The 57,671-nt window shown below is 60.5% G+C and carries 48 protein-coding genes (2 of these 48 only partly in view); 25 read left to right on the top strand and 23 right to left on the bottom strand.

The window, feature by feature from the left end; translation table 11 throughout:
* Window positions 1–1,164 carry the 5' portion of a dihydrolipoyl dehydrogenase gene (lpdA, locus tag AC07V9_RS12600; protein ID WP_495016030.1) on the bottom strand. Its footprint begins 237 nt before the window's first position, so the window shows 1,164 of its 1,401 coding nt (coding positions 1–1,164); it begins with the start codon at window positions 1,162–1,164; its stop codon lies beyond the left edge, outside the window.
* 219 nt (window positions 1,165–1,383) lie between these two features.
* The gene (locus AC07V9_RS12595; protein ID WP_495016029.1) at window positions 1,384–2,136 is read right to left on the bottom strand and encodes a CDP-alcohol phosphatidyltransferase family protein; all 753 of its coding nucleotides are present in this window, start codon (window positions 2,134–2,136) and stop codon (window positions 1,384–1,386) included.
* A 243-nt stretch (window positions 2,137–2,379) separates the two neighbouring features.
* On the opposite strand from AC07V9_RS12595, the gene hflK (AC07V9_RS12590) reads away from it, so the two are divergent.
* The 5 genes from hflK (AC07V9_RS12590) (at window position 2,380) to cfaB (ending at window position 9,904) form a co-directional block, all read left to right on the top strand.
* Window positions 2,380–4,359, top strand: a complete 1,980-nt coding sequence (gene hflK / locus AC07V9_RS12590; RefSeq protein ID WP_495016028.1) for a protease modulator HflK — start codon at window positions 2,380–2,382, stop codon at window positions 4,357–4,359.
* Between the two features lie 11 nt (window positions 4,360–4,370).
* Complete coding sequence (gene hflC / locus AC07V9_RS12585; protein WP_495016027.1) at window positions 4,371–5,417, top strand: protease modulator HflC; 1,047 nt, start codon at window positions 4,371–4,373, stop codon at window positions 5,415–5,417.
* Entirely contained in the window at window positions 5,414–6,481 is a 1,068-nt protein-coding gene (gene hflK / locus AC07V9_RS12580) for a protease modulator HflK (protein WP_495016026.1), read from the top strand. Before hflC ends, hflK (AC07V9_RS12580) begins: the two co-directional genes overlap by 4 nt.
* A complete protein-coding gene (locus tag AC07V9_RS12575; RefSeq protein ID WP_495016025.1) occupies window positions 6,478–8,439 on the top strand; it encodes a cation-translocating P-type ATPase in 1,962 nt (653 codons plus the stop codon). The genes hflK (AC07V9_RS12580) and AC07V9_RS12575 overlap by 4 nt, the downstream gene beginning before the upstream one ends.
* Before the next feature lie 280 nt (window positions 8,440–8,719).
* On the top strand, window positions 8,720–9,904 hold the full coding sequence (gene cfaB, locus AC07V9_RS12570; RefSeq protein ID WP_495016024.1) for a C17 cyclopropane fatty acid synthase CfaB: 1,185 nt from the start codon (window positions 8,720–8,722) through the stop codon (window positions 9,902–9,904).
* A gap of 137 nt (window positions 9,905–10,041) precedes the next feature.
* Here the strand turns inward: cfaB and cls are convergent, their stop codons facing one another.
* Entirely contained in the window at window positions 10,042–11,481 is a 1,440-nt protein-coding gene (cls, locus tag AC07V9_RS12565; RefSeq protein ID WP_495016023.1) for a cardiolipin synthase, read from the bottom strand.
* A gap of 180 nt (window positions 11,482–11,661) precedes the next feature.
* Here cls and AC07V9_RS12560 point away from each other — a divergent pair, with 180 nt between their 5' ends.
* Entirely contained in the window at window positions 11,662–12,183 is a 522-nt protein-coding gene (locus tag AC07V9_RS12560; RefSeq protein WP_495016022.1) for a DUF3617 domain-containing protein, read from the top strand.
* A 260-nt stretch (window positions 12,184–12,443) separates the two neighbouring features.
* Window positions 12,444–13,691, top strand: a complete 1,248-nt coding sequence (locus tag AC07V9_RS12555; RefSeq protein WP_495016021.1) for an N-acetylmuramoyl-L-alanine amidase — start codon at window positions 12,444–12,446, stop codon at window positions 13,689–13,691.
* Here the strand turns inward: AC07V9_RS12555 and AC07V9_RS12550 are convergent.
* Window positions 13,688–14,077, bottom strand: a complete 390-nt coding sequence (locus AC07V9_RS12550; RefSeq protein ID WP_495016020.1) for a glutamine synthetase — start codon at window positions 14,075–14,077, stop codon at window positions 13,688–13,690. The genes AC07V9_RS12555 and AC07V9_RS12550 overlap by 4 nt on opposite strands.
* 89 nt (window positions 14,078–14,166) lie before the next feature.
* On the opposite strand from AC07V9_RS12550, the gene zigA reads away from it, so the two are divergent.
* Entirely contained in the window at window positions 14,167–15,369 is a 1,203-nt protein-coding gene (zigA, locus tag AC07V9_RS12545; RefSeq protein ID WP_495016019.1) for a zinc metallochaperone GTPase ZigA, read from the top strand.
* A 156-nt stretch (window positions 15,370–15,525) separates the two neighbouring features.
* Here the strand turns inward: zigA and AC07V9_RS12540 are convergent, their stop codons facing one another.
* Entirely contained in the window at window positions 15,526–15,897 is a 372-nt protein-coding gene (locus AC07V9_RS12540; protein WP_495016018.1) for an NADH:ubiquinone oxidoreductase, read from the bottom strand.
* A 54-nt stretch (window positions 15,898–15,951) separates the two neighbouring features.
* Here AC07V9_RS12540 and AC07V9_RS12535 point away from each other — a divergent pair, with 54 nt between their 5' ends.
* Window positions 15,952–16,914, top strand: a complete 963-nt coding sequence (locus AC07V9_RS12535) for a CobW family GTP-binding protein (protein ID WP_495016017.1) — start codon at window positions 15,952–15,954, stop codon at window positions 16,912–16,914.
* A 53-nt stretch (window positions 16,915–16,967) separates the two neighbouring features.
* Here AC07V9_RS12535 and AC07V9_RS12530 read toward each other — a convergent pair whose 3' ends face one another.
* Entirely contained in the window at window positions 16,968–17,360 is a 393-nt protein-coding gene (locus AC07V9_RS12530; RefSeq protein WP_495016016.1) for a DUF3301 domain-containing protein, read from the bottom strand.
* A gap of 134 nt (window positions 17,361–17,494) precedes the next feature.
* Here AC07V9_RS12530 and pdxY point away from each other — a divergent pair, with 134 nt between their 5' ends.
* A complete protein-coding gene (gene pdxY, locus AC07V9_RS12525; protein ID WP_495016015.1) occupies window positions 17,495–18,361 on the top strand; it encodes a pyridoxal kinase PdxY in 867 nt (288 codons plus the stop codon).
* Between the two features lie 125 nt (window positions 18,362–18,486).
* Here the strand turns inward: pdxY and AC07V9_RS12520 are convergent, their stop codons facing one another.
* A complete protein-coding gene (locus AC07V9_RS12520; RefSeq protein ID WP_495016014.1) occupies window positions 18,487–18,972 on the bottom strand; it encodes an acyl-CoA thioesterase in 486 nt (161 codons plus the stop codon).
* A 307-nt stretch (window positions 18,973–19,279) separates the two neighbouring features.
* Here AC07V9_RS12520 and AC07V9_RS12515 point away from each other — a divergent pair, with 307 nt between their 5' ends.
* Window positions 19,280–21,043 (top strand): cation:proton antiporter, encoded by a 1,764-nt coding sequence (locus tag AC07V9_RS12515; protein ID WP_495016013.1) that lies wholly within the window; start codon window positions 19,280–19,282, stop codon window positions 21,041–21,043.
* 28 nt (window positions 21,044–21,071) lie between these two features.
* Here AC07V9_RS12515 and AC07V9_RS12510 read toward each other — a convergent pair whose 3' ends face one another.
* The 3 genes from AC07V9_RS12510 to uvrD form a co-directional block, all read right to left on the bottom strand.
* Window positions 21,072–21,479, bottom strand: a complete 408-nt coding sequence (locus AC07V9_RS12510) for an SMI1/KNR4 family protein (protein WP_495016012.1) — start codon at window positions 21,477–21,479, stop codon at window positions 21,072–21,074.
* A gap of 130 nt (window positions 21,480–21,609) precedes the next feature.
* A complete protein-coding gene (locus AC07V9_RS12505) occupies window positions 21,610–22,461 on the bottom strand; it encodes a Tim44 domain-containing protein (protein WP_495016011.1) in 852 nt (283 codons plus the stop codon).
* A gap of 322 nt (window positions 22,462–22,783) precedes the next feature.
* A complete protein-coding gene (uvrD, locus tag AC07V9_RS12500; RefSeq protein WP_495016010.1) occupies window positions 22,784–24,970 on the bottom strand; it encodes a DNA helicase II in 2,187 nt (728 codons plus the stop codon).
* 177 nt (window positions 24,971–25,147) lie between these two features.
* Between uvrD and AC07V9_RS12495 the strand changes: the two genes are divergently transcribed.
* The 3 genes from AC07V9_RS12495 to AC07V9_RS12485 all read left to right on the top strand — a co-directional run bounded on the left by AC07V9_RS12495 (window position 25,148) and on the right by AC07V9_RS12485 (window position 28,626).
* Entirely contained in the window at window positions 25,148–27,187 is a 2,040-nt protein-coding gene (locus tag AC07V9_RS12495) for a putative bifunctional diguanylate cyclase/phosphodiesterase (protein WP_495016009.1), read from the top strand.
* Window positions 27,188–27,331: 144 nt separating this feature from the next.
* Window positions 27,332–28,198: a transcriptional regulator HexR gene (hexR, locus tag AC07V9_RS12490; RefSeq protein ID WP_074754821.1), complete on the top strand. Its 867-nt coding sequence runs from the start codon at window positions 27,332–27,334 to the stop codon at window positions 28,196–28,198.
* 215 nt (window positions 28,199–28,413) lie between these two features.
* Entirely contained in the window at window positions 28,414–28,626 is a 213-nt protein-coding gene (locus tag AC07V9_RS12485) for a PA3496 family putative envelope integrity protein (RefSeq protein WP_495016008.1), read from the top strand.
* Here the strand turns inward: AC07V9_RS12485 and AC07V9_RS12480 are convergent.
* Window positions 28,592–29,542 carry a LysR family transcriptional regulator gene (locus AC07V9_RS12480; RefSeq protein WP_495016007.1) on the bottom strand — a complete coding sequence of 317 codons (951 nt, stop codon included), beginning with the start codon at window positions 29,540–29,542 and terminating at the stop codon, window positions 28,592–28,594. The two genes, AC07V9_RS12485 and AC07V9_RS12480, sit on opposite strands and share 35 nt — an antisense overlap.
* 197 nt (window positions 29,543–29,739) lie before the next feature.
* Here AC07V9_RS12480 and AC07V9_RS12475 point away from each other — a divergent pair, with 197 nt between their 5' ends.
* Together AC07V9_RS12475 and oadA are read left to right on the top strand one after the other, a co-directional pair.
* On the top strand, window positions 29,740–31,155 hold the full coding sequence (locus tag AC07V9_RS12475; protein ID WP_400596855.1) for an acetyl-CoA carboxylase biotin carboxylase subunit: 1,416 nt from the start codon (window positions 29,740–29,742) through the stop codon (window positions 31,153–31,155).
* Between the two features lie 11 nt (window positions 31,156–31,166).
* The gene (gene oadA / locus AC07V9_RS12470; protein WP_495016006.1) at window positions 31,167–32,972 is read left to right on the top strand and encodes a sodium-extruding oxaloacetate decarboxylase subunit alpha; all 1,806 of its coding nucleotides are present in this window, start codon (window positions 31,167–31,169) and stop codon (window positions 32,970–32,972) included.
* Window positions 32,973–33,267: 295 nt separating this feature from the next.
* Here oadA and AC07V9_RS12465 read toward each other — a convergent pair whose 3' ends face one another.
* The 4 genes from AC07V9_RS12465 to AC07V9_RS12450 are packed head-to-tail and all read right to left on the bottom strand — an operon-like array spanning window position 33,268 to window position 38,083.
* Complete coding sequence (locus tag AC07V9_RS12465) at window positions 33,268–36,258, bottom strand: autotransporter outer membrane beta-barrel domain-containing protein (RefSeq protein ID WP_495016005.1); 2,991 nt, start codon at window positions 36,256–36,258, stop codon at window positions 33,268–33,270.
* 58 nt (window positions 36,259–36,316) lie between these two features.
* Entirely contained in the window at window positions 36,317–36,988 is a 672-nt protein-coding gene (locus AC07V9_RS12460) for a GNAT family N-acetyltransferase (protein ID WP_495016004.1), read from the bottom strand.
* A gap of 17 nt (window positions 36,989–37,005) precedes the next feature.
* Complete coding sequence (locus tag AC07V9_RS12455; RefSeq protein ID WP_495016003.1) at window positions 37,006–37,452, bottom strand: GNAT family N-acetyltransferase; 447 nt, start codon at window positions 37,450–37,452, stop codon at window positions 37,006–37,008.
* Window positions 37,445–38,083, bottom strand: coding sequence for an FMN-binding negative transcriptional regulator (locus AC07V9_RS12450; protein WP_495016002.1), 639 nt, complete (start codon window positions 38,081–38,083; stop codon window positions 37,445–37,447). Before AC07V9_RS12450 ends, AC07V9_RS12455 begins: the two co-directional genes overlap by 8 nt.
* A gap of 88 nt (window positions 38,084–38,171) precedes the next feature.
* On the opposite strand from AC07V9_RS12450, the gene pdxR reads away from it, so the two are divergent.
* Together pdxR and AC07V9_RS12440 are read left to right on the top strand one after the other, a co-directional pair.
* Complete coding sequence (pdxR, locus tag AC07V9_RS12445) at window positions 38,172–39,719, top strand: MocR-like pyridoxine biosynthesis transcription factor PdxR (RefSeq protein WP_495016001.1); 1,548 nt, start codon at window positions 38,172–38,174, stop codon at window positions 39,717–39,719.
* Window positions 39,720–39,910: 191 nt separating this feature from the next.
* Complete coding sequence (locus tag AC07V9_RS12440) at window positions 39,911–41,122, top strand: YeeE/YedE family protein (RefSeq protein WP_495016000.1); 1,212 nt, start codon at window positions 39,911–39,913, stop codon at window positions 41,120–41,122.
* Window positions 41,123–41,275: 153 nt separating this feature from the next.
* On the opposite strand, the gene tkt is transcribed toward AC07V9_RS12440, so the two are convergent.
* Complete coding sequence (gene tkt / locus AC07V9_RS12435; RefSeq protein ID WP_495015999.1) at window positions 41,276–43,357, bottom strand: transketolase; 2,082 nt, start codon at window positions 43,355–43,357, stop codon at window positions 41,276–41,278.
* Between the two features lie 216 nt (window positions 43,358–43,573).
* Between tkt and AC07V9_RS12430 the strand changes: the two genes are divergently transcribed.
* Window positions 43,574–44,455, top strand: a complete 882-nt coding sequence (locus tag AC07V9_RS12430; protein ID WP_495015998.1) for a bestrophin family protein — start codon at window positions 43,574–43,576, stop codon at window positions 44,453–44,455.
* Window positions 44,456–44,524: 69 nt separating this feature from the next.
* Here the strand turns inward: AC07V9_RS12430 and AC07V9_RS12425 are convergent, their stop codons facing one another.
* From AC07V9_RS12425 to AC07V9_RS12400, 6 genes are all read right to left on the bottom strand, one after another.
* A complete protein-coding gene (locus AC07V9_RS12425; protein WP_495015997.1) occupies window positions 44,525–45,625 on the bottom strand; it encodes a polyamine ABC transporter substrate-binding protein in 1,101 nt (366 codons plus the stop codon).
* 27 nt (window positions 45,626–45,652) lie between these two features.
* Entirely contained in the window at window positions 45,653–46,681 is a 1,029-nt protein-coding gene (locus tag AC07V9_RS12420; protein ID WP_495015996.1) for a histone deacetylase family protein, read from the bottom strand.
* A gap of 287 nt (window positions 46,682–46,968) precedes the next feature.
* Entirely contained in the window at window positions 46,969–47,961 is a 993-nt protein-coding gene (locus AC07V9_RS12415; RefSeq protein ID WP_495015995.1) for an AraC family transcriptional regulator, read from the bottom strand.
* 177 nt (window positions 47,962–48,138) lie between these two features.
* Window positions 48,139–49,143, bottom strand: coding sequence for an asparaginase (locus tag AC07V9_RS12410; protein WP_495015994.1), 1,005 nt, complete (start codon window positions 49,141–49,143; stop codon window positions 48,139–48,141).
* A gap of 29 nt (window positions 49,144–49,172) precedes the next feature.
* On the bottom strand, window positions 49,173–50,627 hold the full coding sequence (locus AC07V9_RS12405; protein WP_495015993.1) for an alanine/glycine:cation symporter family protein: 1,455 nt from the start codon (window positions 50,625–50,627) through the stop codon (window positions 49,173–49,175).
* A 318-nt stretch (window positions 50,628–50,945) separates the two neighbouring features.
* Window positions 50,946–52,370 carry an aspartate ammonia-lyase gene (locus tag AC07V9_RS12400; RefSeq protein ID WP_495015992.1) on the bottom strand — a complete coding sequence of 475 codons (1,425 nt, stop codon included), beginning with the start codon at window positions 52,368–52,370 and terminating at the stop codon, window positions 50,946–50,948.
* Between the two features lie 346 nt (window positions 52,371–52,716).
* On the opposite strand from AC07V9_RS12400, the gene AC07V9_RS12395 reads away from it, so the two are divergent.
* Window positions 52,717–53,634: a LysR substrate-binding domain-containing protein gene (locus AC07V9_RS12395; protein ID WP_495015991.1), complete on the top strand. Its 918-nt coding sequence runs from the start codon at window positions 52,717–52,719 to the stop codon at window positions 53,632–53,634.
* A gap of 43 nt (window positions 53,635–53,677) precedes the next feature.
* Here the strand turns inward: AC07V9_RS12395 and AC07V9_RS12390 are convergent, their stop codons facing one another.
* On the bottom strand, window positions 53,678–54,334 hold the full coding sequence (locus AC07V9_RS12390) for a hypothetical protein (protein WP_495015990.1): 657 nt from the start codon (window positions 54,332–54,334) through the stop codon (window positions 53,678–53,680).
* Between the two features lie 344 nt (window positions 54,335–54,678).
* Between AC07V9_RS12390 and AC07V9_RS12385 the strand changes: the two genes are divergently transcribed.
* From AC07V9_RS12385 to AC07V9_RS12365, 5 genes are all read left to right on the top strand, one after another.
* On the top strand, window positions 54,679–55,236 hold the full coding sequence (locus AC07V9_RS12385; RefSeq protein WP_495015989.1) for a M12 family metallo-peptidase: 558 nt from the start codon (window positions 54,679–54,681) through the stop codon (window positions 55,234–55,236).
* Between the two features lie 234 nt (window positions 55,237–55,470).
* Window positions 55,471–55,962: a 5-(carboxyamino)imidazole ribonucleotide mutase gene (gene purE / locus AC07V9_RS12380; RefSeq protein WP_074754780.1), complete on the top strand. Its 492-nt coding sequence runs from the start codon at window positions 55,471–55,473 to the stop codon at window positions 55,960–55,962.
* Window positions 55,963–55,969: 7 nt separating this feature from the next.
* Complete coding sequence (locus tag AC07V9_RS12375) at window positions 55,970–57,052, top strand: 5-(carboxyamino)imidazole ribonucleotide synthase (protein WP_495015988.1); 1,083 nt, start codon at window positions 55,970–55,972, stop codon at window positions 57,050–57,052.
* Window positions 57,053–57,327: 275 nt separating this feature from the next.
* On the top strand, window positions 57,328–57,573 hold the full coding sequence (locus AC07V9_RS12370; RefSeq protein WP_495015987.1) for a GlsB/YeaQ/YmgE family stress response membrane protein: 246 nt from the start codon (window positions 57,328–57,330) through the stop codon (window positions 57,571–57,573).
* An 80-nt stretch (window positions 57,574–57,653) separates the two neighbouring features.
* Window positions 57,654–57,671 carry the start of a DUF3299 domain-containing protein gene (locus AC07V9_RS12365; protein ID WP_495016041.1) on the top strand. Its footprint extends 519 nt past the window's final position, so only the first 18 of its 537 coding nucleotides appear in the window; it begins with the start codon at window positions 57,654–57,656; its stop codon lies off the right edge, out of view.

The following is a 57,671-nucleotide window of genomic DNA, read 5'->3' as shown; positions in this document are numbered from 1 at the left end:
CTTGGCCCGACTGTTGGCGCTGAAAGGGAATTTGCCCACCTTGTAAGCGCGGCCTTCCTCCTTCAATTGCTCTTCAGTCTTACCAACGCTGGCGAGTTCCGGCTTGGTGTAGATCACGTTGGGGATCAGGTTGTAGTTCAGCTCGCCTTTCTTGCCGACGATGCGCTCCACGCACACCGCCGCTTCGTCCTCGGCCTTATGGGCGAGCATGGGGCCGGAAGTTACGTCGCCGATCACCCAAATACCGTCAACCGCTGTGCGATGGCCTTTGTTGGCCAGCACGCCGCGTTTGTCCACTTCCAGGCCTACCGTTTCCAGACCCAGACCTTTCGTCACAGGACGTCGGCCGATGGAGACCAGCACGTAATCCGCTTCGATCACTTCAGCTTCGCCACCGGCAGCAGGTTCGACGGTCAGGCTCACTCCTGAGTCGCCCGCGATGGCGGAGGTCACCTTCGAGCTGAGTTTGAAATTCATGCCTTGGCGCGACAACGAGCGGTGCAGGGTTTTGCCGGTTTCCAGGTCCGAGCCGTGGGCGACGTGATCGAGGAATTCCACCACTGTCACTTTGGCGCCCAAACGGCGCCACACCGATCCCAGCTCAAGGCCGATCACGCCCGCGCCAATGACCACCAGATGCTTGGGCACTTCTCTCAAAGACAGCGCGCCGGTGGAGTCGAGGATGCGTTGGTTGTCGATGGTCACGCCCGGTAATGGCGTGGGTTCGGAACCGGTGGCGATGATGATGTCCTTGGCAGTCAGCTCGGTTTGCGCGCCATTAGCGTCGGTGACGATGACCTTGCCGGGCCCGGCCAGCCGCCCCCAGCCCTTGATCCATTCAGCCTTGTATTTGCGAAACAGAAACTCGATGCCTTTGGTCAGGCCGGTCACGCTCTCGACCTTCTGCGCCAGCATTTGCGTCAGGTTCAGGGTCGGCGTGACCTCGATGCCCAGCTTCTTGAACTCTTCGCCAGTGGCCGCTTCGTACAGCTCGGAGGCATGCAGCAGGGACTTGGAAGGGATGCAGCCGACGTTCAGGCAGGTGCCGCCCAAGGTCTCGCGGCCTTCGATGCAGGCGACTTTCAAGCCCTTTTGACCGGCGTGAATGGCTGCGTTATAGCCGCCGGGGCCGCCGCCGATGATGACAACGTCGTAGTGACTCATGAGCGTACTCCTGAAGAAAAAATGCACAGTGCAAGCAAGCGTAGACCGCGCGTTGCAAATATCCCGAAAGAATCACGGTTCAATATTATGGTCATAATGCCACGCTCGAAAACAGGTGAGGTAAGGCGCGGAGCCCGACCGCGGGATTCGACGTAAGTCAAAAACGACCTGTGGATAAGATGTTGGCACACTGTGTGTAAAGCTGTTGATACAGCTTTCTCAGTCTTGTGCGTAAACGTTGGCCGTGGCGACCGAAGCAGTTTGGGTGGCCTCCGACACTGCGCGTCGAACGCGATTGAAGATGGTCACCAACAACAGCAGCGCCATGAGCGCCAGGGTGATATTGATCGGCGCGGTGAGCACGTAGCCAGAGCCAACTCCCACCCCAAAAATTGCGAAACACAGCATGCGAACGTCGCTGTTCATCGGGCCGTCACGCCGCCGCGATGCCTTGATCAGCAGCCCCAGCAAGCCTGCAAATTCGCTGAAAATCGACAGTAATGTCACCAGTAGAACCAGCAGCAGGCTCACCTTGGGAATCACCGCAAACGGCAGGAATAGAGCGGCTTCAGTCACCACATTGCTCAACTCGCGGGCGCAGTTGCCAAGTCTGGAATGCTGCCCGAATTCGCTGATCAATTGCGCCTGCACCGCATTGAGCATCATGCGGATCAGCATCCAGATCGGGATCAGGATGAAGATCCAGGCATTAAGTGCGAACGCGGCAACCAGCACGCCAATCGCTACCGAAATCAGCCCCGCGCACAGCGTCACATGAATGGCGCGCACGCCGTCGTCGAACAAAATTTGGGCAATGGGATGAAGAATTTTCTGCAGCCAGGTTTTGAGTATGGTCGGCATGATCGCGGGCCAGCTCCCTGTGGATAACTTTCTGGGAGCATAGTGCAAGATTTGATTTCTACACTGGCCGACTGCGGGGCGGGTGGACGTGAATCGGTTCAGGGTTGTCACAGCTTTGCGCCTGGGCGCGGGTAAGTCCTGGCGCATGACTCTCACATGGATCTGCTGTGCGAGCGGCTAACCTGTCGGATGGCTGTCTGACTGAAGAATTCGTCATGCTCGACCGTATTAACCGGACGAAAATTTCACGCCATTTGTTATATCGTAACGCCCCATCCAACGGTGGTACGGATGTTTATTCCGCTCAGTAAGCAGGTCGAGTGATGAGTTCAGCGTTGAAATTCTGGAGTGTCGATGCGGGTTGATCTGGATGTCGAAGGTGCAGCGCCTGCAAGCCTGCCAAGGTTTCAGCGCGCGGGCTTTCAGGTGCGTCGCCTCTCGCGATTGACCTACGTGCTGGGCGCCATGGGCGTGATTGGCCTGGTGGTCTCGCTGTTTGTCGACCTGTTTTCCCCCAATTCCCTGTGGACCGCGGTGCTCACCAATAGCGCCGCGAGCCTGCTGGTGCTGGCATCCGCGTCGCAGTCGGCGCAGGTGGTCGCCCTGTGGCGTGCCCACGTCATTGCTCCGGATGCCGAAGCGGTGCAAGCAGATGATGATGCGGGTGCTGAGGAACAAGGCTGGTACGACCGGTTGCTGGCGCGCATTGGCGGGGCGGGGACCTCTATGGTCGGGCAGATCGGCGCCCCCGTGTTTTGGCTGGCGGGCTGGGCGTTGCTGGCGCTGATCAGTCTTTCCCTGGTCTGGAACCTCACCCTCGTCGGCACTAGTGTCGGCCTGACCGGCAATGTGGTCGGCGGCCTGCTGCTGTTGATTGGATTTGGCCTGCTGGTGCTGGAGCGTCAGTTCAGCAACGAATCCGAAGCGAGCTGGCCCGAGGCCGAGCAGCTGGCGCAGATTTCCCGCGCGGCGATTGGCACCTTGCTGCTTGCGGCGTTCTGCCTGTTCTTCTCGTCTGTGGACCGGGTCTGGCCAGCGCGTCTGGCGGTGTTGATCGGCCTGTTACCGGGGCTGGTCGCGGTCGAGCTGCTGATCCGCGCGCTGCTGTCGGTCTTCAGTCCCCGCAATGAGCGCCTTGAACCGCGTCTGGTGGCCAGCAGTTTTGCCGCTGGCCTGCTGCGCTGGCCACCGCGTCCGCTGACAGCCTTGCAGAACGAATTGCACAATCGCTTCGGCATCGACTTGCGACAGATCTGGGCGTTTACCTACATGCGTCGCGCCTTCCTGCCAGTGATGGCAGTGATCGTCGCCCTCGGTTGGGCGCTGAGTGGCGTGCACGAAATCCCGATGCAGGGGCGCGGCATCTACGAGCGATTCGGCAAGCCTGTTGAGGTGTTGGGGCCAGGACTGCACGCCGGTTTGCCATGGCCATTCGGCACGGTGTTGCCGGTGGAAAACGGCGTGGTCCATGAGTTGGCCACCAGCGTGTCGGAGGGCGCAAAGTCCGATAACAGCAATGCAGAGCAGGCTCTGGACCCTGCCGAAGGCCCGCCGCCGACGGTAGCCAACCGCCTGTGGGACGCCACCCACATCAACGACAAATCCCAGGTGATCGCCAGCGGCTCGGGCGACAAGCAGAGCTTCCAGATCGTCAACATGGACGTACGTTTCGTCTATCGCATCGGTCTGGATGATCAAGCCGCGATGGCCGCGACCTACAACAGCGCCGACATCCCGAGCCTGATTCGCAGCACCGCCAGCCGTGTGCTGGTGCATGATTTTGCTTCGCGTACCCTCGACGAGTTGCTCGGCGAGCAGCGCACCGATCTGGCCGCCGACATCGGCAGTGCCGTGGCGCGGGACCTGAAGAAGCTCGACAGCGGCGTGGAAATCCTCGCCACGGTGGTGGAGTCGATTCACCCGCCAGCGGGTGCCGCCAATGCCTATCACGCCGTGCAAGCCGCGCAGATCAACGCTCAGGCCTTGATCTCCCGCGAGCGCGGTGCGGCGGCGGATCAGTCCAACCTTGCACAGTTGCATGCCAGCGTCGCCCACGATCAGGCAGCCGCCAATTCCCGTGAAGTCATGGCCAACGCGCAAAGCGCGGACCTGCGTTTCGGCGCCGAACAACAGGGCTATGCCAAGGCCGGTCAGGCATTTCTGCTGGAGCAGTACCTGAGCCAGCTGACCCTGGGCATGACCCACGCCAAATTGCTCGTTCTGGATCATCGCCTGGGCGGCAGCAGCGCGCCCACCATCGATCTGCGTTCTTTCACTCTCCCGGTCGACCCTGCGGCGTCGCCAAAGTCGGTTGAACAGCCGTCGGCTGAATAAGGAGTCGTCCCTTGAGTCTGTTTCATTCCCACGATCATCACGACCATTCCAGTCACGACCACGGCGGTCATGGTCACCACCACGGCCATCACCATCACGGCGAAGCGTCGGGCCCGGCAGCCTTTCCGTGGCGTCGCGCCGGGCTGGCGGCAGTGCTGATCGCGTTTGCAGTGGCGGCGGCGAGCCTGGTGCAGGTGCGCTCCGGCGAGGCCACGGTGATCACCCGTTTCGGCAATCCAGCCCGCGTGTTGCTCGACCCGGGCCTGAGTTGGCGCTGGCCGGCGCCGTTCGAGGCGGCGATCCCGGTAGACCTGCGCCTGCGCACCACCTCCAGCGGTTTGCAGGATGTCGGCACGCGCGATGGCCTGCGCATCATCGTGCAGGCCTACGTCGCCTGGCAGGTGCAGGGCGATCCGGACAACGTGAAGCGCTTCATGCGCGCCGTGCAGAACCAGCCTGACGAAGCGGCGCGGCAGATCCGCACCTTCGTCGGCTCGGCGCTGGAAACCACCGCGGCGAGTTTCGACCTGTCGAGCCTGATCAACACCGATGCCAATCAAGTGCGCATCGGCGAGTTCGAAAACCAATTGCGCCAGCAGATCGACAAGCAATTGCTGACCACTTACGGCGTACGCGTCCTGCAGGTGGGGGTCGAGCGTCTGACGCTGCCTTCGGTCACCCTCAATGCCACGGTCGACCGCATGCGCGCCGAGCGTGAAACCATCGCCACCGAACGCACCGCCATCGGCAAGCGCGAAGCGGCGCAGATTCGTTCGGCTGCCGAGCGCGATGCACGCATCGTCGAAGCCGACGCCACGGTCAAAGCCGCCGATATCGAAGCGCAGTCCCGCGTCGAAGCCGCGCTGATCTACGGCCGCGCCTACGCCAGCTCGCCGCAGCTGTACAACCTGCTGCGCTCGCTGGACACCCTCGGCACCGTTGTCGGCCCGACCACCAAGCTGATTCTGCGCACCGATGCCGCGCCGTTCCGCGTGTTGGTAGATGGCCCGCCGAGCCTGGATGGCAAGCAGGACGGCAAGGCTGGAACGCAGCCATGAGTGAGCAGGACTCGACAGCGATCGAGCGCCCGGTGGTCAACAGCCCGTGGTTGCAGGCCAGCCGGTTGGCGTTCCTGGGGTTGTACGTCGTGACGTTGCTGGCGGCACTGGGCTGGGCTGTGTCCAATGTGCGCCAGATCGATCCGCAGAACCGCGCCGTGGTGTTCCGCTTCGGCGAACTGAATCGCGTGCAGAACGCCGGTTTGCTGCTGGCCTGGCCGCAGCCATTCGAGCAGGTGGTGCTGCTGCCATCGGCCGACCGCGTGATTGAGCGTCACGTGGAAACCCTGCTGCGCTCGCCCACGGCTTTGGCCGCCGACAAGGTGACCAGCTTCGCCACGCCGATGAGCGATGCGCTGGCCGGTTCCGGCTTTCTGCTGACCGGTGACGCTGGCGTCGTGCAGCTGGATGTGACGGCGTACTACAAGGTCACTGACCCGCGCGAGTTTGTGTTGCAGGGCGAGCACGTGCTGCCTGCGCTGGATCGTCTGGTCAATCGCAGTGCGGTCAGCCTGACGGCTGCACGGGATCTGGACACCATTCTGGTGGCGCGTCCTGAGCTGGTCGGCTCCGACAGCCAGGCTGCCGAACGCCGCGAGCGCCTGCGTGGCGACCTGGTGCAAGGCATCAACAAGCGCCTTGAAGAACTGACCAGCACAGGCGTTGGCCTGGGTGTGGAAGTGGTACGTGTGGACGTGCAGTCCAGCTTGCCGCCCGCCGCCGTTAACGCCTTCAACGCCGTGTTGACCGCTAGCCAGCAAGCCGATCAGGCCGTGGCCAACGCGCGCACCGACGCCGAAAAACAGAACCAGACCGCCAATCAGCAGGCCGACCGCTTGCTGCAGGTTGCTCACGCGCAAGCCTCCGAACGATTGGCCAAGGCGCAGACCGACACCGCTGCCGTCACCGGCCTTGCGCAGTCGATCCAGAACAAGAGCGACCCCGGCCTGCTGCTGCGGATCTACCGTGAGCGCGTCCCGGGCATCCTCAAGCAGGCCGATTCTGTGACCACGGTCGATCCCCATGACGATTCACGCCTGATCATTCAGGGAGCCGACAAATGAGTGGCGACGCCGCACACACCCATTCCCACGATCCTGCTCACCATCATGCCCACGCCGATGCACCCGCACCCGGCAGCATGCTGACCAGCAATGAACAACGCAGCGCCGCGCGGCAACTGACCCTGGCGATGCTCGCCCTGGGCTTGCTGGCGCTGGGGCTGGTCTGGCGATTCTTCGCGCCCGAGCAGGTCGGCGTCAGCCAGTTGCTGCTCGGCGCTGCGTCCCTGCTGGTGGCGATTCCCGTGGTCAGCGCCGGTTGGTACAGCCTGCGTTATCCGAGCCTGCACGGCATCACCGATCAGCTCATCGCGCTGGCCATGCTCGGCGCCTGGGCCACTGGCGACCTGATGACCGCTGCCTTGCTACCGATCATCATGATCTTCGGTCACGTGCTGGAAGAGCGTAGCGTCATCGGCTCCCAAGAGGCCATTCAGGCCATCGGCAAACTGACCCGCAGCCATGCGCGCCTGATTGCGGCGGACGGCTCCATTCGCGAAGTGGACAACGCTTCTCTTGTCGCCGGTGATCGCGTTGAAGTGCGCGCGGGTGACCGTGTGCCGGCCGATGGCTTGGTGATGTCCGGGCAGGCGAGTCTCGACACTGCGCCGATCACAGGCGAATCGGTGCCGCTGGAAGCGCGTGCCGGGATGGAAGTGTTCGGCGGCGCAATCAACCTCGACGGCCTGCTGCGCATCGAAGTGACGCGCATTGGCAATGAATCGACGCTGGGCAAGGTCATCGCGCTGATGCAAAGTGCCGAGCGCTCCAAGCCTCCGATCACGCGCCTGCTGGAGCGCTACGCCGGCAGTTACATGGTGCTGGTGTTGCTGATCGCGGCGGTCACCTGGTTCATCACCAACAACGCTCAAGCAATGCTCGCCGTACTGGTGGCGGCGTGCCCGTGTGCGCTGGTGTTATCGGCGCCGGCCACGGCCATCGCCGGGATCGCAGTCGCGGCGCGCCACGGCATTCTGATTCGCAGCTCGGCCTTCCTGGAAGAACTCGCAGACCTCACTTCGCTGGTGGTCGACAAGACCGGCACCCTGACCTACGGCAGCCTGCGTCTGCAGTCTGTGCAGGCAGAAGAGGGCGCCGCAGACGAGGTGATCGCCTTGGCCGCGAGCCTGGGTTCGGCCAGTAGTCACCCGGTCAGCCGCGCGCTGGCAGGATTGGTTGAGAAGGATCATCTGCTGGCACTGGAAGACATTCGTGAGCGTCAGGGCCTGGGTGTCGTCGCGCGAACGGCCAGGGGCGAAGCAGCGCTAGGGCGCCCGGAATTGTTCGCCCAGCTGGGCATCCACACCTCGCCGGTTCCTCATCACGACGGCCCGATTGCAGGCCTTGCGGTCGATGGCGTATTTCTCGCCTGGCTGCTGCTGGCCGACAGCCTCAAGCCTGAAGCGCGTCAGGCCCTGAGCGAACTTCGCGACTTGGGCATGGGCCGGCAATTGCTGCTCACCGGCGACCGCCAGAGCGTCGCCGACAGCCTGGGCGCCGAAGTCGGCATCAGCGACATCCACGCTCAAGCGTTGCCTGAAGACAAGCTCAACCGGGTGATGGGCGAGATCAAGAGCGGCTTCCGGCCGATGGTGGTGGGTGACGGCATCAACGACTCCCTCGCGCTGAAAGCCGGCGTGGTCGGTGTGGCGATGGGGGCGGGCGGGGCAGACATCGCGCTGGCCTCCGCCGATATCGTGCTGATTGGCAGCGACCTGCGTCGCTTGGGCACTTGCGTGCGTCTGAGCCGTCAGTGCCGCTCGGCGTTGCAGGTCAACGTGATCATCGGACTGGGCTGGACGCTGGCGATTGTCGCGCTGGCGGCCTTCGGTGTGCTCGGCGCTGCCGGGGCAATGATCGCGGCTGTGCTGCACAACCTGAGCACGCTGCTGGTACTCGGCAACGCGGGGCGGTTATTGCGATTCCACGAACCTATCGCAAAATTTCACAATCCTTCCTAACCCTTTGAATTCGGCGCTTTCCCTGAGAGCGCCGAGTTAGACGCCTGTGCTAAGTATAAAAATTCGCTTGAGCTTTGAAGAACTCTGTTACAAATTATCAACAGTCATGAAGAGGGTGCTCCATCGCAGGCTTCAAATTGGCTCGAAACCTGGGCGCATGGAGGTACCCGGTAGTAGGTTCTTCGCTGTAATTCATAAAAGCCGATAGCCTGACGGTCCCCGCCCGGGAGCCGGTTTTGGACTACCCTTTTCCGTGTTTCTGGATCAGGGGGTTTTCTCAATGCTCGCGCAACTACCACCGGCGTTACAGAAGCTTCACTTACCACTGCGACTCAAGCTTTGGGATGGCAACGAAGTTGAACTGGGGGCCGATCCCAGCGTCACGATTGTCGTCAAGGATCCCTCGCTGGTGTCCGATTTCACTCACCCAAGTCTCGACCTGCTGGGTAGCGCTTTCGTTGAAGGCCGCCTGGAGCTTGAAGGCTCGATCAGCGAAGTCATGCGTGTTTGCGATGAGCTGACGGCGGCGTTGGCGGATGAGGATCACGAAGTTCTCCCCACGCGCACCGAGCACGACAAGGAAACCGACGCCAAGTCGATTTCCTACCACTACGACCTTTCCAACGACTTCTACCGGCTCTGGCTTGATCGGGACATGGTCTATTCCTGCGCCTACTTCAAGACTGGCAATGAAACGCTGGATCAGGCGCAGCAGGACAAATTTCATCACCTGTGTCGCAAGCTGCGGCTCAAGCCTGGGGAGTACCTGCTCGACGTGGGTTGCGGCTGGGGTGGCTTGTCACGCTTCGCCGCGCGGGAGTACGGCGTGAAGGTGTTCGGCATCACACTCAGCCGCGAGCAACTGGCGCTGGCGCAGGAGCGGGTCAAGGCTGAAGGGCTTGAGGACCGTGTCGAGTTGCAATTGCTCGACTATCGCGACCTGCCTCAGGACGGCCGTTTCGACAAGGTCGTGAGCGTGGGTATGTTCGAGCACGTCGGCCACGCCAACCTGGACCTCTACGCCAAGTGTCTGTTCGGCGCGGTGAAGGAGGGCGGTCTGGTAATGAACCACGGCATCACCGCCAAGCACACGGATGGTCGCCCGGTGGGGCGTGGCGCGGGCGACTTCATCGACCGCTACGTATTCCCCAATGGCGAGCTGCCGCATCTGGCGATGATCACTGGTTTCATCAGCGAAGCGGGGCTTGAAGTGGTCGACGTGGAGAGCCTGCGGCTGCACTACGCCAAGACGCTGGATCACTGGAGCGCGCGGCTGGAGGAGAAGCTGGATGTCGCGGCGGCGATGGTGCCGGAGCAGGCCTTGCGGATCTTCCGCCTGTACCTGGCGGGCTGCGCCTATGCGTTCTCCAAGGGCTGGATCAACCTGCATCAGATTCTGGCAGTGAAGCCTCGGGCTGATGGAAGCCATGACCTGCCGCCGACGCGGGATGATTTGTACGCGTAAACGCTGACAGTTAGAACCCATCCTGTGGGAGCGAATTCATTCGCGATTGGCCCGTACATCCGACACATTTTCATTGGATATACTGCCGCATCGCGAATGAATTCGCTCCCACAGGGCGGGTATTCTCCCTGCGGGCATCACAAAATCGGCGAGATCAGCCGCGCCACGCGCATCCCCAATTGCTGCAAATGATGGGTTTCCTTGCTCTCCTCGATGGAAATTTCGTGCGCCTGGGCGAAGTCATCGCTCAGCATCGCTTCCACCTCACTGGCAAAGTTCTCATCCACGGTCAGCAGCATCAATTCGAAATTCAGCCGGAACGAACGGTTGTCCAGATTGGCGCTGCCGATCGCGGAAATCTCGTTGTCCACCAGCACCACTTTCTGATGCAGGAAGCCTGGCGTGTAGCGAAACATCCGCACCCCGGCGCGTACGGCTTCAAAGGCGAACAGACTGGACGCAGCGTAGACCGTGTAATGGTCTGGCCGCGACGGCAGCAGCAGGCGCACATCGACGCCGCGCAGCACGGCAAGGCGTAGCGCGGCTGATACGGCTTCGTCAGGAATGAAGTAGGGCGTGGTGATCCACACACGCTGGGTGGCGGCATGAATCGCTTCGACAAAGAACAGCGAACACGTCTCCTGGGAGTCTGCGGGCCCTGTGGCGAGCAACTGGCAGAGCACGCCGTCTTCCGGGTAGCTCTCCGGCAAAATCAGCGGCGGCAACTCGCGGGTGGCCCAGAACCAGTCCTCGGCAAATGACTCTTGCAGGCTTGCCACCACCGGCCCGACGATCTCGACATGGGTGTCCCGCCAGGGCGCGAGCGGGGGCTTGAGTCCTATGTATTCGTCACCGACGTTATGCCCCCCGACAAACCCCTTCACGCCGTCGACGACAACGATCTTGCGGTGGTTGCGGAAGTTGACCTGAAAGCGATTGAGCCAGCCGCCTCGGGTGGCGAAGGCTTTGATCTGCACCCCGCCTGCGCGCAGCTTTTCGACGTAACTGGCGGGCAGGGCGTGGCTGCCAATGCGGTCGTAGAGGACGAAAACCTCGACACCTTCGGCGGCTTTCTCCAGCAGCAGCGACTGCAACCGGCGCCCCAGGCCATCGTCATGAATGATGAAGAACTGCACGAACACCACCTGCTTCGCCGCGCGGATGGCGTTGAAAATGGCATCGAAGGTGGCGTCGCCGTTAATCAGCAGTGTCACGACGTTGTTGGCCAGGCACGGCATGCGCCCCAGCTTGGGCATGGCCCGCAGCGATTCATAGGCGTCTGATCGGCGAGCTGCTACGGCCTCTTCAATCCAAGGTTTCCAGTTGAAGTCGACGATGGCGTTGCGCATCTCGTTGTTGGCCTGACGCCGCGCCTTGATATACGCGTCGAAGGTGCTGCGGCCAAACACCAGGTAGGGAATGAGGGTGATGTAGGGGATGAATATCAGCGGCATCGCCCACGCAATCGAGCCTTGTGCGGTGCGCACGGTCAGCAAGGCGTGAATCGCTGCTACGATGCCGAGCAGGTGGGTGAAGCCAAGCAAATAGCCAAAGAAATACGGGCTGTGATAGTCCATGCGCAACCTTGTGCTAGCGGCGTAGGTGTCTAACAGACCACAGCGCGCGGGGATTGTCGCTATTTTCTTGTGGCTGCAACTGGCCAGTGGATTCGTCGTCTAAGCGTCATTGCCTGGCGGCGCCCGAGGGCGTCACAGGCCGAAATCAAACAGCTTCAGAGCAAAAAGGAAATCAGGTTCATGAAAAAGCGCGTATTGGCGTTGATGGTATGTCTGGCTGCGCCCTTCGCTCAAGCGCAAGTGCTGCAACCAGGGCTATGGGAGTTGACCTCCAGCAACATGCAGGTCGACGGGCAGCAGATGCCGGACATGCAGGTGATGCTCGCGCAACTGCAGATGATGGCACCGCAGCAGCGTGCAGCCATGGAACAAATGCTGGCAAAACAAGGGATTACGCTGGGCGGTCAGGGCGTTCGTGTTTGCTTGACGCCGGAGCAGGTGAAGAACGAACAGATCCCACTGACTGATCCCAAGACTGGTTGTACCCAGCAGATCACCGAACGTAACGGCGCCACCTGGAAATTCAAATTCAGCTGCCCGCGCGCCCAAGGCACGGGTACTGCGCAGTTCCTCAGTGATCGCGCCTTCAACACCCATGTGATCGGCTCGTTCAACGCTACCGGCCAGCAGCAGAACGGCAGCATGGACACCAAGGCCGTGTGGCTGGGGCAGAACTGCGGCACCGTCAAACCGCGTACCTGATCCAATTACCCTACCGTTCGTCCGAACGCCCCGCTTGCCGGGGCGTTTTCATTTTTGCGGCCAATGTTTCAGTTCTGTTCCACGTGGAACATCTTGTTGTTTCACTTGAGTTTTTGGCCGTTACTCCTTGTTTTACAGCGTAAAAATCCACCCATTTCTATCAAAAGCTTCATCTTCACGGGACAGCCGGCATGTTATATTGTTACTAAGAATGTCATGTCTATCTGAGCCAGGATGCTCACCTTTTTTCGGAACGTGTCATGCACCGACGTCAAATGCTGCTCAATATGCTTTTGGCCAGCGCCGCCTTCGCGCTTCCTTTCTCTGTCAACGCCACCCAGATTCGCAGCGCCCGCCTTTGGCGTTCCGATAACAAGCTTCGGCTGGTCTTCGACCTCAGTGGGCCGGTGCAGTACAAGACCTTCACCTTGAGCGCGCCGGAACGCATCATCATCGACGTCAGTGGCGCGCGGCTGGAAGGCACCAACTTCAGTCAGCTGGCCCTGGAAAACACGCCGATCAAAGCGATTCGTTCCGGGCATTTCGGCCAGGGCGACACCCGCATCGTGCTCGACCTCGCCTCACCCGTGCAGCTCAACAGTTTCCTGCTGGGGCCCGAAGGCGCTCAGGGCAACCGATTGGTGCTGGATCTGGGGCATGACGTCGCCGCCCACGCGCCGGTGCAACTGGCTGCGGCACCTGCCGTACTGGCAAAAGAGCCGCCTGCACCTGTCGTCGACAAGGCTCACCCCAAGCGCGACATCATGGTGGTGGTGGATGCCGGTCACGGCGGCAAGGACCCTGGCGCCATCGGCTCCAAAGGCGAGCGCGAGAAAGACGTGGTGCTCTCAATCGCGCAGTTGCTGGCCAAACGCTTGAAGCGTGAGAAGGGCTTCGATGTGCGTCTGGTGCGCAACGACGACTTCTTTGTGCCGCTGCGCAAACGCGTCGACATCGCCCGCAAATACAACGCCGACATGTTCATCTCGGTCCACGCCGATGCGGCGCCAAGGCTCACGGCCTCCGGAGCCTCGGTGTTTGCGTTGTCGGAAAACGGCGCGACGTCGGCTACGGCGCGCTTCATGGCGCAGCGTGAAAACGACGCGGACCTGATCGGCGCCAACAGCCTGCTCAACCTGAAGGACAAGGACCCGATGCTGGCGGGCGTGATTCTCGACATGTCGATGAACGCGACCATTGCGGCCAGTCTGCAACTCGGGCACTCGGTGCTCGGCAGCCTTGAAGGCGTCACTACGCTGCACCAGAAACGCGTCGAACAGGCCGGTTTTGCGGTGTTGAAGTCCCCGGATGTACCGTCGATTCTGGTCGAGACCGGCTTTATCTCCAACAGCCGCGACAGCCAGCGCCTGGTCACTGCGCGTCATCAACAGGCTGTGGCCGACGGTTTGTTCGACGGCATGAAGCAGTACTTTGAGCGCAACCCTCCGGCGGGTTCGTTCATCGCCTGGCGGCAGGAACAGAAGGCGGCTGAGCAGGCTGTCGTTTAACGGCAGCCCATCACGCGATCGCAGGTGATCTTGCTCCGGCTGCCGCTGGAGCTGGACACCCGGCTGATGGTGGTCCAGCCGACCTTCTGGATGTACCCCACCCAGGCCTCGCCATCGGAGGCCAGCCCTGTAAAGAACGTCATTGAGCCGTAGCGGCTGTTGGTCTGCGCCCAGCTGCGTTTGCCCGCGCTTTCATAACCGCGCAGATACATCGTCGTGCCCGACATGGCCACGCTGTACTGGTTATTGAGGGCGTCGATGCACGCCAGCAGCGTTGCGCTGCGCGTGCACAGCGCTTGAGCCAGTTTGGGCGACGGCGGCGCGGCGAATACCTGCGTGCTCAGCAGCAGGACAAACCCGGCAAACGCATGAAAAACCCTGACCATCGAGCGGACCTTGTAAAAAGTGTTAGCAGATTTGAAGCGTTATATTATAACGTAAAAGAGACGTGATCCTGCTACCTGATGAGACCTCCATGGACCGCCTCCCCGTCACCGTTCTGTCCGGCTTTCTCGGCGCCGGTAAAAGTACACTGCTCAACTATGTATTGCGCAACCGCGAGAACCTGCGCGTCGCCGTGATCGTCAACGACATGAGCGAAATCAATATCGACGGCAGCGAAGTGCAGCGCGACGTCAGCCTCAACCGCGCCGAAGAAAAGCTCGTGGAAATGAGCAACGGCTGCATCTGCTGCACCCTGCGCGAAGACCTGCTGGAAGAGGTCAGCCGTCTGGCCAACGACGGCCGCTTCGATTATCTGCTGATCGAATCCACCGGCATCTCCGAGCCGCTGCCGGTGGCCGAGACCTTCACCTTTCGCGACGAGTCCGGGCAGAGTCTGGCCGATATCGCGCGGCTGGACACAATGGTAACGGTGGTCGACGGGCTGAATTTCCTGCAGGACTATCAGGCCGCCGAAAGCCTGGCGACGCGGGGTGAAACGTTGGGCGAAGAGGATGAGCGATCGATCACCGACTTGCTGATCGAGCAGGTCGAGTTCGCCGACGTGATCCTGATCAGCAAGATCGACCTGATCAGCGCCCACGATCGTCAGGAGCTGATGGCGATCCTCAAAACCCTCAACAGCCAGGCTGAAATCCTGCCGATGGTGATGGGCGCAGTGCCTCTGGGCAAGATTCTCGATACCGGCCGGTTCGACTTCGAGCGCGCGGCTCAGGCCCCAGGCTGGCTGAAAGAGCTGCGCGGAGAACATGTGCCGGAAACCGAAGAGTACGGCATCGCCTCAACTGCCTATCGCGCACGTCGACCGTTCCATCCGCAGCGTTTCTTCGATTTCATCAACGGCGAGTGGACTAACGGCAAGCTGCTGCGCTCCAAGGGCTTCTTCTGGCTGGCGAACAAGCACCAGGAGGCCGGAAGTTGGTCCCAGGCGGGCGGATTGATGCGTTACGGCTTTGCCGGTCGCTGGTGGCGCTTCGTGCCCAAGGAACAGTGGCCGCAGGATGAAGAAAGCACCGAAGTGATCATGCGCAACTGGAAGGCGCAGAGCGGAGATTGCCGTCAGGAGTTGGTGTTCATTGGGCAGAACATTGACTTCGATCAGCTCAATGCCGAACTGGATGCATGCTTGCTGACGGATATCGAAATGGCGGCGGGGGTTGAGGAGTGGACCCAGCTGGATGATCCGTTTGGGGATTGGCATGGCGAGGCTGCGTAACGCGGCGGTATAGCGCGGTGAAACAACTGTGGGAGCGAATTCATTCGCGAGAGGACGGTGCATTCGATAGGGATTTGTCGAATGTACCTACGCATCGAGAATGAATTCGCTCACACAGGAATGGTGTGCATGCGTCAGATCATATGGTTTGGATGGTCACTGCGCTTTCCACACGCCCTTGCTCTGCTGTTCGCAGAACGGCTTGAGGAAGGCCGCGTCGCTGGCCACGCCGTAATAGTGAATGTTCTGCCGATAAGGCATATTGGCGACTTGCGCGTTGCTGCACTGGCCAAATGAACCGCTCGGGCACTGGTCCACGTAGGTGACTTCGGTCTTTTGGTCTTTAAGCTGAGGCTTGCAGAAGCCGTCGTGGAACAAATCCTTCGGGATCGTGAGATTTTCCTGACAGACTTTCACGTCAAGGCGCTCGGCCTGGCTGTGAACCACACAGGAATCGGCCCACGCTTGCCCTGATGAAACCGCCAGCAGCACCAACGCCAGCCGCGCGGGCAACCGGATTGCACGCATTGATTACCTCCGTCTGCGCTCGTTTTCGGGAGCGACGTTCAAGAATGGCCGGACATGCTGCAGAACATTCCCACTCATGTCGTTGCTGGCCCTTTGGGCGCAGGCAAGACCAGCCTGATCAAACACCTGCTGACGCACAAGCCTGCCCACGAGCGCTGGGCGATCCTGATCAACGAGTTTGGTCAGATCGGCCTGGACGCTGCGCTGCTAAGCACGGCCAAGGATGGTATCGCACTTGGCGAGGTGGCTGGGGGGTGCCTGTGCTGCGTCAATGGCGCGCCGTTTCAGATTGGTCTGGGGCGACTGCTGCGCAAGGCGCGGCCAGATCGGCTGTTCATCGAGCCATCAGGCTTGGGTCATCCGGTGCAACTGTTGGCGCAACTGCGCGAGGCGCCGTGGGTGGGTGTGCTCGCGGTTCAGCCCAGCGTGATCGTGCTCGACGCCCAGGCCCTTGCAGCTGGAAACCCTCTGCCACAGCACCAGCAGGACGCCATTCAGGGCGCCGGCCTGCTCGTGCTCAATAAATCTGCAAACCTGGACGCAACACAGCGGCAGGCTGTTAGCAGGCAATTGCCTGAGCGTAAGTTGTTCTGGACCGAGTCAGGCGCCTTGCCGCTGGATCGATTGCCGGGTGTGGAAGTGCGAGGCGTCGAGGGTGTGGATAACTTCGTTGCGCCCAGGACCGTGGCTCAGCTGCCTGCGGTGTGGACCGATCCAATGACACCGATCTGCCTGAGCCAGGGGCAGGCCGAGGGTTGGAGCATCGGCTGGCGCTGGCATCCGGATAGGGTGTTCGATGCGTCGAAGGTGCAACGCTGGCTGCAAAGCCTTGAATGGCGCCGCGCCAAGCTGGTTATCCACAGCGCTTCGGGCTGGGTGTCGGGCAATGCGCTGGAGGGGAGCGAAGTCCAATGGGCGCCGAGTGAGTGGCGCAAGGATTCGCGGCTGGAATTGATCTTTGCGGAGCCTCAGGACGAGGCTGAATTGAGCGCACAACTGGCGCAGTGTCTGGTTTAGAAAGGCACCGCAGGTAAGCCGGACTGCTACATAAAGCGGTTATCCACAGCCGCTCAGTGCTTCCACTTGTTGTGATCCTGACGCCATTCGCTGAGCTGGATGATCTCGGCGGTCGGCTTGGGATTCTTGATCTCGAACGGGTAGGGCGCCAGCTCGATCTGGGCCGTGTGCGCGCCGAACATAGTGATCGTGCCGGGGTGACGCTGCTCGCCGGTCACGGTGAATTCGAAGTTATACACACGGGCTAGCCGCTTACGGCCATCGTTGTCTCGTTTGAAGGCTATCCGGCGCAGGGCGACGTTCCCGTCGAGCAGTTCCAGGTCCAGCTTGGCGCAGTGTTGTTTGACGCGCTCCAGCGCTCGTTCACGCAGACCATGGGAATGCCACAGCCACGCACCAGCAGTCGCCAGCAGCATCAGGACGAAAATATTGCCCAGGGTCAGCATGAAAAGAAAGCTCCGACAGAAGACGTCCAGCTTAACTGCGTCAGGTCACCGACAGCCATAGCCCGGTCGTTTAATTTCGCTTCACTTCGTCCGGGTTCACTACTACTGTGCTCCCCCGGCTTCAGGAACCTGTCATGAAACGTTCGCCTCATTTACTCGCCATCCAGTCTCACGTGGTCTTCGGGCACGCTGGCAACAGCGCGGCCGTGTTCCCTATGCAGCGTATCGGCATCAACGTCTGGCCGCTGAATACCGTTCAGTTCTCCAACCACACTCAGTATGGACACTGGGCGGGCGAAGTGCTGGCGCCGCAGCAAATTCCTGCGCTGGTCGAAGGCATTGCCGCCATCGGCGAGTTGGGCAACTGCGATGCGGTGTTGTCGGGGTATCTGGGCAGCGCGGCCCAGGGGCGAGCGATTCTGGCGGCCGTAGCGCAAATCAAACACGCCAATCCACGGGCCTTATACCTGTGCGACCCGGTAATGGGGCACCCGGAAAAAGGCTGCATCGTGCCCCAGGAGGTCAGCGATTTTCTGCTGGAAGAAGCGGCAGCTGTGGCGGACTTTCTCTGCCCGAATCAGCTGGAGCTGGACAGTTTTTCCGGACGCAAACCGAGTTCCCTGCTCGACTGCCTGGCGATGGCCCGCGCGCTGCTGGCCCGAGGCCCCAAGGCGATCATCATCAAGCATCTGGATTACCCGGGCAAGCCCGCCGATGGCTTCGAGATGCTGCTGGTGACCGAGCACGAAAGCTGGCATCTGCGCCGTCCGCTGCTCGCGTTCCCGCGTCAGCCGGTGGGCGTAGGCGATCTGACGTCCGGCTTGTTCCTGTCGAAGGTGTTGCTAGGAGATGACTTGCGCAGCGCCTTTGAGTACACGGCCTCGGCGGTGCATGAAGTGCTGCTGGAGACTCAGGCCTGTGGCAGTTACGAGGTTGAGCTGGTCAGGGCGCAGGACCGGATCGCGCATCCTCGGGTGAAGTTCGAGGCGACGCGGCTGTAATAGCGGTCATTTGTATCGCCCGGAACGGCGCCATCGCGGATAAATCCGCTCCCACAGGGGAATGCGATCAACCTGTGGGAGCGGATTTATCCGCGATACGTTATTTCAAACGCCAACGATTTCGATCAAACCGCGTCCTCGCGAATTTCGCGGTAACGCTTCTCCAGCTCCTGACGGATCTGACGACGCTGTTGCGCCTGCACGTAGCGGCGTTTGCCTTCGCTCGACTCCGGCGCCAGCGGCGGAACGCTCGCCGGTTTGCGCTGGTCATCCACCGCCACCATGGTGAAAAAGCAGCTGTTGGTGTGGCGCACCGAGCGCTCGCGGATGTTCTCGGTCACTACCTTGATGCCAACTTCCATGGACGTGTTGCCGGTGTAATTCACCGACGCCAGGAAGGTCACCAACTCGCCGACATGAATCGGCTCGCGGAAAATCACTTGGTCCACCGACAGCGTCACGACATAACGGCCGGCGTAACGGCTGGCGCAGGCGTAGGCGACTTCGTCGAGGTACTTGAGCAGGGTGCCGCCGTGCACGTTGCCAGAAAAGTTGGCCATGTCCGGGGTCATCAATACAGTCATCGACAGCTGGGCGTTTCCGGGTTCCATAGCGTGCTCACGGTCAGGTTGAGTCAATTGGCACCTCGTGGTAGGCGCTCGAAGGTAAAAAACAGCAATCAAAACCAACAATATCGGGACGCTGGTCGTCGGCTTGCCGTCACGCCCGGGTCTATCTGTTTCTATATATTGCACCGGCTTTATCGGCTTTTGTGCGGTGTTAACCTGCGAAAACCTTGGATGGGGTATTTCCTGCGTTCCGCTCAGAAATTTCTGACCCTGTTGACGACTTTTCGTACAGCAGCCGTCTCTCTTTCAGCATGAACGCGCATCTTTAAGTCGTACAAGGAGCCGCGCCATGCATGCCATCAGCTTTATTCAGGATCTGGCAGTCATCATGCTGGTGGCTGGCGTCGTGACCGTCCTGTTTCATCGACTGAAACAACCGGTGGTACTGGGATACATCGCCGCCGGCTTCATCATCGGCCCGCACACCCCGCCGTTCGGCCTGATTCACGACGAAGACACCATCAAGATCCTCGCCGAACTGGGGGTGATCTTCCTCATGTTCTGCCTTGGGCTTGAGTTCAGCCTGCGCAAGCTGTTCAAAGTCGGTGCCACAGCCTTTATAGCGGCGTTTCTCGAGATCATGCTGATGATCTGGATCGGTTATGAAATCGGCCAGTTCTTCGGCTGGAGCACCATGGACTCGCTGTTCTTGGGCGCGATTCTGGCGATTTCCTCGACCACCATCATCGTCAAGGCCCTCAACGACCTAAAGATGAAAAACCAGCGCTTCGCGCAATTGATCTTCGGCGTGCTTATCGTCGAGGACATCCTTGGCATCGGCATCATTGCCTTGCTGTCGGGCATCGCGGTCAGTGGCACGGTCAGTTCCGGCGAAGTGTTTTCGACGGTAGGCAAGCTTTCGCTGTTCATGATCGTCGCGTTGGTAATCGGCATTCTGCTGGTGCCGCGCTTGTTGGCTTATGTGGCGAAATTCGAAAGCAACGAAATGTTGCTGATCACGGTGTTGGGCCTGTGCTTCGGCTTCTGCTTGCTGGTGGTCAAACTCGAATACAGCATGGTGCTGGGTGCGTTCCTGATCGGCGCGATCATGGCGGAATCCAAGCAATTGGCGAAGATCGAGCACCTGATCGAGCCCATTCGTGACATGTTCAGCGCCATCTTTTTCGTGGCGATCGGCTTGTTGATTGATCCACAGATTCTCCTTGATTACGCCTGGCCCATCGCCGTGATCACGGTCGCCGTGGTGCTGGGCAAGATGTTGTCGTGCGGGCTTGGAGCCTTTATCGCCGGTAACGATGGCAAGACCTCATTGCGCGTGGGCATGGGGCTGTCACAGATTGGCGAATTTTCCTTCATCATCGCGGCGCTGGGCATGACGCTGCAGGTGACCAGCGACTTCCTTTATCCCGTCGCCGTGGCGGTTTCGGCGATCACCACGTTGCTCACGCCCTACCTGATTCGCGCCGCCGATCCGTTGTCCCACTCTCTCGCCGGGATTGTGCCTACACGGGTGGCGCGTGTTTTCGGCCTTTATGGGGAATGGCTGCGCAGCATTCAGCCACAAGGCCAGGGGGCGTTACTGGCGTCGATGATTCGCAAGATCCTGCTGCAGGTGGGGGTGAATCTGGCGTTGGTGGTGGCGATCTTCTTTTGCGGGGCGTATTTCGCTGAGCGCATTGGCGATTATTTCAGCGAGTGGGTCGCTGAGGTGGGGCAACAGAAGGCCTGGATCTGGGGCGCGTCGCTGCTGTTGTCGCTGCCATTTTTGATCGCGGTGTATCGCAAACTCAAGGCGCTGTCGATGTTGCTGGCGGAGATGAGCGTCAAGCCGGAAATGGCCGGACGGCATACCGAGCGCGTGCGACGGGTGATCGCTGAAGTGATCCCGCTGCTGTCACTGATGGTGATTTTCCTGCTGATCGCCTTGCTGTCGGCGAGCATGTTGCCGACCAGCGAATGGCTGCTGCTGATCGTGGTGGTGGCGGGGGTGGTTGCGGCGGTGCTGTGGCGCTGGTTTATCCGCGTGCATACGCGCATGCAGATCGCGCTGCTGGAAACACTGGGCAATCATCAGGAGCCTTCGGAGCGCTAGGCTCCGAGGGCGCCTGTCAGGCGGGGTGTCAGCTTTCCAGCCAGACGTCCCGCGCCCAGTGCCAGACCGATTCCCAGTTTTCTTCGGTAACCAGTTCTTCTTCGCCGGACCACAGCACGACAGTGCCGTCTTCCTCGACGCAATAATAGTCATCGCCGTCCTGACAGATCGGGATCAGCTCACGCGGAACGCCGATATCCCAGGCGTTGGCCGCAACGTCTGGCAGGTAGGTGTGAGATTGCGGATCGGTCACGGTCACCGGCTCCAGGCTGCCGTACACCACGTCGCTGACGGTCAGCAGAAACTCCTTGAAGACGAAAGGAATGTTGATGAACAGCTGCTCTTCGATTTCGACAAGCTGATCTTCGTCCGGCAGCTCAAGCGGGACTGGAACCGGCTCATTGGCTTCACGGAGTTGTTCGATGACTTCTTCCACGACGTGGATCCTCTAACGATTTGCGCGGTTTATACAGTAGCTCAAAGACATCACCAAATTAACTGCGAGGTTCAAAAAACAAAACCCCGAAACAAGTTCGGGGTTTTGACTAAAGCGACGACGCAGAGTTTCAGCCGTTCTGGCGAATACCTGCCACCAGCCAAGGCTGGTTTTCGCCTTGGGCGCGTTCCATGTTCCAGCTTTCGCTGAACACTTCACCCTGGTCGAAGCGCGAGGTCTTGGAGACGCCGCTGAAGGTCAGCGTGGCGATGGTCTTGTCGGCGCGATCGTCAACCCCTTCAAGCTGCACGGTGAGGTTGTCGATGTAGGTCGACTGGAAGCCGTTACCCAGATCGGCACGTTCTTTTTTCAGGAACTGCAGCATTTGCGGGGTCACGAACTCGGCGATCTTGTCCATTTCGTTCGCATCCCAGTGCTGCTGCAGCGACTGGAAGTGATTGCGCGCGGCTTCGATGAAGCGCTCTTCATTGAACCAGGCCGGCGCGTTGATCACCGGACGGGCCGATGCGGCAGGCGAACCGCCGAACATCGAGTTGGCGTTCTGCGCAGGCTGCTGCAAGGTTTCACGCTGGTAGGGAGCGCCAGCCGGAGCCATTTGAGGCTGTTGCTTGCGTCGACGGGCCGCAATGAAGCGGAAGATCACGAAAGCAATGACCGCCATGATCAGGATGTCGAAGAACTGCATGCCCTGGAAGCCGCCGCCCATGAACATGGAGGCGAGCAGGCCACCGGCAGCGATACCGGCTAGAGGGCCCAGCCATTTGGAAGCACCGCCCGCAGCGGGCGCAGGACGACCGGCGGCGTTAGGTGCAGCGGCAGGAGCGGAAGGAGCTGTCTGACGCGCCTGGTGAGTCGGCGCCGAGCCCATGCTCTTGCCACCACCAAAACGCGCGGCGTTGGCGTCCAGACTCATGGTGAGCCCGATGACCAGCGCCAAAGCGATGCTTAGAAAACGTTGCATATTGGGAATTCCCGTTTGTGGATTGCACGCGCGCCATATTGAACAGGACAAATGTGTCTGACCAGCGACCATATGTTTCTGGCTTTTGCGTGGATCTTCACAGCGCCCGTACTACTTGGGTTGTAGGCAGGTGAAGAAAGTTCTGTAGGAAAGATGGGGGTGAGATGTAGGAATGCAACCGTGGGGGTGGGTAATGACGCAAATCCTCTGTGGGAGCGAATTTATTTGCGAGACGATCATTCAGACGACAGAGACGTGTCGAATGTACTGGCCTCTCGCGAATGATTCGCTCCCACAGATTTTTTGCGGTATCAGCGACAGCTCAAACCGGCTCCAGCTTTGCGTAACCGAGCATCAGCCACTTGCTGCCTTCGGAGAAATTCACCTGCACCCGGGCCTGAGCGCCGGCGCCCTCAAAGTTGAGGATCACGCCTTCGCCAAACACCGCATGCTGCACCCGCTGGCCCAGCGAGAACTGGCTCTGTGGGATGCCTTCGCCGTCGAACAAACGACTCGGCGCCATGGTCTTGGAGCCGCCGAACGGACGCGACACGCTGTTGGACAGGCGCACCTCCTGAATCAGATTCGGCGGCACTTCACGTACGAAACGCGAAACCTTGTTGTAGGTCTCGCTGCCGTACAGGCGTCGGGTTTCGGCGTAGGTCAGCACTAGGTTCTGCATCGCGCGGGTAATCCCGACGTAGGCCAGGCGGCGTTCTTCTTCCAGACGGCCCGGTTCTTCCAGGCTCATCTTGTGCGGGAACAGGCCTTCTTCCATGCCCACCAGGAACACGTACGGGAACTCCAGGCCCTTGGCGCTGTGCAGCGTCATCAGCTGAATGCTGTCTTCGTGCTCGTCGGCCTGGGCATCGCCGGCTTCCAGCGAGGCATGACCGAGGAAAGCCGCCAGTGGTGTCAGGTCTTCCTCGTCTTCGCTGTTTTCGAACGCGCGTGCAGCGCTGACCAGTTCCTCAAGGTTTTCTACCCGGGCCTGGCCTTTTTCGCCTTTTTCTTCCTGGTGATAAGTGATCAGCCCGGATTGCTCGATGACCGTCTGGGTCATCAGGTGCAGCGGCATCTCCATGACCTTGGCCGAAAGGTTCTCGATCAGCTCGATGAAGGCGCCCAAGGCGCTGGCGGCGCGGCCGGTCACGCCCTTATTGGCGACCAGCAGACGCATGGATTCCCACATCGACACGTCGGCATGGCGCGCGTGCTCGCGAATCGCTTCGACGGTTTTCTCGCCGATGCCGCGCGGCGGCACGTTGATCACGCGTTCCAGCGCCGAGTCGTTGCCGCGCCCTTCCAGAATGCGCAGGTAAGCCATGGCGTTCTTGATTTCGGCACGCTCGAAGAAGCGCTGGCCGCCATAGATGCGGTACGGAATGCGCTCGCGCAGCAGCGCTTCTTCAAGCACCCGCGACTGGGCGTTGGAGCGATACAGAATGGCGATATCGCTGCGCGACAGGCCGGTCTTGATCGCGCTTTCGATGGTCTCGACCACGTAGCGCGCTTCGTCGTGCTCGTTGAACGCCGCGTACAGGCTGATCAGCTCGCCATCGCCAACGTCGGTCCACAGCTCTTTGCCCAGGCGGCCGCTGTTGTTGACGATCAGGCCGTTGGCGGCTTTCAGGATGCTGGCGGTGGAGCGGTAGTTCTGCTCCAGCCGAATGGTTTCGGTGTCAGGGAAGTCATCGGAGTACTGATGAATGTTCTCGATCTTGGCGCCGCGCCAGCCGTAGATCGACTGGTCGTCGTCGCCCACCACCATCAAACTGTCGCCGCCCTTGGCCAGCAGGCGCAACCAGGCGTACTGCACGGCGTTGGTGTCCTGGAATTCGTCCACCAGAACGTGACGGAAGCGGCGTTGGTAGTGTTCCAGCAGGCCCGGATTGTCGCGCCACAGGTCCAGCGCGCGTAGCAAAAGCTCTGAGAAGTCGATGACACTGGCCCGCTGGCAGGCCGCTTCGTAGTTCTCGTAGATGGCTTTCATGGTGCTCAGGAACAGATCGCCCGAGGCCTGAATGTGCTTGGGACGCAGGCCTTCGTCTTTCTGACCGTTGATGAACCACTGCGCCTGACGCGCGGGCCATTTCTGCTCGTCCAGCCCCATCTCGCGGATGACGCGCTTGACCAGACGCTGCTGGTCGTCGCTGTCGAGGATCTGGAAATTCTGGTTGAGGCCGGCCTCCTGCCAGTGCGCGCGGAGCAAGCGGTGCGCCAGGCCGTGGAAGGTGCCGACCCACATGCCCGCCGGGCTGATGCCCATCAGCTGCTCGATGCGATGACGCATCTCGGCAGCGGCCTTGTTGGTGAACGTCACCGACAGGATCGAGTGCGGCGACGCGTTTTCGACCTGGATCAGCCAGGCGATACGGTGCACCAGCACGCGGGTTTTGCCGGAGCCAGCGCCAGCGAGAACCAACTGACGACCCACGGAAGCGGCGACCGCCTGGCGTTGGGCATCGTTGAGGGAATTAAGCAGAAGGGAGAGGTCATCATTGTGCATCGGCGCATTCTAGGGTGCCGGGGGATGGCGGGCAAACCCTAACGCCGGTCGGTCGTGAAATGAGCGACGGCATTCATTACGAGCGCCCACGTTTTTTATTTTTCTGACTGTTTGGTCTCTTCGGCTGCTTGTGTATGCTCCGCTCACGTTCAAGGCTCACTAATTACAAGAATCGCCATGATCACCCGCTCAGAAGTCCCGGCCGATGCTGTGGCGACACGTCGTGTCATCCTCAAACAGTACGCCACCCAGCTTGCCGTCGAGCGCACTCGTCTTCTTTATCAGGGGTCGATGCTGCCGACCCTGTTCATGTTCATTAATGGTTTGCTTTGTGCCTGGCTGCTCTGGAGCCCGGAGCGTTATGTGCTTGTCGGTATCTGGGTCAGCTGGCTGTCGGCGCTGGTGTGCCTGCGGGTGCTGCAGGTCACGGCCTTTCGTGCGGCCTCACCGGAACGTCAGGCCCAGCCGATCTGGACGCGCATGTTTCTGGCGGGGGCCTGCGTCAGCGGGCTGACCCTCTCCAGCGCCGCCCTGGTGCTGGTTCCGGTGGAAAATTTCGTTCAGCAAGCGTGGGTCTTCGGCCTCATCGGCGCAGCGACGTTGTCGGCGAGCGTGGCCTACGCGGCAAGCATCCCCGCCTTTCTGACGTTCGCCGTCCCGTGCCTGTTGCCGCCGATCCTGTACCTGTTCTGGGGCGGCGATGTCCCTTTGCGCGGCTGGGGCTGGCTGGGCTTGATCCTGTTGCTGGCGCTGATCGTCGTCGCGGCGCAGGTCAACCGGTTGATCCAGCGCGGCCTGACGCGGCGCTTTCAGAATCTGGCGCTGATCGAACACCTGCAACACGCCCAGGCGCGAAGCGAAGAACTCAATCGCGAGCTGGCCCGACAGTACGAAGAGCGCACGCGCTATCTCTCTCACTATGACGAGCTGACAGGCCTGGCCAACCGCGCCCTGTTCAACGAGCGCCTACGCGAAGCCAATCAGCGCGTGGGCCAAGGCGGGCGAACCCTGGCGTTGCTGCACATCAATCTGGATCGCTTCAAGCTGCTCAATGACACCCTCGGTCACGACATCGCCGACCAGCTGCTGCGCCATGTCGGACGCCGTCTGATCGCCGAACTTTCAGACGCCGATACCGTTGCGCGCTTGTCTGCCGATGAGTTCGCGGTGTTGTTCGATTCCCACAGCAATCTGACGACCCTGGCGCGGATCACCACCTGCTTGCTGGCCAAGCTGCGCTCGCCGACATCGGTGGCCGGGCACGAGCTGGTGGTCAGTGCCTCCGTCGGCATTGCGCTGCTTCCGGGTTCAGCTCGGGACATCGGCACGCTGGTCACCCAGGCAAACATGGCAATGCAGCACGCCAAGCATCTGGGTGGCAATCATTTTCAGTTCTACACCGAGAGCCTGCAGGCGCGCACGCTGGAGCGGCTACAGCTTGAAATTCAACTGCGCCGCGCAATCGAAGATGGCCAGCTTGAGGTGTTCTATCAGCCCAAGCTGGAGCTGGCGACGGAGCGTCTGAGTTCGGCAGAGGCGCTGGTGCGCTGGCGTCATCCCACACGAGGCATGGTGCCTCCCAGCGAGTTCATCGGCCTGGCGGAAGAAACCGGGCTGATCGCTGACATCGGCGAGCTTGTGTTGCGCCGCGCCTGTCGACAGGCCTGTGAATGGCAACGTAGCGGGCTGCGGCCGATTCGGGTGTCGGTCAATCTGTCGGTGCATCAGCTTCGTCAGGGCAAGCTGGTGAGTTTGGTGCGGCAGGTGCTCGAAGAAACCGGCCTCACGCCTGAATACCTGGAGCTTGAGCTGACGGAAAGCCAGCTGCTGGACAGCGTCGAGCACATCATCACCACGTTTCAGCAGCTACGGGAGTTGGGCGTCAAGCTTGCGATCGATGACTTTGGTACCGGTTACTCATCGCTGAGTTACCTCAAGCGTTTCCCGGTGGACTACGTGAAGATCGATCAGGCCTTTATTCGCGGCCTGAGCGAGGGCACCGAGGACGCGGCCATCACCCGCGCAATCATCGCGATGGCGCACAGCCTGGGCTTGAAGGTGGTGGCTGAAGGTGTCGAAAACGCCGAGCAGCTGGCGTTTCTCAGGGCTCACGATTGCGACGAGGTGCAAGGCTACCTCATCAGCCGGCCGGTGGAGGCCAATGCGATGGAAGAGGTCCTGCGCAATTGTTCGACAGTTGCCTGGAGTCGCGTGTGAAAACTCCTACACTGCAAGTCGACCCGGATGTCATGGCTGATCGCTTGCAAGGAGCAAACTCGTTTAGCTGTGCGGTTTGCAGGTCATGTAGTATAACTACAAGAAAGCTACAGCCCGGCCCATCCTTCTATTGAGTCCTGTCCTTTGAATCTGTTGCAGCACATCGCCCAGTCCCGCCATCTCTTGCGTAAGTCAGAGCTCAAGGTAGCCGACCATGTGCTGCTTGATCCTGCGGCTGTCATGCACAGTTCCATGGCCGATCTGGCCCACAGCGTGGGCATCAGTGAGCCAACCATCGTGCGCTTTTGCCGTGCCATCGGTTGTACCGGTTTTCAGGACCTGAAACTCAAGCTCGCGCAAAGCCTTGCGGCCGGCGCCAGCTTCGGCCAGTTCGCGATTCACGAGGATGACTCGGTTGCGGACTACAGCCTGAAAATCTTCGACACCACGCTGCACACGCTGATGGAAGTGCGCGAAAAGCTCGACCCACACGCCCTGCAGGCGGCGGTGACGGTCATGGCAGCAGCCCATCGCGTCGAGTTCTACGGCTTTGGTGCTTCTGGTGCGGTCGCGGCGGACGCGCAGCACAAATTCTTCCGGCTGTTGCTGACGGCTGCGTCCTACTCCGACCCGCACATGCAGGCGATGTCGGCAGTCACCCTCAAGCCAACGGACGTTGCCGTGTGCATCTCGCAATCCGGACGCTCGAAGGATCTGTTGATCACCGCCAACCTCGTGCGTGAGAGCGGCGCCAACCTCATCACTCTGTGCCCAAGCCAGACGCCACTGGCCGAACTGTCGACCGTCAATCTGGCGATCGACGTGCACGAAGATACCGAAATCTACACCCCGCTGACGTCGCGTATCGCCCATCTGGTTGTGATCGACGTGCTGGCCATGGGCGTCGCAATGGCCCGAGGTCCGAGCCTGGTCAACCACCTCAAAAGCGTGAAGCGCAGCTTGCGTAGCCTGCGTCTGTCGCCGAAGTCGATCAAATCGGCTGAGGATTGATATTCGAGCCATGCACCCCTGTAGGAGCGCGCTTGCCCGCGATTGCGGTGTGACATGCTGCCCATGGCTGCCTGACACACTCTATTCGCGGGCAAGCGCGCTCCTACGGTCTAGCTGTTGTGACCCAACCTTCACCAACTTGTAACGCTTCCGACGCTTGATCGTCACTGCGTCCCGGCACTCTGTACTCCCGCACACGCAATGGGAGACAGGATATGCCTCGGCACTACGATGACTCGCAGCAGCAAAGCACCAGCGCCAAGACCCGCCGCCAGCAGGAAGATCAGCGCCGCATGGCGTTTCGGCGTGCAATCGAAACCCGGTTTGAAGACCGCCGCCTGAGCCTCGAATACGACGATTACCTAGAAGCGGGCGCATCGGTCTGGCAGAGCGTCAGCGCCTCGGAAGGTGCCCGTCAAAGCGCGTGACCAGTTCACTGATCTGCGCCCGCTCGGTGCGAATGAACCCAAGGAATGCGTGAGCGACCGGCGACAGACGTTTCTCGCGCGCCTGTACGACGCACCAGCTTCGATACAGCGGCAGCTCGGCCACCGGCAGCTCTTTGAGCGTGCCGGTGGCCAGTTCCAGGCTCAGGGCGTGCCGCGTCAGCAACGCCACGCCAAGCCCTGCCACGACGCATTCGCGCTGCGCTTCGGCGGATGACACCTCCAGCGAATGCTCGAAGTGAATGCGCTTTTCCTTGAAATACTCCTCACACGCCTTGCGCGTTCCCGAGCCTTGTTCGCGCACCACCAGCGTGTGCCCCTCCAGATCTTTCAACGAAGGGTTGGGCAGTTGCGCCAGTGGGTGATCGGGCCTTGCCACTGCCACGATTGGGTTGTTGAGAAACGGCAGAAACTCCAGGCCCATGTCCTGCGGGACCATCGACATCACCACCAGATCATCGCGGTTGTCAGACAGTCGACGAATGACTTGGGCGCGATTAACGACCGTCAAATTAAGCATAACTTCGGGGTATTGGCGCTTAAATGCGGCAAACAGGTGCGGGACAAAATACTTCGCGCTGGACTCGATGGCGAGCTTCAATTGCCCTTGCAGCGAGCCCTGCATGTCCGAAAGCTGCATGTCGAGGTTTTCCAGGCGCCCAAAAATGTCGCGACTGGCAAGCTGCAACGCCTCAGCGGCTTCAGTCAGGTAAAGCTTTTTGCCGACGTACTCGAAAAGAGGCTGACCAATCAGCTCTTCCAGCTGGCGAATCTGCAGGCTGACGGCCGGTTGCGTGAGTGACATTTCCTCAGCGGCGCGGCTGTAAGAGCGCAGATCACAGACTTCGTTGAAAATCCGCAGTTGACGCAATGTCATACGCATCAATGACTTACGCACTTTTCGCCTGCCCCGCTAATGACTGAAAAAGTAACTATAAGGTTTTACTTATGTTTAACCCAATTTTTACTCATTTTTGTTAATTGCTGATTCGTCATAGGGTGCATTCATCGATGCGACGCAACATGCAGTTATAGAATGTCGCTACGAACTGACCGGTCTTCCGGTCCGTCTGCTCATCGGTCGAGGAACTGCCAGTGATAACAAAAATCCTGATCGCCAACCGTGGAGAAATTGCTGTCCGGATCGTGCGCGCTTGCGCCGAAATGGGCATCCGCTCGGTTGCGATCTACTCCGACGCGGACCGCCATGCGCTCCATGTAAAGCGTGCGGATGAGGCGTATGGCATTGGTTCCGAACCGCTCGAGGGTTACTTGAACCCGCGCAAGTTGGTGAACTTGGCCGTGGAAACCGGTTGCGATGCATTGCATCCCGGTTATGGCTTTCTTTCGGAAAACGCCGAACTGGCCGAGATCTGCGCCGAACGTGGAATCAAATTCATCGGTCCGTCCGCTGAAGTGATCCGCCGCATGGGCGACAAGACCGAAGCGCGCCGCAGTATGATCAAGGCTGGCGTACCGGTCACCCCTGGCACCGAAGGCAACGTTGCCGACATCGCCGAAGCGCTGACCGAGGGTGATCGCATCGGCTATCCGGTGATGCTCAAGGCCACCTCCGGTGGTGGCGGTCGCGGCATTCGTCGCTGCAACAGCCGCGAAGAGCTGGAGCAGGCATTTCCCCGCGTGATTTCCGAGGCGACCAAGGCGTTCGGCAAGGCTGAGGTCTTTCTCGAAAAATGCATCGTCAATCCCAAGCACATTGAGGCGCAGATCCTAGGCGACAGCTTTGGCAATGTGGTGCATCTGTTCGAACGTGACTGCTCGATTCAGCGTCGCAACCAGAAGCTCATCGAAATTGCCCCAAGCCCCCAGCTGACCCCTGAACAGCGTGCTTATATCGGCGACCTGTCGGTGCGCGCGGCCAAGGCCGTGGGTTACGAGAACGCTGGCACCGTGGAGTTCCTGCTCGCCGAGGGCGAGGTGTACTTCATGGAGATGAACACCCGAGTGCAGGTGGAACACACCATCACCGAGGAAATTACCGGTATCGACATCGTTCGCGAGCAGATCCGCATCGCATCCGGCCTGCCGCTTTCGGTGAAACAGGAAGACATCATTCACCGAGGCTTCGCTTTGCAGTTCCGCATCAACGCCGAAGACCCGAAAAACAACTTCCTGCCCAGCTTCGGCAAGATCACTCGTTACTACGCACCCGGCGGGCCAGGCGTGCGCACCGACACGGCGATCTACACCGGCTACACCATTCCGCCGTTCTACGACTCCATGTGCCTGAAGCTGATTGTCTGGGCGCTGACCTGGGAAGAGGCGATGGACCGTGGGCTGCGCGCGTTGGACGACATGCGTCTGCAAGGCGTGAAGACCACCGCTGCGTACTACCAGGAAATCCTGCGCAACCCGGAATTCCGTAGCGGCCAGTTCAACACCAGCTTCGTTGAAAGCCACCCTGAACTGACCAACTACTCGATCAAGCGCAAACCCGAAGAGCTGGCTCTGGCCATCGCCGCCGCCATTGCCGCCCACGCAGGCCTGTGAGGAACATAACAATGTCCAAAAAGATTTTTGTAACTGACACCATCCTGCGCGACGCCCATCAATCGCTGTTGGCGACCCGCATGCGCACCGAGGACATGCTGCCGATCTGCGAAAAGCTCGACAAAGTCGGCTACTGGTCGCTGGAAGTCTGGGGCGGCGCGACGTTCGACGCTTGTGTGCGCTTTCTGAAAGAAGACCCGTGGGAGCGCCTGCGCCAACTGCGCGCCGCGTTGCCCAACACCCGCCTGCAAATGCTGCTGCGTGGTCAGAACCTGCTGGGCTATCGCCATTACAGCGACGACGTGGTCAAAGCTTTCGTCGCCAAGGCTGCGGTCAACGGCATCGACGTGTTTCGCATCTTCGACGCCATGAACGACGTGCGTAACCTGCGCGTGGCCATTGAAGCGGTGAAGGCTGCGGGCAAGCACGCTCAAGGCACCATTGCCTACACCGTCAGCCCGGTACACACCGTCGAGGCCTTTGTTGCTCAGGCCAAGCAGATGGAAGCCATGGGTTGCGACTCTGTCGCGATCAAGGACATGGCCGGTCTGCTGACGCCCTTCGCAGCGGGCGAGCTGGTCAAGGCGCTGAAAGCCGAGCAATCGCTGCCAGTGTTCATTCATTCCCACGACACCGCTGGTTTGGCCGCCATGTGTCAGCTAAAGGCCGTGGAAAACGGCGCTGATCACATTGACACCGCGATCTCCAGCTTCGCCTGGGGCACCAGCCATCCGGGCACCGAATCGATGGTCGCGGCGCTCAAGGGCAGCGAATTCGACACCGGTCTGGATCTGGAACTGCTGCAAGAAATCGGCTTGTACTTCTATGCCGTGCGTAAGAAATATCACCAGTTCGAGAGCGAATTCACCGCAGTCGACACCCGCGTGCAGGTCAATCAGGTGCCAGGCGGCATGATTTCCAACCTGGCCAACCAGCTCAAGGAGCAGGGTGCGCTCAACCGCATGGGCGAAGTGCTGGCCGAGATCCCGCGTGTGCGCAAAGACCTGGGCTACCCACCGCTGGTGACCCCGACGTCGCAGATTGTCGGCACCCAGGCGTTCTTCAACGTGCTGGCTGGCGAGCGTTACAAAACCATCACCAACGAAGTGAAGCTCTATCTCACCGGCGGTTACGGCAAGGCACCGGGCCAGGTCGACGAGAAGCTGCGTCGTCAGGCCATCGGCAATGAAGAGTTGATCGACGTGCGTCCAGCAGATCTGCTGAAGCCTGAGATGACCAAGCTGCGTGGCGAAATCGGCGCGCTGGCCAAGTCGGAAGAAGACGTGCTGACTTACGCGATGTTCCCTGACATTGGGCGCAAGTTCCTTGAAGAACGCGCGGCTGGCACGCTGGCACCTGAGCCGCTGCTGCCGATTCCCGAGCCGGGGTCCGTGGCCAAGGCGAGCGGCGAGGGTGTGCCGACCGAGTTCGTCATCGACGTTCACGGCGAGAGCTACCGCGTCGACATCACCGGTGTCGGCGTCAAGGCAGAGGGCAAGCGCCATTTCTACCTGTCTATCGACGGCATGCCGGAAGAAGTGGTGTTCGAGCCGCTCAACGAGTTCGTCGGCGGCGGCATCGGCAAGCGTGCTCAGGCCAGCAAACCGGGTCACGTCAGCACCACCATGCCGGGCAACATCGTCGATGTGCTGGTCAAGGAAGGTGACGTGGTCAAGGCCGGCCAGGCCGTGCTGATCACCGAAGCGATGAAGATGGAAACCGAGGTTCAGGCGGCTGTCGCCGGCAAGGTCGTGGCGATCCACGTCGCCAAGGGCGACCGCGTGAATCCGGGCGAGATTCTGGTCGAGATCGAGTGATCGCGAGCATTCACGATAAACAGCCCCGCGCACAGACGCGCAGGGCTGTATGTTTACCTCTGGGGGAGCTCTCGTGGCTCCTCTTTTTTTGCCCGCGAAATACCGATCTGCTTCTGCCCGGAGGGCGTAGGAGCCCGACTTGTCGGCGATCTGGCGCGAAGCGGCAGTCAACCCGGCACATGCGATTTGCCTGACACAGCCAAGGTGTCTGATTTTGCTGCCGGTGCCCGGCAGGTCGCGGGCAAGCGCGCTCCTGCGCCCTTCGGGCAGAATCAACAGCGACGCCTGGCGCCTCTTAGAAACTCATCTGCCACTGCCCCATCAACGCATGATTGCGGCTATTGCTGCCCAGTTCGCCGTTGTAGCCGACGCTCAGGGTGTGACGTGAGGAAATGCCCAGGTCCAGACCGGCTTCGACCATCAGGCTGTCGCGATCCAGGGCGGAGCCTTCGACGCTGAACGCGCTGCCGCCCAGAACGAAGGCCTGACGAGTCTTGCTGTCGACGTCGCCGTAGGTGTGACGCCAGCCCAGGCTGCCCCGTGGCGTGAGGCTCATGCCGTTTTCCAATGGGGTCAGCTGTGCCAAACGCACGCCGAATGTGCTACTGAAATTGTCCTGGCTTTGCGCGTCGACGTTCAGGGCTGCTGAGCCGCCTTTCTCGGTATAGCTGTCGCGGTGGTAGCGCTGGTAGCCGAGGTTGGCGAACGGCTCGACGTTAAGGCGGCCGCTGCCCATCGCGTAGCCCAGTTCGGCGAAGGCTTGCTGGCTGTCGGCGTCGTAGTCGCCTTTCGGACGATCACTGAAGCCATCGAACGTGACCGAGCGTTTGCTCTCGCCATCGTGACCGCTGTAGGCCGCGCCCAGTCTCAGGGCCAGCGGGCCGTCCTTGCGCTGTGCATAAGCGCCGATATGCCAGCTGTTGACCTTGCCGTCGACGCCCGTGCTGTCCAGGTCGGTACGCGAATATCCGCCCAGCACGCCCATGCGCCAGGCCGGCGTTAGCGACCAATCGACGCCCAGTACGCTGCCTTTGGTGCGTTGTTCAAGACCGGCGCTGCCATGCTCGCCATCGAGCTTGCCGTAGCTGCCGATGCCTTGCAGCCAGACCCGACCACGTGCATTCGGGTCATTCAGATTGCGCGCGGCATTCGGCACGCCGGTGGCGGCAAGGGCGGGTGTGTCCTTGTCATCCATGCCGACCAGCAGGCTCGAACCGCTGCTCATGCCTTGCATCGCCGACATCATCGTTGCGCCGACTTGCGACGCGCCGCTCAGAGTGGCACCGGTCAGGCTGGCGTTGCTGCTGCCAGCCAGTTGTTCAATGGCCGCTCCCGCAGAGGATGTGCTGGTGTTAAGCAGCGCCTTGTACAGCGCGCTGTTGCTGCCGAGTGAAGCCAGGCTGGTGGCTGCCTGACTGCCGTTGCCGGTGCTGGCGTAATCATTGAACGCGACATCGTTGCGGGTATAGGCCAGGCCGACGCTGGTCGGCTGATAAGTGAGCGTCGGCGTGAGGAATGCGTAGTCGCTGGTGACGCTGCCGAACGTGCCAGTGATGCTGCCCGCTTGAAGGACGGTGTACTGACTCTGCCACGGGTAAGTCCCCGAGCTGGCATTAACCACGAGCGTAGCGCCATTGAGGTTGGCGTTGCCGCTGACCTTGATCGTCGCGCTGTCGCCGTTGGCGTTGGCACCAAAGGCGACGGTCGAGCCGCTGCCCATGTTCAGGTTGCCGTTCACCTGCGCGGCACCCAGCGCCTTGCTGGCGACCAGCGTGCCGTTGACGTTGAGTCCGCCGACTGTACCGCCGCCCGCGTAGACGCCACCCTGATCGACCGTCATGGCGCCTGCGATGCCGCCCTGGTTGATCAGGGTTGCGCCGCTGGAGACGCTGCCGCCGTCACTGAAGTCGCCGCTGCCGGTGAGTGTCCAGGTGCCCTGACGCACTTGCAGGGTTTCGAAATTCCGGCTGGCGCCGAAGCTGCCACCCAGTGCGTCGTCCATGATCACGGTATCGGTGCCGGTGCCGCCGTCGACCACACCGACGAACTGGCTGTTGTGGCCCAGGGTCAGGGTGTCGTTGCCGCCGCCCATGTCCATGGCCAGGCCGTTGCTGCCGCTGATCAGGCCGTTGTTGTAGACGTTGTCGGCGAATTCGCCGACCAGCTTGATGCCGAAGCCGTTCAGGCCTTCGATGGTGCCGTGGTTGATCAGGGTCGTGGCGGCTACGCCAGAACCGCCGCTGCCGTCATCGACCAGAATGGCGTTGTCGACGCTGCTGATCAGTGCGTTGTTGGCGTTGAAGAGGTAACCGCCGCCCGCGGCGATGCCCTCGCTGCCATTGGCAAAGCCGTTCTTGTCCACGCCGCTGGCGCCCAGGCCTTTGATGGTGCCGTAGTTTTCGATGTGGGCGACCAGGTCGATGTCCACGCCATCGCCGTCGCCGTTGGGCTGCAGGCCGTTGTTGCTGCCGGTGATGGTGCCGTAGTTGATCACCGTACCGTTGCCGTCCGAGCCGAAGCCCGATCCGTTGCGGCCCACGATGACGCCGGTGGCGTAGTTGGTCAGCGTGGCCCCGAGGTCGGTGGTGATGCCATGGCGGCCGCCCGAGATGAGGCCATAGTTGTTGATCGTCACGCCGGTGGACGAATCGACGTCGATACCGTCGAACTTCTGGTCGGCGGTGGTCGAGTCGCCTGAGGAAATTTCGCCGTAGTTGGTGATGGTCGCGTTCGAGCCGGTCTTCATGCCGTCGCTCAGATCTCCGCGAATCAGTCCGCCTGCGCGGTTGATGAGTGTAGTGGACACGCCTGCGCCGCGCACGGCGTCCAGATCGATGCCCTGGCCGCCACCGGTCGAGCGAATGGTGCCGCTGTTGTCGATCAGGATCGAGCCGCTGGGGAAGTTGCTGTTGATGCGCAGCGCGTCGTCGGTGCTGGTAATCACGCCACCGGCACGGTTGGTGATGCTGTAGTTGCGTGCCGTCGTCTCGTCGCCGCTGCTGTCGATCGCGCGGCCGCCTGTGGACTGGATAGTGCCGCTGTTATCGACGACGACACCGGTCCCGCTGGTCGTGCCCTTGAGGCTCACGCCTTTGCCGGTCGGAACGATAAGGCTGCCGGTATGAGTGACCGTCAGTGTGTCGGCGCCGCTCAATTCGACGCCCGTCGTGGTTGCTGTGGAAATCAGCAGATTTTGCGGCGCGGCGACGGCGAGTGCCTCGGCTGTAAATCCGCTGGAGACGATTACCGCGATGTGCAAGGCGAGACGAGACTTGGCGCGAGGCATGACGGACGGCCTGTTTGTATAAAAGGGCCGTCCTATATAGCCGTTTGATATGACAGGTTTATAACGACCGGAAATGACTCAGTGTGTCGATTTGTTTCCCGTCCTTGAAGTTATCCACAGCCAGCCACGCAACGAAGGCCTGTTCGATGTGCGGCCATTCACTGTCCAGCATCGAAAACCATGCCGTGTTGCGGTTCTTGCCTTTGACGATCATGTGCTGACGAAACGTGCCCTCGAAGCTGAAGCCCAAGCGCTCGGCCGCCGCGATGGAGCGGGCATTGTCGGCGTTACATTTCCATTCCAGGCGACGATTGCCCAGCGCGAACGACTCCTTGGCCAGCAGGTAAACCGCCTCGGTGCTTTTTGGCGTGCGCTGCATCGAGGCGCCAAAGGTGACGTGGCCGATTTCGATACGCCCCGCACTGGGCACGATGGACATCAGGCTGAGAAACCCATCGATGACGCCGGTCTGCTGATCGATCACGGTGTAGAACCACGGATCGGTCGAGGCCTGCAGGCTCACCAGGTAATCGTCGAAGGCCGCGCGTTCGGTAAACGGCCCCACGGCCAGGTAATCCCACAGCTTCGGGTCGGCGCCGGGGCCTTCCAATGCGTTCCACAAACCGTCTGCATGGCGTGCGGCGTCGAGTTTTTCCAGGCGGATGAAGCGGCCGTTCAGCGTGCGTGTGTCGGGCAGTTTTGCCGATGGCCAGTGTTCAACGTTCGACATGTTCGGGTTTCCAGGGCTCAGAGCGGTTTGCGAAATTGAATGAAGCCGGGACGTTCGGCGATGCGTTCATACAGCTCGATGGCCGTGGCATTGGTTTCGTGGGTCAGCCAATGAACCTTGTCGGCGCCGTCCTTCTTGGCGGCGGCGTACACGTATTCGATCAGCTTGCGACCCACACCGGTGCCGCGTTGGTCTGGCGTCACCAGCAGGTCCTGAAGATAGCAGGACCAATGGATGCTCCAGTTTGATCGGTGATAAATGAAGTGGACCATGCCCACCGCCTTGCCGTCCTGCCAGGCGAGGGCCGCGTTGGTCGGCTCGTTGCTGTCGAGAAAGCGTTGCCATGTGCTTTCGGTCACGGCGTCCGGCAGTTCGGTCTTGTAAAAAGTCAGGTAGGCCTTCCACAGCGGCAGCCAGGCGGCGTGGTCGTCGGCGGTCACGGGGCGGATCTGTACGTCAGACACGGGTTTCTCCTTGGCTCATCAATTGAGCGATTTCCTGATCGAGAGGGTGCTGGCTGGCGGCCAGGCCCCTGCGCACGCCGGCGATGTCATCGGCGCTGCGGTTCTGGTTGAGCTTGCGCTTGCCCTCCAGCCGGTCGATGGGGATGGCGAAGCCGACGATGCCGTTGAGCATCTTTTCGATGTAGTCGGCGGGTGCGTCGCTCACGGCCCAGGGCTCGGCGCGACCGGCTTCGTGTTTGTCGGTCAGGCCGCTGACGATCTGCAGCAGGCGCGCAGGGTCGGTGAAGACCTCGGCGCGGCCATAGGCGTGCACGGCCACGTAATTCCAGGTCGGCACCACTTTGCCGTGCTCGCCCTTGGCGGCGTAGAACGAGGGGCTGATGTAGGCATCGGCGCCCTGAAAAATCACCAGCGCCTCGCCCGATGCAAGGGTTTTCCACTGCGCGTTGGCTTTGGCCAGATGCCCGAACAGCGTGCCGTTGGGGCCTGCTTTGGGGTCGAGCAACAGCGGTACGTGAATAGCCTGCAGGCCCGTTTCATCAGCCGTGATCAGGGTGGCCAGCCGCGTGCCTTCGATTTGCCGGTGCAGGCTGTCGAGATCCTCATCTTTGAAATAGCTGGGTGTGTACATGAGATTTTCCTTGGCGACTGGCCCCATCCTAGGCAGCCTATTGGCCTGTTGTAAGAACCATTAACGGTCTATTTCGTGGGGCCAATTCATGCCAATCGTTACGCCTTCCCTGACCTTCGATTTCGCCGGTATCGAGCTTGATCGACGCCAAGGCCTTAGCCGACAGCTTTACCAGGCGCTGCGCCAGCGGGTTCTGGACGGGCGCCTGAGCAGCGGCACACGCTTGCCTGCCAGTCGCGATCTGGCGGCCGCGCTGTCGATTTCCCGCAACAGCGTGATGCGCGCCTACGATCAGCTGTACGCCGAGGGCTTCACGGAAGGACGCGTGGGCGACGGCACCTATGTGGCCCAATTGTCTGACAAACCGGTATCCGCCAAGAAACTATCCACAAAAGTGTCCACAGGGTTATCGACAGGCTTATCAACAGGTTTATCCACAAGCTTGCCGCTTGAGACTGGTAATTCATCCAGTAAAGTTATCCACAGCGACTCGCTGGCAGTGCTCGAACAGCATCACTTGAGCGCTCACAAGACCGGTTTGCCGAGGGCTTTTCGGGTCGGAATTCCGGCGTTCGATCTTTTCCCGTTTGATGTGTGGGGCAAGCTGCACGCGGCTTTCTGGCGTAAACCGGGTTTGCATCAGCTCGGCTATGGGGACCCGGCAGGCGAGTGGCGGCTGCGTGAGCTGATTGCCGTCTATTTAAGAACATCTCGTGACTTGCAGTGCACCCCTGAACAAATTGTGATCACCAGCGGAGCGCAGCAGGCCATCACCCTTTGTGCACAGTTGCTGTTGAACGATGGCGACGGCGTGGCGATTGAAAATCCGGGCTATCGCGCAGCTGGTCATGCCTTTGCCGTGGCAGGGGCAAAACTGCACGGCTTGCCAGTGGACACTGAAGGCATGCGCTGCCCGGATTCGAGCAGTGGCCACTGTAAACTGGCTTACGTCACCCCTTCTCATCAGTATCCGCTGGGCGTGACCATGACCCTGGCGCGGCGGCTGGAATTGCTCGCTTGGGCCGAGCGCACAGAGGGCTGGGTCGTCGAGGACGATTACGACGGCGAGTACCGCTACAGCGGCGCGCCATTGGCGCCATTGGCGGCGCTGGATCGGCATGGCCGGGTGCTGTACGTCGGCACGTTCGGCAAGGTGGCGTTCCCGGCATTGCGCCTGGGTTATCTGGTGTTGCCGCGCAATCTGGTCAAGCCGTTCAGCCAGCGGCGGGCAGTAGACATGCGTCATTCGGAAATCGGCACGCAGGCGGTGATGGCCGAGTTCATCGCGGCAGGGCATTTCCAGCGGCATATCCGGCGCATGCGGCGCGCCGCGTTGAGCCGGCGCGACGCCCTGCTGGCCGGCTGGCCCAAGGACTTGCGCGGCTGCAGCCCGATGCCAAAACCCTTGGCGGGGCTGCATGTGTCAGTGGTTGTCGACAGTCTTGAACGGGAGCGGGCGTTGATCGCCAAGGCTGAAAGCGTGGGGGTGGAACTGTCGCCGTTAAGCGATTACTGGCTTCCCGATTCGGCCACGCCTGTGGATAACCGGGCAGGGCTGGTGTTGGGGTTTGCGGCGGTGCCTGAAGCGGATATCGCGTCGGCGCTCGAGCGGTTGCGTGATGTGTGGAAGGATTGATCGCAGTCCTGAACCCATCACCTGTGGGAGCGAATTCATTCGCGAAAAATGTTTCGGCCGATAGAGATGTGTCGGCTGTACGAATGCTTCGCGAATGAATTCGCTCCCACAGGTGCTCAGCATGCGGAATCAAGGCCCGGCGCTCAGGGGGTATACTCGCACCTATCGCAAACACATCCTGAGACATATCCATGAGCCTCCCTCTTTCCGCGACGCCTGAGCGCAAGCTCGGCACGCCGCTGATCGCTTTCACCTTGTTGCTGATCGGCGCTCTGTTCCTTCAATCCGCTGTCGGCGGCAAGCAGGTCCTGCTGTTGATCGTCGGCGCGGCGCTGGGCCTGACCCTGTACCACGCTGCGTTCGGCTTCACCTCCGCCTGGCGCGTGTTCATCAATGAGCGCCGCGGCGCAGGTCTGCGGGCGCAGATGGTCATGCTGTCGATTGCCGTGGTGCTATTCTTCCCGGCCTTGGGCGCGGGCACCCTGTTCGGCACGCCGGTCACCGGGCTGGTCGCGCCAGCGGGTGTTTCGGTGGTATTCGGCGCGTTCATCTTCGGCATCGGCATGCAGATGGGCGGTGGCTGTGCGTCGGGTACGCTGTTTACCGTTGGCGGCGGCAACGCGCGGATGCTGGTAACGCTGCTGTTCTTCATCATCGGTTCGGTGATCGCGACTCACCACGCTGACTGGTGGTTCTCCCTGCCGTCGTTCCCGGCCACATCCATTGTCAAAACCTTCGGCGTCGTGCCTGCGCTGATCATGAGCCTGGCGTTGTTCGCAGTGATCGCGCTGGTCACGATTACACTGGAAAAACGCCGCCATGGCGAATTGGAAGCTGCGGTCACCAGCGAACACGTGGGCCTGCGCCGCTTCCTGCGTGGCCCGTGGCCGCTGGTCTGGGGCGCGATTGCGCTGGCGCTGCTCAACTACGCCACCCTGGCACTGGCCGGTCGTCCATGGGGTATCACCTCGGCGTTTGCCCTGTGGGGCGCGAAGGTTGCAAGCAGCCTGGGCGTCGACGTCGGCAGCTGGGTGTTCTGGCAAATGCCAGCGAACGCCAAGGCGCTGGCGGCTCCGGTGTGGGAAGACATCACCACCGTCATGGACATCGGCATCATGCTGGGTGCGGCAGTGGCAGCGGGGCTTGCAGGACGTTTCTCGCCAAGCCTGAAAATTCCCACCCGCTCGCTGATTGCGGCGGTGCTCGGTGGCCTGCTGCTGGGTTACGGTTCGCGCCTGGCGTACGGCTGCAATATCGGCGCGTACTTCAGCGGCATCGCATCGGGAAGCCTGCATGGCTGGCTGTGGCTGATCGCAGCATTCGCGGGTAATGCGGTGGGCGTAAGGCTTCGGCCGTTCTTCTTCGAGGGTGAGCGTCGTCCGGTAGTGCTGAGCGGGTGTTGATCGGGGGCTGAATGAGGTTGATCCCTGTGGGAGCGAATTCATTCGCGATTTGGCGGTACATCTGACAGATATCTATCGGATGTTCCGCCTTCTCGCGAATGAATTCGCTCCCACAGGTTTTCCGTTACCCGATAGGCCGGCGGGTTGCGCGGATTATTTCCCTAGCTGGGATTTCGCGACCTTGACGATGTTCTCCGTCGTAAACCCGTACTTGGCTTGCAATTTATCGATCGGTGCCGACGCACCAAAGCTGTTCATCACGATTTTCGCGCCGCTCTGGCCGACGTAACGATCCCACCCCAGCGGTCCAGCTTGTTCCACCACGACCCGCGCCTTCACGTCCGGCGGCAACACGCTGTCGCGGTAGGCCTTGCCCTGATGTTCGAACAGCTCCCAGCTCGGCATCGACACCACGCGCGCGGCAACGCCTTCAGCCTTGAGCTTCTCGAACGCCTCAACCGTCATGCCGACTTCGCTACCGGTGGCGATCAGAATCACATCGACCTTGCCATCCACCGCATCTGCAAGCACATATGCCCCTTTCGCGACGCCCTCGGCGCTGGCGTATTTCGCGCGATCCAGCGTTGGCATGGGCTGGCGTGACAGCACGATGCAGCTGGGTCGGTTGGTTTGGGCCAGCGCGATCTTCCAGGCTTCGGTGGTTTCGTTGGCATCGCCCGGACGCAACGTCAGCAGGCCCGGGGTGGCGCGCAGCTGGGTCAGGTGCTCGATGGGTTGGTGAGTGGGGCCATCCTCGCCAACGCCAATGGAGTCGTGGGTGAAAACGAAAATCACCGGCAGTTCCATGATCGCCGCCAGACGAATCGGCGGCTTCATGTAGTCGCTGAACACCAGGAAAGTCGAGGTGTAGGGGCGGATGTAGGACAGCGCCAAGCCGTTGGCAATCGAGCCCATGGCGTGTTCGCGGATGCCGAAGTGCAGGTTGCGACCGCCATAGTTGCTCGCCTCGAAGCTGCCTGCGCCTTCGAACGTCAGATTGGTCTTGGTCGATGGCGAAAGGTCTGCAGAGCCGCCGATCAGCCACGGGATCTGCTGGGCAAAGCCGTTGAGCACCTTGCCGCCCGCAGCGCGTGTCGCAATGCCCTTGGCATCGGTGTCGAAACTGACGGCAGTGTTGCGCCAGCCCTCTGGCATCTCGCCCTGGCGCATGCGCTGAAGCTCGTCGAACAGCGCAGGCTGTTCTTTTTCAAAGCGAGCGAAGGTGTCCTGCCACGCTTTGTAATCCCCGCCGTTGCGCGTGAGCAACGCATCGCGCAAGTAATGACGGGCTTCTTCAGGCACCAAAAAGCTGCTGTTCTCGTCCCAGCCATAGGCCTTTTTGGTCAGCTTGATTTCGTCTTCACCCAGCGGCTCGCCGTGGGCTGAGGCGGTGTTGTGTTTGTTCGGCGAGCCGAAGCCGATCACGCTGTCGACCACGATCAGGGTCGGCGCGTCGTGGGTCTGCTGGAATGTCTGGATCGCCTTGGCCAGCGCCGCGGCGTCGTTGGCATCCTTAACGTGCAGGGTTTTCCAGCCGTAGCCTTCGAAGCGCTTGAGCGGATCGTCGCTGTAGGCCAATTCGGTGTGGCCTTCGATGCTGATGGTGTTGTTGTCGTAGATCCAGCACAGGTTCGACAGCTTCAGGTGGCCGGCCAGGGACGCCGCTTCAGCGGTCACGCCTTCCATCATGTCGCCGTCGCCGCAGAGCACGTAGACGTTGTAGTCGAACAGCGTCGCGCCCGGCTTGTTGAAGTGCTCACCCAGCCACCGTTCGGCCATCGCCATGCCGACGCTGTTCGCGCAGCCTTGGCCGAGGGGGCCGGTGGTGGTTTCGACGCCCGTGGTCATGCGGTATTCCGGATGCCCGGGCGTCTTGGAATTCATTTGGCGGAACTGCTTGATGTCCTCAAGGCTCACGGCCGGTTTACCCGAAGCGGTGCCGTGCTCGTCGATCTCGACCACGCCTGCCAGATGCAGCAGCGAGTACAGGAGCATCGACGCATGGCCCACCGACAGCACGAAGCGATCGCGATTCGGCCAGTCAGGATGTTCCGGGTGATAACGCAGGAAGTCTTTCCACAGCGTGTAGCCCACCGGCGCCAGCGCCATTGGCGTTCCAGGGTGGCCGGAGTTGGCCTTCTGCACGGCGTCCATGGCCAGGGTGCGGATGGTGTTGATGGTCAGTTGGTCGCGTTGGTCATGTGCTGCAGGTCGTTCGGTTTCGGACGCGCTCATTGACGTTCTCCTCGTGACATAGCGTGGAAACTTCCAGATAGGTGTTGAGCGCGGCGAGGGCGGGTTCGTTCCATGAATAATCTGTCTCCCGACGGCCTTTGGCATTTAGTTACATATCGACGGCTCTCATGGCGAACGATATGTGCGCCCCGCATTCGAACCCCTTTGGGACCTTGGCCTGTTGCCGGTCCATGTGCTTTGAAACGGGGGTGGCCTTTGCAGGAAACGATCATCAAGAAGTACCGCGCCATGATCAGGACGTTTACCTACATCGGTTGGTCGCTGTTCTGGCTGCTGATCTGGGACGTGATTGTCACGGTGGATTTCATGCTCTACCTGGAGCGCAAGATCACCTTGCCGTCCATGCCGCTGACACTGCTGGGTTCGGCGCTCGTCGTGCTCACCAGCTTTCGCAATTCCAGTGCCTACAACCGCTGGTGGGAAGCGCGCACGTTATGGGGCTCGCTGGTGAACAATTCCCGCAGCTACGCCCGGCAGGTGCTGACGCTGATCGACGACGAAGACGAGCTTAATCCGGTCAAGGCCGTCCTGCTGCGTCGTCATGTGGCCTACGTGGAATGCCTGTCCGCGCACTTGAAAGGCGGCGACTGCGGCGAGGACGTGACCGCAATGATTTCCCGCGAGGAATATGAGCGGCGCACTCGCACCAACAATTTTCCCAACGACATTCTCAATGTTTCCGCTGCGATTCTGGCGGACGAATACAAGGCCGGGCGCCTGGACAGCATTCGTCTTGAGCGACTGGAAGCGACACTGGTGGAGATTTCCAATTGCCAGGGCGGCATGGAGCGAATCGCCAACACGCCGCTGCCCTATCCCTACGTGACCTTTCCGCGGCTGTTCATCACGCTGTTCTGCATCATCGTGCCGATCGGTCTTGTGGAAACCCTGGGCTGGTTCACGCCGCTGGCGTCGACGGTCGTAGGGTTCATGCTCTTGGCCATCGAGAAAATCGGCACCGATTTGCAGAGCCCATTCAAGGCGTCCGAGCACGAGATTCAAATGAAGGCGCTGTGCGCGAATATTTCGGGGAATCTGAATTCGATGTTGCGTGATGCCACAGAGAAGCAGCGGTGAGTAACGAGCTGCAAGCTACAAGCGGGTGTGCGCCACTTGCAGCTTGCGGCTCGAAGCTTGCCACTGTGTCTAGGTGCCGGATTTGATCTTGGTCCACACGCGCGTGCGCGCACGTTCCGCGTCGCGTGGCAACGGTGTCAGGGTGTAGAGCGTTTTCATCGCTTCGGCGGTCGGGTACAGGTTCGGGTTGTTGCGGATTGCCGGGTCAACCTTGTCCGTCGCGTCTTTGTTCGGGTTCGGGTAGCCCACGAAATCGCTGATCGGCGCGATCACTTCAGGCTGCAGAAGGTAGTTGATGAAGGTATGCGCATCCTCGACATCCTTGGCCCCTTTCGGAATGGCCAGCATGTCGAACCAGATCGGCGCGCCTTCCTTTGGCAGACGCATGTCCACGACCACGCCGTTCTTCGCTTCCTTGGCCCGGTTCGCCGCTTGCGAGAAGCTGCCCGAGTAACCTACAGCCACGCAGATATCGCCGTTGGCGATGTCAGCCATGTACTTGGACGAGTGGAAGTAGGTGATGTACGGGCGAATCTTCATCAGCAAGGCTTCCGCCTTGTCGTAGTCCTTTGGGTTCTTGCTGTTGGGATCCAGCCCCAGGTGTTGCAGGGCCAGCGGCAGAATCTCTGAAGGCGAATCGAGCAGCGTCACGCCGCACTGTTTGAGCTTGCTGATGTTCTCTTCCTTGAAGATCAAATCCCAGCTGTCCACCGGCGCCTTGTCGCCCAGCACGGCCTTGACCTTGTCGGGGTTGAAGCCGATCAGGATGGTGCCGTACATGTACGGCACGGCAAATTTGTTGCCCGGATCGTTCGCCTCCAGCAGCTTCATCAGGCTCGGATCGAGGTGCGAATAATTGGTCAGCTTGCTCTTGTCCAGCGGCTGGAACACCCCGGCCTGAATCTGCTTGGCCAGGAACACGTTGGACGGCACCACCACATCGTAGCCGGAGTTGCCGGTCAGCAGCTTGGCTTCCAGGGCTTCGTTGGTGTCGAAGATGTCGTAGATCAGCGGGACCTTGGTGTCTTTCTTGAAGTTCTCCAGGGTCTGCGGGGTGATGTAATCGAACCAGTTGTAAACGCGCAGGGTTTTTGGCTCGTCGGCCTGAACCACGCCGCTGAGCATCGCCGCACACAGGGCGGGAGCGATAAAGCGCTTGAGTCTGTTCATCGTTGTCTCTCTTCTCGATAGGAGGGGTCAGACGCGTTCAAAACCTTCCAGCACGTTCACGGCATTGATGCCGATCTCTTCGACGGCGTAGCCGCCTTCCATCACAAACAAAGTGGGTTTGCCCAGCGCCGCGATGCGCTCGCCCATGCGCAGGTAATCGGGGCTGTCGAGCTTGAATTGCGAGATCGGGTCGTCTTTGAACGTGTCCACGCCCAGCGACACCACCACCACATCGGCGCCGAAACGCTCGATCTCGGCGCAAGCCTGCTCCAGCGCGGCACCCCACTGCGCCCAGTCGCTTCCCGCGGCCAGTGGATAGTTGAAGTTGAAGCCTTCGCCTGCCCCTTCGCCCAGCTCGTTTTCGTAACCCAGGAAGAACGGGAATTCGGCTTCCGGGTGGCCATGGATGGAGGTGAACAGCACGTCGCTGCGCTCGTAGAAAATCGACTGCGTGCCGTTGCCGTGGTGGTAGTCGACGTCGAGGATCGCGACTTTTTTATGGCCCTGATCGAGGAAGGCCTGAGCGGCGATGGCGGCATTGTTCAGGTAGCAATAGCCGCCCATGACGTCGCTGGCGGCGTGATGTCCTGGTGGGCGGCACAGGGCGAACGCGCTGCGCGCACCTTTCTGGATCGCGGCCTGTGCGGTGAGGGCGACTTGGGCTGCGCTGTACGCGGCTTGCCAGGTGCCGGCGGTGATCGGCGCACCCGCATCGAAGGTGTAATAACCCAGCTGGCCATGCAGGCTCGTGGGGATGACCGAGCGCAGCGTGCGCGCGGGCCAGGTGTAGGGCAGCAAGTCGCCTTCGGGGTTGGTGGCGGCCCAGCGGTCCCAGGCACCTTTGAAGAATTCCAGAAACGCATCGGTGTGGATGCGTTTGATTGGCTCGATGCCAAAGTCCTGTGGGCCCTCCACGGCGCCGATTTCGCGATCCTTGACCCGTTGCAGCACGTGATCGGCGCGCGATGGCATCTCAAAGCAGGGCATCAGCTTGCCGTCGATCAGCTCGCAGCGGCCGTGGTGCAAATGGTGATCATCGGAATAGACCGTCAGCATTTTCTTGTTCTCCTGTGGGCGAGGGTGTCCGACATTCTTGTGGCGGACGGCTTTTCGGAGAACGACGCAAACGGTCAAAAGGGGATTGATTCGGCCATAAAAGCTGACCGTAAATCGCCCCTGAATAGGGCGGCATGCCCCGTTTGGAGGCACTGGGGGAGCGAATTCATTCGCGAGGGGCCAGTGCAGGCGACATATCTCTATCGACTGTGCGGATGTCTCGCCTGAATACCGCCCAGAATGAATTCGCTCCCACAGGTGTCACGCGTCAGCTTCCGGAAATCTGCTCAGATCCGAAACTGACTCGGCGCCACGCCACTCCAGCGAATGAATGCATGGCGAAAGCTCGCCGTTTCACTGAAGCCCAAAACCTCGGCGATGTGATGAATGGGCAACTGATCGTCCTGCAACAATTGCTTGGCCCGCTCGAAGCGTAGCTCGTCCAACAACTGCTGATAGCTGCTGCCGGTGGCCTGCAAATGACGGCGAAGGGTGCGCTCGGAGCAGTTCATTTTTTGCGCAAGCACGCGCAGGCTTGGGGTCTGGTCGAGCTGGTCGGCGAGCAGATGACGAATACGCCCCAGCCACGCCTGGCGGCCGGTGAACTCGATGTTCTGCCGACGACAACGCTCGCGCATATCGCGATGGGTGACAGGGTCGGCAAGCGTCAGGGGCTGATCCAGCCAGCGTCTTTCAAAGGCAAAGGCGTTGTCTTGGGCATCGAATTGCAGCTCGCAGGCAAAGCTCTCGCGGTAACTGGCCTGGTAGTCCGGAGCGCCATGGGCGAAGCGCGCAGCCAGCACAGGCAGCGAATTGCCCAGCAGGTCATCGCAGATCACCTTCAGTGACGCCATGCACAGCTCGGCATTGAAGACCCGCAGGCCTTCGTCATCGCGATAGTCGCTGGCGCTGAACCAGATGCGCTCGCCGTCCTCGATCAACTGCAGCTCGAACAGCGTGCCCAGCAACGCCGGGTACTCCAGCGCCAGGCGCAAGGCGTCACCGAAAGTGGCACTGGTGAGCAGCGCGTAACCGAGAATCCCGTAAGACGACACATGCATGCGCCTTCCCAGCGGCAAACCGATCTCCCGACGCAGCGCAACAGCGTTGGCGCAGACCTGCATTTCCTGAAAGGTGGTGATGCGAATGTCCGGTCGGCTCAGGTCCGCTTCGGTGATCCCGCTCCCGGCCAGCAACGCTTCACTGCCCCATCCCTCGGCCGAAAACGTCTCCAGCACCAGCGAGACGGCATTGAGGGTGGTGAGGTGAGAATGAAGCATGAGGGCATTCCGATTGTTTTTTTGATCGCAATGGGGGAGCAAGAGATGTGCCGGGTTGCATACGCAATGCTGTAGGAGCGCGCTTGCCCGCGATGCGTTTGCCCAGACACGACGATGTTGTCTGACCCTGCGCCATCGCGGGCAAGCGCGCTCCTACAGGGGCAATGTGAATTCCCGTTAACGCAACTCCCCACACACATCCAGCTCCACCAGACGGCGCACTTCATCCGCCAGCAGATCTGCGCCAAGCAGCGCATGCAGTTTGCCGAACGCCGCTTCGCGGGTCATGCCGCCGCCGGACAGCACGCCGGCGCCGCGCAGGCGACTGCCGGCTTCGTAGACGTCCAGCTCCACGCCGCCTTCATGGCATTGGGTGATCGCGATCACACAAATGCCTTGCTCGCGGGCGCGTTTCAGGCTGTCGAGGAAGGCCGGATTGTCGCTCGGGCCCGTACCACTGCCGAAGCATTCCAGGATCAGGCCTTGGATGCCACTGTCGATCAGAGCGTTCAGCTGCGCCGCGCCGATGCCGGGGAACAATGGCAGCACGGCAACCTGAGCAAGGGTCTTCGGCTGGCGATAATCCAGTGCTTCAGGCAGCGTGCCGACGGCCTCACTGCCGCGGGAGCGGTTCAGTGCGGCAAAAGGGTTGCGCCCAAAGCTGCGGATTTTCGCGCAGCGGGTCGGCTGCATCAGCTCGCCGTGGAAGTACAGGTGCACGCCCGACGGCAGGCCTTTGCCCAGTGCTTGCAGGGCGCCGTTGACGTTCTCCCAGGCATCGCTGTCGGGCACGCCGGCGGGCAGCATGGAGCCTGTGAACACCACAGGAGCGTTGAGCCCCAGCAGCTGAAAGCTCATGGCCGCCGCGCTGTAGGCCAGGGTGTCGGTGCCGTGCAGGATCAGCACGGCGTCGCAGCCCTTGTTGTCAACGGCGTCGACCACCGCTTCGCGCAGACGCTGCCAGTAGGCAGGCGTCATGTTGGCGCTGTCGATCAGAGGAGACATCTCGCGAAATTGCCACTGCGGCACGACCAGGTCAGGCTGGCCAGTCAGTTGTTCGGCCATGCGCGCTTCGAAACCGGACGCGGGCGCCAGGCCGTTTTCGCTGGCCTGCATGCCGATGGTGCCGCCGGTGTAGAGCACCATCACGTGCTGGGCCGCTGCGGATTGTTCGCGATTCATGGGTGTCTCCCTGGACTGACGGGTGATGATTAACGTGCGTCGACGGCCAGTTCACCCGCTGCCGATTCAGGCTTGGCTGCAGGTTTATCAATGCCGGGCTTGGGCCAGGCCTTGAGGTCCAGATCCAGATCGGGGAACTGACTGGAGTCGAATACCGGCGTCTCGATGCCCGCCTTACGCTGTGCATCGTAGTCGTTGAGGATACGCAAACCAATCTTGAACAGCATGGCCAGCGCGATCAGGTTGACCAACGCCAGCAGCGTCATGGTGATGTCGGCAAAGGCAAACACGGTGCCCAGGTCTTCCACGGCGCCCCACAGGATCAACGCCAGGACCAGTGCGCGGTAGCTGAGCAGGGCCTTGCGACTCTCACCCAGCAGGAAGCGCAGGCTGTTTTCGCCCAGGTAGTAGTTGTAGAGAATCGAGGTGAATACGAACAGAGCCAGCGCCACGCTGATGAACAGACGGCCCCAGTCGCCCACGACTGCAGCCAGCGAGTTTTGGGTCAGCGCGATGCCATCGCCTTCGAAGCCCGGGGTGTAGAAACCGGAGAGCAGAATCAGCAAGGCGGTGCAGGTACAGATGACAAAGGTGTCGAGAAACACGCTGAACGCCTGAACCACGCCTTGTGCCACCGGGTGCTGGACTTCGGCCACCGCCGCCACGTTCGGCGCGCTGCCCAGACCGGCTTCGTTGGCGAACACGCCACGTTTAACGCCCATGACGATCGCGCTGCCCACCAGACCGCCGAAGACTTCGTCCATGCCAAACGCGCTTTTGACGATGGTCATCAGCATGTGTGGAACGTGTTCGAACTGCACGCCGATCACGTACAGGGTCACGCCGATGTAGACCAGGGTTTTTACTGGAACGAGCAGATCGGCCACCGCAGCGATGCGTTTGATGCCACCCACGAACACCAGGCCCAGCAATACGGCCAGCGCAATGCCCGAGTAGCCTGGCGAGACGCCGAAGGCGTTGTTCAGCGAATGGGTAACAGCGTGGGACTGCAGGCCGTTGAAGGCGAAACCGAAGGTCACCAGCAGCAGAACCGCCATGACCATGCCCAGCCAGCGCTTGCCCAGGCCGTGCTGAATATAGAAGGAAGGGCCGCCGCGATATTGCCCTTCGGAGTCGCAGCGCTTGTACAGCTGGCCGAGGGAACATTCGAAGAAGCTGCTGGCCATGCCGACGAGGGCCGTGACCCACATCCAGAACACCGCGCCCGGACCGCCCAGGGTCACGGCGATGCCGACACCGGCGATGTTCCCGGCACCAACACGGCCAGCCAGGCTCAGCATCAGGGCCTGAAAGGAGCTCAACTGACCGGAGCTGCTACGCAGGCTTTCGCGAAACACCGCGAACATGTGGAAGAAGTGACGCAATTGAACGAAACGCGAGCGAATCGTGAAATATCCACCGAGCCCGACAATGAGCACGATCAGCAGTTTTCCCGAGAGGAAGTCGTTGATGACTTCAAGCATTGTTGTTGCCTCGCTTTTTTAGAGGGGGCGCACTATACCGATGCGCGTTATTGGAGTCTGTAAACCGTTTCTGCTTTTTGTGCTCGTTTTCGCCGACTCGGTAGGAGCGCGCTTGCCCGCGAAGGGGTCATTCGGGCGTGCGAGAGGTGTCGGCTGTACCGGCCTCTTCGCGGGCAAGCGCGCTCCTACAGGGGCCAGCGGCATATCCGTGGGCAAAAAAAAGGGCCTGGAAGCGTGTACTTCCGGCCCTCAAAAGGGTGAGGGGTGTCTAGGCCCTCAGCCTGGTGATCGTGTTGCAAGTAATGGGGGGCTTGGCAATCAGGCCTTCAGAGGCACCAATCGTGGAGCGATCATGTTTTCAGGGCGTAGGATGTCCGCGAGCATCGCGTCGTCGAGCAGGCCTTCTTCGCGCACCAGTTCCAGTACGCCGCGGCCTGTTTCCAGAGCCACGCGAGCGATACGGGTGGCGTTTTCGTAACCGATGTATGGGTTCAGCGCAGTGACCAGACCGATCGAATGCTCGACCAGCTCGCGGCAGCGCTGTTCGTTGGCGGTGATGCCGACGATGCAGTGCTCACGCAGCATGTCCATCGCGCGCTGCAGCAGGCGGATCGAATCGAAGATCTTGTAGGCGATCAGCGGCTCCATGACGTTCAGCTGCAACTGGCCACCTTCGGCCGCCACGGTCAGCGCCAGGTCGTTGCCCATGATTTCAAAGGCGCACATGTTCACGGCCTCCGGGATCACCGGGTTGACCTTGCCCGGCATGATCGAGCTGCCCGGCTGACGCGCTGGCAGGTTGATCTCGTTGATACCAGTGCGCGGGCCGCTGGACAGCAGACGCAAGTCGTTGCAGATCTTCGACAGCTTGACGGCAGTGCGCTTGAGCATGCCGGAGAACAGTACGAAGGCGCCCATGTCGGAGGTGGCTTCGATCAGGTCGGCGGCGGGAACCAGTGGCTGGCCGCTGATGATCGCCAGACGCTCGACCGCCAGATGCTGGTAGCCAGGGTCGGCGTTGATACCGGTGCCGATGGCGGTGCCGCCCAGGTTCACTTCGGTCAACAGCTCAGGCGCCAGACTGCGCAGGCGGTTGAGGTCTTCGGTCAGCGTGGTGGCGAAGGCGCGGAATTCCTGGCCGAGGGTCATCGGCACGGCGTCTTGCAGCTGGGTGCGACCCATCTTCAGGACGTGGCTGAACTCCTGACCCTTGGCCGCGAACGCCTGAATCAGGCTGTCGAGGCTGGCGAGCAGGGCGTCGTGCCCCAACAGCAGACCCAGGCGAATGGCCGTCGGGTAAGCGTCGTTGGTCGACTGCGCCATGTTCACGTCGTTATTGGGGTGCAGGTATTTGTATTCGCCTTTGGCATGGCCCATCGCTTCAAGGGCGATGTTGGCGATGACTTCGTTGGCGTTCATGTTGGTGGATGTACCGGCGCCACCCTGAATCATGTCGACCACGAACTGCTCGTGGAAATCACCGCGGATCAGGCGTGCACAGGCTTCGCTGATCGCTGCATGCTTCTCGCTGCTCAAATGGCCCAGCTGATGGTTCGCATCGGCGGCTGCTTGTTTGACCATGGCAAGGCCGACAACCAGTTTCGGGTAGTGCGAAAGTGGAACGCCGGAGAGGTGAAAGTTGTTCACCGCACGCAGGGTCTGGATGCCGAAGTAGGCGTCAGCAGGGACTTCGAGGGTGCCAAGCAGGTCTTTTTCGATGCGAAATGATGCAGCGCAGGACATGATAGAGAAGCTCTCAGGAGAGACACGGACTAAGCCGGAACGCCTTTAATACTAGGCTTGCGGGCGATTGCGAACCAATGCTGTTAAGCGCTAGCCTATGCTCAAACGGCATAATGTAGATGTGACGTTCCGATTGTGACGGGCGTATGAAGGTGTTACACAGGCGGCCTTCATACAGCGGCCCCTGTAGGAGCGAATTCATTCGCGAGAGGCCCGTACACGCTCTGGAGATCTGTCGAATGTGCCGACCTCTCGCGAATGAATTCGCTCTCACAATGGATGCCTTTCAACTGGATCATTGAGCAAGCCGCGACCCGCGTTAAGACCTGCAGATGTGGAGAACACCATGAACCTGGAAAGCAAATGGCTGGAAGACTTCAGCGCGCTGGCCGCCACCCGCAGCTTTTCCCAGGCGGCGGAACGTCGTTTTGTCACGCAGCCGGCGTTCAGTCGACGGATACGCAGCCTTGAGGCCGCGTTGGGTTTGACGCTGGTGAATCGCTCGCGCACGCCCATCGAGCTGACAGCGGCGGGGCAGTTGTTTCTGGTCACTGCACGTACGGTCGTCGATCAACTCGGGGAGGTGTTGCGTCATTTGCATCATCTGGAAAGCGGACAGGGCGAAGTGATGCAGATCGCTGCGGCGCACTCGCTGGCTCTGAGCTTCTTCCCGCGCTGGATCGCTCAGTTGCGTAACGAGGGCCTGAACATCGCCACGCGGCTAGTGGCGACCAACGTCGGCGACGCCGTGCATGCCCTGCGCGAAGGCGGTTGCGACCTGATGCTGGCGTTCTACGACCCTGACGCAGCGCTACAGATGGACGCCGAGATCTTCCCGTCGCTGCATCTGGGGATGACTGAAATGCTGCCGGTCTGCTCGGTCGACGCCGATGGCAAGCCGCTGTTCGATCTGGAAGGTGACCAAAGCGTGCCGCTGCTGGCCTACAGCGCGGGTGCGTTTCTGGGGCGTTCGGTAAACCTTTTGCTGCGCCAGCGCGCTTTGCGTTTCACCACGGTTTACGAAACGGCAATGGCCGACAGTCTCAAGGGCATGGCCCTACAAGGTTTGGGGATTGCCTGGGTGCCACGCCTGTCCATTGCCGCCGAACTTGAGCGGGGTGAGCTGGTGATCTGTGGCGGCGCCCCGTGGCATGTGCCACTGGAGATCCGCCTGTACCGCTGTGCACTGGTGCGAAAAGCGAATGTGCGGCTGTTGTGGCGCAAGCTGGAAACGGCCGCTGGCTCGTTTGAAGTTAGTCACTAGCAAAGCGGCCCGTCCAAGTAGCACGTTAGCCAATGGCGTGGATTCAAGGTGTATTTTTCAGGTAGCTGCGTATCGCCTGTGCAGCTCTATCGCTGTACTGATAGCAATTGCGGATAATGAAAATTTCCATCGCTACCATGTTGGTGTTGCAGGATAGAGCAAATGAAAAACCGACCAACTGCCCGTCGGCATGGGTGGCGCCCAGCAGGTGGCCGACTTCGTGAGCAATGATTCGATAAGCAGTCAATGATGCGATCGCCGAGCGTTTGTCATATCCAGCGATGCCTTCGGTGAGAAATGTCAGGTTATCTGGGGTTATCAGCAGGTATTTGTGCCGTTTGTCCCGAGGCAAGTTGCCGTAAACAACGTAATCGATGACGCGCTGATCCCATTCATACAGGGATTTACTGGCATCACCCAGGCGATAGTTGAAATCGGTATAGCCTGGTTTGTTTCTTATCTGTACGACTTCAATCTTACGGTCTGTGATGGTTTGCAGGTCTTCGATGAACCAGGAAAGGTAGGCTGGCTCCAGATTGGCAATCTGTTCGTCGCTGAGCTGATCATGCAGGAACAGGGTCAGCACTATAGGGAGCTTTGCCTTGGCCTCGGGCGCCGCTGCTTCAGTGCGCAGATGCGCCTGAACCGAAATGGGAACGCAGAAAATCGCAAACAGCAAAGGTGCTATGAATCGGATCATGATGCTTCTCTTCCTTGAGAATGAGTGAATGGCTTGCCTGCGTAGCTAAACAGACAGTTGTTGCAGTGTCAGTCAGAAACAGGAATTCAAACAGGTTACTTATTCCTGACGATACGTCAGAAACTTCAAGCGCGATCACCGCTTTCTCTTGGGCAGATAGTCCTGCTAGTTCAGCTTCCTACATGCAGGATTGGTACGGCCTACAAAGTTTGCAGATACGTCTCAATGCCACGCATGTTTGATTCTTGTAATTTTTAATCCGTGACTTGCGATTGCTTTTGTATCGCCTGTCATCTTTATAGCCGCCCATGAGGGGCGGCCTGAACTCTATAAGGACGTAGAAAATGGCTAAGCAACCTGTACGGCTGTATGTTTTTTATCATGACGATGTCGACGAAGGCACTCGACGCATCGTCCCTCGCCAATACTTGAAAGACTGCATCATCGAGCTTCAGAAGGTGACGGGGCGCGAGTTCATCATTGAGTACAGGCACTCGTTACCTGGCATTACCGATTTTGACTATCAAGGTAACGCGGATCAAACCCTCAGCCAATGGCGTGACATCGCTCGTGATTATGCAGACCAGCACGGTATTTCGTCCGATGGGATTCAGCGATTCCTGTTGGTCACTCAGCAAGCGCTGGAAGAAGACGTGTTGGGGATAGCCTATTTAAACGGTGAACACCTGATTGCCTCATTGACTGCCTACCAGACCATTGCTCATGAGCTGGGTCACACGTTCGGCGCCACCCATGAAGATGCTGAACTTCAGCACAATTCTTTTGGCATCCCTTGCGCAACGTATCTCTATCCGGAGCACTCGCCGCTGCGGGCCAATTGTTACCACTACAGTGCCAAGAACCGCGAGAATATTGCCCAGTTCTTCGCTCATCGCGATTGATATGGACTTCAGCCTCGCGGTTTCCAGAAGGTCTGGAGCGAAGTGAGGTGAGCGCTTCATCATCGCCTCTGACTAATGGTCGGCCGGGGGGCTGCCTTCCTGCCGCTTTGCGGTATACTGCGCGGCCTTTGGCCGGTTGCACTGGTCATAATTCGTACGACAAGCCACGCCGGTTTTCCCGCGTGGCTTGTTGTTTTTAGACGCGCCTGCGGGCGCCCGATGAGAGGCACGACGATGAGCGCACTGGTTGGCGTGATCATGGGCTCCAAGTCCGATTGGTCCACCCTTAGCCACACCGCCGATATGCTGGAAAAGCTCGGCATCCCGTACGAAGTCAAAGTGGTTTCGGCCCACCGCACGCCGGACCTGCTGTTCCAGTACGCCGAAGAAGCTGAAGGCCGTGGTATCGAGGTGATCATCGCCGGTGCCGGCGGTGCTGCTCATTTGCCGGGCATGTGCGCCGCCAAGACTCACCTGCCAGTGCTGGGTGTTCCGGTGCAGTCCTCGATGCTCTCGGGCGTCGACTCACTGCTGTCCATCGTGCAGATGCCAGCGGGCATTCCGGTTGCCACCTTGGCCATCGGCAAGGCCGGTGCGATCAACGCCGCACTGCTCTCGGCGAGCATCCTGGGCGCCAAGCACCCGCAATTCCACGCAGTGTTGAAGAAATTCCGCACTGAGCAGACAGACAGCGTTCTGGACAATCCAGACCCACGCGAGGCCTGAGGTTTTCATGAAGATCGGCGTAATCGGTGGCGGCCAGCTGGGTCGCATGTTGGCACTGGCGGGCACTCCGCTGGGTATGAACTTCGCCTTCCTGGACCCTGCGCCAGACGCTTGCGCCGCTGCGCTGGGCGAGCATTTGCGTGCCGATTACGGCGATCAGGATCACCTGCGTCAGCTGGCTGACGAAGTGGATCTGGTGACCTTCGAATTCGAAAGCGTGCCGGCCGAAACCGTGGCGTTTCTGTCGCAGTTCGTGCCGGTCTACCCGAGCGCCGAAGCCCTGCGCATCGCCCGCGATCGCTGGTTCGAAAAGAGTATGTTCAAAGACCTCGGCATTCCCACCCCTGCGTTTGCCGACATCCAGTCCCAGGCCGATCTGGACGCTGCAGTCGCCAGCATCGGTCTGCCTGCGGTGCTGAAAACCCGCACGCTGGGCTACGACGGCAAGGGCCAGAAAGTCCTGCGCACGCCTGAAGACGTGATCGGGACCTTCGCCGAACTGGGCAGCGTGCCGTGCCTGCTGGAAGGCTTCGTGCCGTTCACCGGCGAGGTCTCGCTGATTGCGGTGCGCGGTCGTGATGGCGAAACCCGCTTCTACCCGCTGGTGCATAACACCCACGACAGCGGCATCCTGCGTCTGTCCATCGCCAGCACCGATCACCCGTTGCAGGCGCTGGCTGAAGACTACGCCGGTCGTGTGCTCAAGCAGCTGGAGTATGTGGGCGTGCTGGCGTTCGAGTTCTTCGAAGTCGACGGCGGCCTGAAAGCCAACGAAATCGCCCCGCGGGTTCATAACTCCGGTCACTGGACCACCGAAGGTTCCGAGTGCAGTCAGTTCGAAAACCACCTGCGTGCCGTCGCTGGCCTGCCGCTGGGTTCGACCGCCAAGGTGGGCGAGAGCGCCATGCTCAACTTTATCGGCGAAGTGCCAGCGGTGGACAAGGTCATGGCTATCGATGACTGCCACCTGCATCACTATGGCAAGGCGTTCAAGGCCGGTCGCAAAGTCGGTCACGCCACTGTGCGCAGCCATGACCGCGCGACGCTGGATCGTCAGGTGAAGCTGGTCGAAGCGCTGATCAAGAATTAAGCGTCGGCACAGCTTATGTGATGCAAACGGTGACCTACCGTGGGAGCGAATTCATTCGCGATTCGATCTGCCAAGCGACAGATATTGCGGATGTGCTGGCCTCTCGCGAATGAATTCGCACGCAGTTGATTCGCTCACCGTTTGAAGTGGCAGCAGGGACGTTCCGTTGGGTTCGTATCTTCCAGTTGAACCATTCATCCCCCACACCTCTCTGATAGCGTGTTGCCAATAGCTAAACAGGCGTTGGCATATTCATTCAAACAGAGGGACATGGCATGGGCATCATCGGAACCATCTTCATCGGCCTGATCGTGGGTCTGCTGGCGCGCTTTCTCAAGCCTGGCGACGACAGCATGGGCTGGATCATGACCATTATTCTGGGTATCGCCGGTTCTCTGGTGGCGACCTACGGTGGTCAGGCGCTGGGTATCTATCAGGCGGGCGAGGGTGCGGGTTTCCTCGGTGCGCTGGTGGGCGCGATCGTCCTGCTGGTCATCTACGGCATGATCAGAAAGAAATGAAAACCGGTCTGGCCCTCTGCGCTATTGCGGCGTAGAGGGCTAGAATGCGCGGCAATCAATCCCCCACGCCGAGCACCGCAATGCGTCGTCTTCTCCTC

This window comes from Pseudomonas sp. GW821-FHT02A11, assembly GCF_059421985.1.
The sequence above is the reverse complement of the archived record's forward strand: the minus strand, read 5'-3'. Positions and strand labels throughout refer to the sequence as shown.

What these genes read in the sequence shown, in the direction of transcription:
- pdxY (WP_495016015.1), top strand. Translation starts at nt 17,495, where the DNA reads ATGAAACGTTCGCCTCATTTACTCGCCATCCAGTCTCACGTGGTCTTC.
- AC07V9_RS12370 (WP_495015987.1), top strand. Translation starts at nt 57,328, where the DNA reads ATGGGCATCATCGGAACCATCTTCATCGGCCTGATCGTGGGTCTGCTG.
- AC07V9_RS12420 (WP_495015996.1), bottom strand. Translation starts at nt 46,681, where the DNA reads ATGCTGACGGTCTATTCCGATGATCACCATTTGCACCACGGCCGCTGC.
- AC07V9_RS12460 (WP_495016004.1), bottom strand. Translation starts at nt 36,988, where the DNA reads ATGTCGAACGTTGAACACTGGCCATCGGCAAAACTGCCCGACACACGC.
- AC07V9_RS12395 (WP_495015991.1), top strand. Translation starts at nt 52,717, where the DNA reads ATGAACCTGGAAAGCAAATGGCTGGAAGACTTCAGCGCGCTGGCCGCC.
- AC07V9_RS12410 (WP_495015994.1), bottom strand. Translation starts at nt 49,143, where the DNA reads ATGAATCGCGAACAATCCGCAGCGGCCCAGCACGTGATGGTGCTCTAC.
- AC07V9_RS12425 (WP_495015997.1), bottom strand. Translation starts at nt 45,625, where the DNA reads ATGAACAGACTCAAGCGCTTTATCGCTCCCGCCCTGTGTGCGGCGATG.
- AC07V9_RS12535 (WP_495016017.1), top strand. Translation starts at nt 15,952, where the DNA reads ATGCTGCAGAACATTCCCACTCATGTCGTTGCTGGCCCTTTGGGCGCA.
- hflK (WP_495016026.1), top strand. Translation starts at nt 5,414, where the DNA reads ATGAGTGAGCAGGACTCGACAGCGATCGAGCGCCCGGTGGTCAACAGC.
- AC07V9_RS12465 (WP_495016005.1), bottom strand. Translation starts at nt 36,258, where the DNA reads ATGCCTCGCGCCAAGTCTCGTCTCGCCTTGCACATCGCGGTAATCGTC.
- AC07V9_RS12405 (WP_495015993.1), bottom strand. Translation starts at nt 50,627, where the DNA reads ATGCTTGAAGTCATCAACGACTTCCTCTCGGGAAAACTGCTGATCGTG.
- hflK (WP_495016028.1), top strand. Translation starts at nt 2,380, where the DNA reads ATGCGGGTTGATCTGGATGTCGAAGGTGCAGCGCCTGCAAGCCTGCCA.
- AC07V9_RS12505 (WP_495016011.1), bottom strand. Translation starts at nt 22,461, where the DNA reads ATGCAACGTTTTCTAAGCATCGCTTTGGCGCTGGTCATCGGGCTCACC.
- AC07V9_RS12555 (WP_495016021.1), top strand. Translation starts at nt 12,444, where the DNA reads ATGCACCGACGTCAAATGCTGCTCAATATGCTTTTGGCCAGCGCCGCC.
- oadA (WP_495016006.1), top strand. Translation starts at nt 31,167, where the DNA reads ATGTCCAAAAAGATTTTTGTAACTGACACCATCCTGCGCGACGCCCAT.
- AC07V9_RS12495 (WP_495016009.1), top strand. Translation starts at nt 25,148, where the DNA reads ATGATCACCCGCTCAGAAGTCCCGGCCGATGCTGTGGCGACACGTCGT.
- AC07V9_RS12560 (WP_495016022.1), top strand. Translation starts at nt 11,662, where the DNA reads ATGAAAAAGCGCGTATTGGCGTTGATGGTATGTCTGGCTGCGCCCTTC.
- AC07V9_RS12575 (WP_495016025.1), top strand. Translation starts at nt 6,478, where the DNA reads ATGAGTGGCGACGCCGCACACACCCATTCCCACGATCCTGCTCACCAT.
- AC07V9_RS12400 (WP_495015992.1), bottom strand. Translation starts at nt 52,370, where the DNA reads ATGTCCTGCGCTGCATCATTTCGCATCGAAAAAGACCTGCTTGGCACC.
- AC07V9_RS12515 (WP_495016013.1), top strand. Translation starts at nt 19,280, where the DNA reads ATGCATGCCATCAGCTTTATTCAGGATCTGGCAGTCATCATGCTGGTG.
- purE (WP_074754780.1), top strand. Translation starts at nt 55,471, where the DNA reads ATGAGCGCACTGGTTGGCGTGATCATGGGCTCCAAGTCCGATTGGTCC.
- AC07V9_RS12375 (WP_495015988.1), top strand. Translation starts at nt 55,970, where the DNA reads ATGAAGATCGGCGTAATCGGTGGCGGCCAGCTGGGTCGCATGTTGGCA.
- AC07V9_RS12390 (WP_495015990.1), bottom strand. Translation starts at nt 54,334, where the DNA reads ATGATCCGATTCATAGCACCTTTGCTGTTTGCGATTTTCTGCGTTCCC.
- AC07V9_RS12530 (WP_495016016.1), bottom strand. Translation starts at nt 17,360, where the DNA reads ATGCTGACCCTGGGCAATATTTTCGTCCTGATGCTGCTGGCGACTGCT.
- AC07V9_RS12450 (WP_495016002.1), bottom strand. Translation starts at nt 38,083, where the DNA reads ATGTACACACCCAGCTATTTCAAAGATGAGGATCTCGACAGCCTGCAC.
- cfaB (WP_495016024.1), top strand. Translation starts at nt 8,720, where the DNA reads ATGCTCGCGCAACTACCACCGGCGTTACAGAAGCTTCACTTACCACTG.
- AC07V9_RS12385 (WP_495015989.1), top strand. Translation starts at nt 54,679, where the DNA reads ATGGCTAAGCAACCTGTACGGCTGTATGTTTTTTATCATGACGATGTC.
- AC07V9_RS12520 (WP_495016014.1), bottom strand. Translation starts at nt 18,972, where the DNA reads ATGGAACCCGGAAACGCCCAGCTGTCGATGACTGTATTGATGACCCCG.
- AC07V9_RS12440 (WP_495016000.1), top strand. Translation starts at nt 39,911, where the DNA reads ATGAGCCTCCCTCTTTCCGCGACGCCTGAGCGCAAGCTCGGCACGCCG.
- zigA (WP_495016019.1), top strand. Translation starts at nt 14,167, where the DNA reads ATGGACCGCCTCCCCGTCACCGTTCTGTCCGGCTTTCTCGGCGCCGGT.
- pdxR (WP_495016001.1), top strand. Translation starts at nt 38,172, where the DNA reads ATGCCAATCGTTACGCCTTCCCTGACCTTCGATTTCGCCGGTATCGAG.
- AC07V9_RS12415 (WP_495015995.1), bottom strand. Translation starts at nt 47,961, where the DNA reads ATGCTTCATTCTCACCTCACCACCCTCAATGCCGTCTCGCTGGTGCTG.
- AC07V9_RS12540 (WP_495016018.1), bottom strand. Translation starts at nt 15,897, where the DNA reads ATGCGTGCAATCCGGTTGCCCGCGCGGCTGGCGTTGGTGCTGCTGGCG.
- cls (WP_495016023.1), bottom strand. Translation starts at nt 11,481, where the DNA reads ATGGACTATCACAGCCCGTATTTCTTTGGCTATTTGCTTGGCTTCACC.
- tkt (WP_495015999.1), bottom strand. Translation starts at nt 43,357, where the DNA reads ATGAGCGCGTCCGAAACCGAACGACCTGCAGCACATGACCAACGCGAC.
- AC07V9_RS12550 (WP_495016020.1), bottom strand. Translation starts at nt 14,077, where the DNA reads ATGGTCAGGGTTTTTCATGCGTTTGCCGGGTTTGTCCTGCTGCTGAGC.
- uvrD (WP_495016010.1), bottom strand. Translation starts at nt 24,970, where the DNA reads ATGCACAATGATGACCTCTCCCTTCTGCTTAATTCCCTCAACGATGCC.
- AC07V9_RS12485 (WP_495016008.1), top strand. Translation starts at nt 28,414, where the DNA reads ATGCCTCGGCACTACGATGACTCGCAGCAGCAAAGCACCAGCGCCAAG.